Source organism: Streptomyces sp. CA-142005 (assembly GCF_050942335.1).
Taxonomy (GTDB): domain Bacteria; phylum Actinomycetota; class Actinomycetes; order Streptomycetales; family Streptomycetaceae; genus Streptomyces.
Window position 1 is genome coordinate 1 of the sequence record NZ_CP192078.1, and the last position, 55,630, is coordinate 55,630.

Annotated in this window: 48 protein-coding genes and 5 pseudogenes (1 of these 53 cut by a window edge); 24 read left to right on the plus strand and 29 right to left on the minus strand. The window is 70.2% G+C overall.

All coding sequences use genetic code 11. From position 1 onward, the window contains the following. A pseudogene (locus ACQPXS_RS00005) lies at positions 1 to 202 on the plus strand (ATP-grasp peptide maturase system methyltransferase); the annotation flags it as partial. Positions 203 to 1,085: 883 nt separating this feature from the next. Further along, positions 1,086 to 1,655, plus strand: coding sequence for a MarR family winged helix-turn-helix transcriptional regulator (locus ACQPXS_RS00010; RefSeq protein WP_433445813.1), 570 nt, complete (start codon positions 1,086 to 1,088; stop codon positions 1,653 to 1,655). Between the two features lie 34 nt (positions 1,656 to 1,689). Here ACQPXS_RS00010 and ACQPXS_RS00015 read toward each other — a convergent pair whose 3' ends face one another. Beyond that, positions 1,690 to 4,020 carry a SpoIIE family protein phosphatase gene (locus tag ACQPXS_RS00015; RefSeq protein WP_433445814.1) on the minus strand — a complete coding sequence of 777 codons (2,331 nt, stop codon included), beginning with the start codon at positions 4,018 to 4,020 and terminating at the stop codon, positions 1,690 to 1,692. A 64-nt stretch (positions 4,021 to 4,084) separates the two neighbouring features. Next, entirely contained in the window at positions 4,085 to 4,768 is a 684-nt protein-coding gene (locus ACQPXS_RS00020; RefSeq protein WP_433445815.1) for a TetR/AcrR family transcriptional regulator, read from the minus strand. A 117-nt stretch (positions 4,769 to 4,885) separates the two neighbouring features. On the opposite strand from ACQPXS_RS00020, the gene ACQPXS_RS00025 reads away from it, so the two are divergent. The 3 genes from ACQPXS_RS00025 to ACQPXS_RS00035 are packed head-to-tail and all read left to right on the plus strand — an operon-like array spanning position 4,886 to position 7,747. Beyond that, the gene (locus tag ACQPXS_RS00025; protein WP_433445816.1) at positions 4,886 to 6,007 is read left to right on the plus strand and encodes an aminomethyltransferase family protein; all 1,122 of its coding nucleotides are present in this window, start codon (positions 4,886 to 4,888) and stop codon (positions 6,005 to 6,007) included. Between the two features lie 19 nt (positions 6,008 to 6,026). After that, complete coding sequence (purU, locus tag ACQPXS_RS00030) at positions 6,027 to 6,872, plus strand: formyltetrahydrofolate deformylase (RefSeq protein ID WP_433445817.1); 846 nt, start codon at positions 6,027 to 6,029, stop codon at positions 6,870 to 6,872. A 20-nt stretch (positions 6,873 to 6,892) separates the two neighbouring features. Then, positions 6,893 to 7,747, plus strand: a complete 855-nt coding sequence (locus ACQPXS_RS00035) for a bifunctional methylenetetrahydrofolate dehydrogenase/methenyltetrahydrofolate cyclohydrolase (protein WP_433445818.1) — start codon at positions 6,893 to 6,895, stop codon at positions 7,745 to 7,747. Positions 7,748 to 7,903: 156 nt separating this feature from the next. Here ACQPXS_RS00035 and ACQPXS_RS00040 read toward each other — a convergent pair whose 3' ends face one another. Genes ACQPXS_RS00040 through ACQPXS_RS00050 form a run of 3 tightly spaced genes read right to left on the minus strand, consistent with a single transcriptional unit; the run spans position 7,904 to position 11,008 of the window. Beyond that, positions 7,904 to 8,854, minus strand: coding sequence for a hypothetical protein (locus ACQPXS_RS00040; RefSeq protein WP_433445819.1), 951 nt, complete (start codon positions 8,852 to 8,854; stop codon positions 7,904 to 7,906). Then, complete coding sequence (locus ACQPXS_RS00045; RefSeq protein WP_433445820.1) at positions 8,820 to 9,521, minus strand: gamma-glutamyl-gamma-aminobutyrate hydrolase family protein; 702 nt, start codon at positions 9,519 to 9,521, stop codon at positions 8,820 to 8,822. Before ACQPXS_RS00045 ends, ACQPXS_RS00040 begins: the two co-directional genes overlap by 35 nt. Next, positions 9,518 to 11,008, minus strand: coding sequence for an aldehyde dehydrogenase (locus ACQPXS_RS00050; RefSeq protein ID WP_433445821.1), 1,491 nt, complete (start codon positions 11,006 to 11,008; stop codon positions 9,518 to 9,520). Before ACQPXS_RS00050 ends, ACQPXS_RS00045 begins: the two co-directional genes overlap by 4 nt. Positions 11,009 to 11,119: 111 nt before the next feature. Here ACQPXS_RS00050 and ACQPXS_RS00055 point away from each other — a divergent pair, with 111 nt between their 5' ends. Further along, positions 11,120 to 11,830, plus strand: coding sequence for a type 1 glutamine amidotransferase (locus ACQPXS_RS00055; protein ID WP_433445822.1), 711 nt, complete (start codon positions 11,120 to 11,122; stop codon positions 11,828 to 11,830). A gap of 5 nt (positions 11,831 to 11,835) precedes the next feature. Here ACQPXS_RS00055 and ACQPXS_RS00060 read toward each other — a convergent pair whose 3' ends face one another. Both ACQPXS_RS00060 and ACQPXS_RS00065 read right to left on the minus strand, forming a co-directional pair. After that, complete coding sequence (locus tag ACQPXS_RS00060; RefSeq protein ID WP_433445823.1) at positions 11,836 to 12,942, minus strand: class II histone deacetylase; 1,107 nt, start codon at positions 12,940 to 12,942, stop codon at positions 11,836 to 11,838. 93 nt (positions 12,943 to 13,035) lie between these two features. Further along, positions 13,036 to 14,493 (minus strand): APC family permease, encoded by a 1,458-nt coding sequence (locus tag ACQPXS_RS00065; protein ID WP_433445824.1) that lies wholly within the window; start codon positions 14,491 to 14,493, stop codon positions 13,036 to 13,038. Between the two features lie 526 nt (positions 14,494 to 15,019). On the opposite strand from ACQPXS_RS00065, the gene ACQPXS_RS00070 reads away from it, so the two are divergent. Beyond that, complete coding sequence (locus ACQPXS_RS00070) at positions 15,020 to 16,261, plus strand: RNA-guided endonuclease InsQ/TnpB family protein (RefSeq protein WP_433445825.1); 1,242 nt, start codon at positions 15,020 to 15,022, stop codon at positions 16,259 to 16,261. Between the two features lie 39 nt (positions 16,262 to 16,300). Here the strand turns inward: ACQPXS_RS00070 and ACQPXS_RS00075 are convergent, their stop codons facing one another. The 7 genes from ACQPXS_RS00075 to ACQPXS_RS00105 form a co-directional block, all read right to left on the minus strand. Further along, positions 16,301 to 16,513, minus strand: coding sequence for a ferredoxin (locus ACQPXS_RS00075; RefSeq protein ID WP_433445826.1), 213 nt, complete (start codon positions 16,511 to 16,513; stop codon positions 16,301 to 16,303). Positions 16,514 to 16,571: 58 nt separating this feature from the next. Beyond that, positions 16,572 to 17,753 (minus strand): cytochrome P450, encoded by a 1,182-nt coding sequence (locus ACQPXS_RS00080; protein ID WP_433445827.1) that lies wholly within the window; start codon positions 17,751 to 17,753, stop codon positions 16,572 to 16,574. 209 nt (positions 17,754 to 17,962) lie between these two features. Then, positions 17,963 to 18,598 carry a TetR/AcrR family transcriptional regulator gene (locus ACQPXS_RS00085; RefSeq protein ID WP_433445828.1) on the minus strand — a complete coding sequence of 212 codons (636 nt, stop codon included), beginning with the start codon at positions 18,596 to 18,598 and terminating at the stop codon, positions 17,963 to 17,965. 81 nt (positions 18,599 to 18,679) lie between these two features. Continuing rightward, positions 18,680 to 19,525 (minus strand): fumarylacetoacetate hydrolase family protein, encoded by an 846-nt coding sequence (locus ACQPXS_RS00090; RefSeq protein WP_433445829.1) that lies wholly within the window; start codon positions 19,523 to 19,525, stop codon positions 18,680 to 18,682. 11 nt (positions 19,526 to 19,536) lie between these two features. Continuing rightward, a complete protein-coding gene (locus ACQPXS_RS00095) occupies positions 19,537 to 20,463 on the minus strand; it encodes a 3,4-dihydroxyphenylacetate 2,3-dioxygenase (RefSeq protein WP_433445830.1) in 927 nt (308 codons plus the stop codon). Beyond that, positions 20,456 to 21,919: an aldehyde dehydrogenase gene (locus ACQPXS_RS00100; protein WP_433445831.1), complete on the minus strand. Its 1,464-nt coding sequence runs from the start codon at positions 21,917 to 21,919 to the stop codon at positions 20,456 to 20,458. Before ACQPXS_RS00100 ends, ACQPXS_RS00095 begins: the two co-directional genes overlap by 8 nt. A gap of 33 nt (positions 21,920 to 21,952) precedes the next feature. Further along, positions 21,953 to 22,759 carry an acetoacetate decarboxylase family protein gene (locus tag ACQPXS_RS00105; protein ID WP_270086148.1) on the minus strand — a complete coding sequence of 269 codons (807 nt, stop codon included), beginning with the start codon at positions 22,757 to 22,759 and terminating at the stop codon, positions 21,953 to 21,955. A gap of 211 nt (positions 22,760 to 22,970) precedes the next feature. Between ACQPXS_RS00105 and ACQPXS_RS00110 the strand changes: the two genes are divergently transcribed. Beyond that, positions 22,971 to 24,176: an IS110 family transposase gene (locus tag ACQPXS_RS00110; protein ID WP_433445832.1), complete on the plus strand. Its 1,206-nt coding sequence runs from the start codon at positions 22,971 to 22,973 to the stop codon at positions 24,174 to 24,176. An 18-nt stretch (positions 24,177 to 24,194) separates the two neighbouring features. Here the strand turns inward: ACQPXS_RS00110 and ACQPXS_RS00115 are convergent, their stop codons facing one another. Together ACQPXS_RS00115 and ACQPXS_RS00120 are read right to left on the minus strand one after the other, a co-directional pair. After that, positions 24,195 to 25,415 (minus strand): NAD(P)/FAD-dependent oxidoreductase, encoded by a 1,221-nt coding sequence (locus ACQPXS_RS00115; protein WP_433445833.1) that lies wholly within the window; start codon positions 25,413 to 25,415, stop codon positions 24,195 to 24,197. Between the two features lie 5 nt (positions 25,416 to 25,420). Then, the gene (locus ACQPXS_RS00120) at positions 25,421 to 25,609 is read right to left on the minus strand and encodes a ferredoxin (RefSeq protein ID WP_079307251.1); all 189 of its coding nucleotides are present in this window, start codon (positions 25,607 to 25,609) and stop codon (positions 25,421 to 25,423) included. Positions 25,610 to 25,960: 351 nt separating this feature from the next. On the opposite strand from ACQPXS_RS00120, the gene ACQPXS_RS00125 reads away from it, so the two are divergent. The 4 genes from ACQPXS_RS00125 (at position 25,961) to npdG (ending at position 30,528) form a co-directional block, all read left to right on the plus strand. After that, positions 25,961 to 27,316 carry a glutamine synthetase family protein gene (locus ACQPXS_RS00125; protein ID WP_433445834.1) on the plus strand — a complete coding sequence of 452 codons (1,356 nt, stop codon included), beginning with the start codon at positions 25,961 to 25,963 and terminating at the stop codon, positions 27,314 to 27,316. 36 nt (positions 27,317 to 27,352) lie between these two features. Next, entirely contained in the window at positions 27,353 to 28,669 is a 1,317-nt protein-coding gene (locus ACQPXS_RS00130) for a cytochrome P450 (RefSeq protein ID WP_433445835.1), read from the plus strand. Positions 28,670 to 28,760: 91 nt separating this feature from the next. After that, positions 28,761 to 29,699 (plus strand): TIGR03619 family F420-dependent LLM class oxidoreductase, encoded by a 939-nt coding sequence (locus ACQPXS_RS00135; protein WP_433445836.1) that lies wholly within the window; start codon positions 28,761 to 28,763, stop codon positions 29,697 to 29,699. A 100-nt stretch (positions 29,700 to 29,799) separates the two neighbouring features. Then, a complete protein-coding gene (npdG, locus tag ACQPXS_RS00140) occupies positions 29,800 to 30,528 on the plus strand; it encodes an NADPH-dependent F420 reductase (protein ID WP_433445837.1) in 729 nt (242 codons plus the stop codon). 1,148 nt (positions 30,529 to 31,676) lie between these two features. Here npdG and ACQPXS_RS00145 read toward each other — a convergent pair. The 3 genes from ACQPXS_RS00145 to ACQPXS_RS00155 all read right to left on the minus strand — a co-directional run bounded on the left by ACQPXS_RS00145 (position 31,677) and on the right by ACQPXS_RS00155 (position 35,016). After that, entirely contained in the window at positions 31,677 to 32,402 is a 726-nt protein-coding gene (locus ACQPXS_RS00145) for an ABC transporter permease (protein ID WP_433445838.1), read from the minus strand. Between the two features lie 107 nt (positions 32,403 to 32,509). Next, positions 32,510 to 34,072, minus strand: a complete 1,563-nt coding sequence (locus ACQPXS_RS00150) for an ABC transporter permease subunit (RefSeq protein WP_433445839.1) — start codon at positions 34,070 to 34,072, stop codon at positions 32,510 to 32,512. Beyond that, positions 34,069 to 35,016 (minus strand): ABC transporter ATP-binding protein, encoded by a 948-nt coding sequence (locus tag ACQPXS_RS00155; protein ID WP_433445840.1) that lies wholly within the window; start codon positions 35,014 to 35,016, stop codon positions 34,069 to 34,071. Before ACQPXS_RS00155 ends, ACQPXS_RS00150 begins: the two co-directional genes overlap by 4 nt. 125 nt (positions 35,017 to 35,141) lie before the next feature. Here ACQPXS_RS00155 and ACQPXS_RS00160 point away from each other — a divergent pair, with 125 nt between their 5' ends. Continuing rightward, entirely contained in the window at positions 35,142 to 36,395 is a 1,254-nt protein-coding gene (locus tag ACQPXS_RS00160; RefSeq protein ID WP_433445841.1) for a sensor histidine kinase, read from the plus strand. Beyond that, entirely contained in the window at positions 36,392 to 37,069 is a 678-nt protein-coding gene (locus ACQPXS_RS00165) for a response regulator transcription factor (protein ID WP_433445842.1), read from the plus strand. The genes ACQPXS_RS00160 and ACQPXS_RS00165 overlap by 4 nt, the downstream gene beginning before the upstream one ends. 500 nt (positions 37,070 to 37,569) lie before the next feature. On the opposite strand, the gene ACQPXS_RS00170 is transcribed toward ACQPXS_RS00165, so the two are convergent. The 5 genes and pseudogenes from ACQPXS_RS00170 to ACQPXS_RS00190 form a co-directional block, all read right to left on the minus strand. Next, positions 37,570 to 38,436 carry a hypothetical protein gene (locus ACQPXS_RS00170; protein ID WP_433445843.1) on the minus strand — a complete coding sequence of 289 codons (867 nt, stop codon included), beginning with the start codon at positions 38,434 to 38,436 and terminating at the stop codon, positions 37,570 to 37,572. A 465-nt stretch (positions 38,437 to 38,901) separates the two neighbouring features. Continuing rightward, positions 38,902 to 39,429, minus strand: coding sequence for a hypothetical protein (locus tag ACQPXS_RS00175; protein WP_433445844.1), 528 nt, complete (start codon positions 39,427 to 39,429; stop codon positions 38,902 to 38,904). Positions 39,430 to 39,580: 151 nt separating this feature from the next. Continuing rightward, a pseudogene (locus ACQPXS_RS00180) lies at positions 39,581 to 39,961 on the minus strand (DUF4158 domain-containing protein); the annotation flags it as partial. 99 nt (positions 39,962 to 40,060) lie between these two features. Then, positions 40,061 to 40,723: a hypothetical protein gene (locus ACQPXS_RS00185; protein WP_433445845.1), complete on the minus strand. Its 663-nt coding sequence runs from the start codon at positions 40,721 to 40,723 to the stop codon at positions 40,061 to 40,063. Next, positions 40,720 to 42,360: a serine/threonine-protein kinase gene (locus ACQPXS_RS00190; RefSeq protein WP_433445846.1), complete on the minus strand. Its 1,641-nt coding sequence runs from the start codon at positions 42,358 to 42,360 to the stop codon at positions 40,720 to 40,722. The genes ACQPXS_RS00185 and ACQPXS_RS00190 overlap by 4 nt, the downstream gene beginning before the upstream one ends. A gap of 965 nt (positions 42,361 to 43,325) precedes the next feature. Here ACQPXS_RS00190 and ACQPXS_RS00195 point away from each other — a divergent pair. The 3 genes from ACQPXS_RS00195 (at position 43,326) to ACQPXS_RS00205 (ending at position 44,813) form a co-directional block, all read left to right on the plus strand. Further along, positions 43,326 to 43,595: a hypothetical protein gene (locus tag ACQPXS_RS00195; RefSeq protein WP_433445847.1), complete on the plus strand. Its 270-nt coding sequence runs from the start codon at positions 43,326 to 43,328 to the stop codon at positions 43,593 to 43,595. Positions 43,596 to 43,673: 78 nt separating this feature from the next. Next, positions 43,674 to 44,138 carry a MarR family winged helix-turn-helix transcriptional regulator gene (locus ACQPXS_RS00200; RefSeq protein WP_433455630.1) on the plus strand — a complete coding sequence of 155 codons (465 nt, stop codon included), beginning with the start codon at positions 43,674 to 43,676 and terminating at the stop codon, positions 44,136 to 44,138. Positions 44,139 to 44,396: 258 nt separating this feature from the next. Then, on the plus strand, positions 44,397 to 44,813 hold the full coding sequence (locus tag ACQPXS_RS00205) for a hypothetical protein (RefSeq protein WP_433445848.1): 417 nt from the start codon (positions 44,397 to 44,399) through the stop codon (positions 44,811 to 44,813). A 556-nt stretch (positions 44,814 to 45,369) separates the two neighbouring features. On the opposite strand, the gene ACQPXS_RS00210 is transcribed toward ACQPXS_RS00205, so the two are convergent. Beyond that, the gene (locus ACQPXS_RS00210; protein WP_433445849.1) at positions 45,370 to 45,627 is read right to left on the minus strand and encodes a hypothetical protein; all 258 of its coding nucleotides are present in this window, start codon (positions 45,625 to 45,627) and stop codon (positions 45,370 to 45,372) included. Positions 45,628 to 46,007: 380 nt separating this feature from the next. Between ACQPXS_RS00210 and ACQPXS_RS00215 the strand changes: the two genes are divergently transcribed. Both ACQPXS_RS00215 and ACQPXS_RS00220 read left to right on the plus strand, forming a co-directional pair. Further along, positions 46,008 to 46,172, plus strand: coding sequence for a hypothetical protein (locus ACQPXS_RS00215; RefSeq protein WP_433445850.1), 165 nt, complete (start codon positions 46,008 to 46,010; stop codon positions 46,170 to 46,172). 595 nt (positions 46,173 to 46,767) lie between these two features. Continuing rightward, positions 46,768 to 47,992 (plus strand): annotated as a pseudogene (locus ACQPXS_RS00220) (IS110 family transposase). A gap of 71 nt (positions 47,993 to 48,063) precedes the next feature. On the opposite strand, the gene ACQPXS_RS00225 reads toward ACQPXS_RS00220, so the two are convergent. Beyond that, positions 48,064 to 48,603 (minus strand): GNAT family N-acetyltransferase, encoded by a 540-nt coding sequence (locus ACQPXS_RS00225; protein WP_433445851.1) that lies wholly within the window; start codon positions 48,601 to 48,603, stop codon positions 48,064 to 48,066. Positions 48,604 to 48,900: 297 nt separating this feature from the next. After that, complete coding sequence (locus tag ACQPXS_RS00230; protein WP_433455632.1) at positions 48,901 to 49,452, minus strand: hypothetical protein; 552 nt, start codon at positions 49,450 to 49,452, stop codon at positions 48,901 to 48,903. Between the two features lie 118 nt (positions 49,453 to 49,570). Here ACQPXS_RS00230 and ACQPXS_RS00235 point away from each other — a divergent pair. Then, positions 49,571 to 49,941 (plus strand): annotated as a pseudogene (locus ACQPXS_RS00235) (helix-turn-helix domain-containing protein); the annotation flags it as partial. Between the two features lie 33 nt (positions 49,942 to 49,974). Here the strand turns inward: ACQPXS_RS00235 and ACQPXS_RS00240 are convergent. Further along, positions 49,975 to 51,210, minus strand: coding sequence for an IS110 family transposase (locus ACQPXS_RS00240; RefSeq protein WP_433445852.1), 1,236 nt, complete (start codon positions 51,208 to 51,210; stop codon positions 49,975 to 49,977). 261 nt (positions 51,211 to 51,471) lie between these two features. Here ACQPXS_RS00240 and ACQPXS_RS00245 point away from each other — a divergent pair, with 261 nt between their 5' ends. The 3 genes from ACQPXS_RS00245 to ACQPXS_RS00255 all read left to right on the plus strand — a co-directional run bounded on the left by ACQPXS_RS00245 (position 51,472) and on the right by ACQPXS_RS00255 (position 54,735). Beyond that, the gene (locus ACQPXS_RS00245; protein ID WP_433445853.1) at positions 51,472 to 51,984 is read left to right on the plus strand and encodes a hypothetical protein; all 513 of its coding nucleotides are present in this window, start codon (positions 51,472 to 51,474) and stop codon (positions 51,982 to 51,984) included. Positions 51,985 to 52,188: 204 nt separating this feature from the next. Beyond that, positions 52,189 to 53,949 carry a S8 family serine peptidase gene (locus ACQPXS_RS00250; RefSeq protein WP_433445854.1) on the plus strand — a complete coding sequence of 587 codons (1,761 nt, stop codon included), beginning with the start codon at positions 52,189 to 52,191 and terminating at the stop codon, positions 53,947 to 53,949. A gap of 318 nt (positions 53,950 to 54,267) precedes the next feature. Continuing rightward, positions 54,268 to 54,735, plus strand: a complete 468-nt coding sequence (locus tag ACQPXS_RS00255) for a hypothetical protein (protein WP_433445855.1) — start codon at positions 54,268 to 54,270, stop codon at positions 54,733 to 54,735. A 60-nt stretch (positions 54,736 to 54,795) separates the two neighbouring features. On the opposite strand, the gene ACQPXS_RS00260 is transcribed toward ACQPXS_RS00255, so the two are convergent. Next, positions 54,796 to 55,188, minus strand: a complete 393-nt coding sequence (locus ACQPXS_RS00260; protein WP_433445856.1) for an aldehyde dehydrogenase family protein — start codon at positions 55,186 to 55,188, stop codon at positions 54,796 to 54,798. 422 nt (positions 55,189 to 55,610) lie between these two features. Between ACQPXS_RS00260 and ACQPXS_RS00265 the strand changes: the two are divergent. After that, positions 55,611 to 55,630: pseudogene (locus ACQPXS_RS00265) on the plus strand (ATP-binding protein) (its annotated part continues 148 nt past the right edge of the window); the annotation flags it as partial.

Sequence of the window (55,630 nt, forward strand, 5' to 3'; positions counted from 1 at the left end):
GCACGTCCTGGTCGACGTCGGCTCCGGCTCCTGGGCGGCCATGCACGAAGAGGATGGCCGCTGGACCGTCCGCCAGGACGGCCCCGATCTGCTGTGGGACGCTGTCGAGGACCAACTCGGCCGCTGGCGCGCCAGTGGTGCGCCGCCGCTGGAGCAGTGCACCGTCCACATCGCCCCCGAAGGGCAGACCATCCGCTGGTAGATCCTCCCGGTACGGCCCCGCTGTCTGCCTCCCCCGTGGTGGATGGGCGGGGCTTTCTGCTGCCTCCGACCACCCCGCCACGCACCGGCCCAGCCCGGGACGCAGACGGGCCCGTCCTCACCGCGTTCGAGGAGGAGCTCACCTGCCCATGGGCGCTGTACCCCACGTGCGGCGGATCCCGCCGGTCTCGAAGGCGGGCCCGCCCCGACGCGGCCGGGCGCTGCGCTCGACGGAGCGGGGCGACGTGGGCGGGCGGCGGCGCTGGGCTGGCAGCTGCATGCCGTCGTGGGCCGCCCGATGCCGGGGCCGTGACGTGGGCGGGCACCGTACCGCCTCGGAAGCGTCACGGCGTCCCAGTCGAGGTCGACGAGCGGTACGGGCGGGTGAGGGCGTGGATACGGCGCCGCGGCAGAACCGTCCGACGGTGGAAAAACTGATGTTCACGGCCCCGTTCGGAATCCAATATCACGCTTCGCCGGCCGGCACCGGCGCGTTCTACTCCTTTCTGTTCCGGACGGCTGATATGGCGGCGACGGCACAAAGGCGCCAGCTCCATGGGCCCGTAATTTCGGGACCCACACACACGAGCCAGGAGGCACCATGACCGCTAAGAATGCGGGCCTCTCAATCGAGGAGCATCCGCTGTTGCGTACCCTGCGGACGCATGGGACATGCCCGTCGAGGGCTGGCCACAGCCCTGCGCAGCCTGTTCCGCGCACTCAAGCGCGAGCGCGTGATCTTCCGCAACCCCGCCTGGAACCTCCCGGTCTGCGACATCAAGGGGTCGACCCTCATGAGGGCGAGGGCAACGAGGCATCGTATATTTGGGCCCGAACAATTCCGATGTCTCATGCCTTCGCAGGCGGCCCGAAGGAGTGTGCTCGTGCCTGGCCATCGATCCATCGCCGAAGCCGAGAAACTGGCAGCGGCCAGACTCGGCGGTATCCCCGTCCGGCATGACCAGATGGCCGTTGTCGCCAACATCTATCGCGCCGCCTCGGCGGTGCGGCAGCACCTGGAGAACTCCGTGCTGCGCGGCGTCGACCTGACCTGGACCGCCTTCGTGGTGCTCTGGGTCATCTGGATCTGGGGCGAGTCGGAGACGCGGCACGTGGCCGAAGAAGCCGGGATTTCCAAGGGCACGCTCACGGGGGTTGCCCGGACGTTGGAAAGACGAGGGCTTGTGCAGCGAGCAGACCATCCCACCGACGGGAGGCTGGTGCTCCTGAGCCTGACCGACGAAGGGCAGGAGCTGATGCAGCGCCTCTTCCCGGCGTTCAACGAGGAGGAATCCTTCGTCACCGGGCGGCTCAGCGACGCGGACTGCCGGGCCGTCGCCGACGGACTGCGCCGGGTGGTGCTGCAGGTGGAGGAGAACGGCGAGGAGCGCCGCCAGGATCTGTTGGGCGGTGCCGCCCCCGCACCACGCCGCAGCGGCCGCCGTAAGGCCTGAGCCGCGACAGTCCCGGACGAGGGAGCCCGGATCGCTACAAGTCGAATTGTTCGCCTGCGAAGATTCCTGGCATCTGGGCTGGAACCAGCGACACCTCGGTCCAGATGGTCTTGCCCGTTGGCGTGTACCGGGTTCCCCACCGCTGCGTGAGTTGCGCGACCAGGAACAGACCTCGGCCGCCCTCGTCCTCCATCGCGGCCCGCCGCAGGTGGGGCGAGGTGTGGCCGCCGTCGGAGACCTCGACGATGAGGCCACGTTCCCGGATGAGCCGTAGGCACACCGGAGCGCCGCCATAGCGGATCGCGTTGGTGACCAGTTCGCTGACGACGAGCTCGACGACGAACGACGCGGCTTCGTCGACTCCCCAGGCGGCCAGCTGATCAAGGGCCAGCGCCCGCGCTCTTGCCACTTCTCCGGCGTCGGAGGCCACGTCCCACGTCGCCACCAGATTCTCGGCCAGGGCGTGGACGCGGAGCAGCAGCAGTGCGGCGTCGTCCTCGGGGGGCTGGGGCAGGAGTGTGGTGATGACCTTGTCGCATGTCTTGTGCAGTTGGCCGTCCTCGGGCCCGGCGAGTGCGGTGCAGAGAGAGCTGACTCCCGCGTCGATGTCCGTGTGACGGTTTTCGACGAGTCCGTCGGTGTAGAGAGCGAGCGTGGCGCCTTCCGGCAGCTCGATGTCGGCGCATTCGAAGGGCAGGCCGCCCAGGCCGAGGGGCGGTCCGGCGGGAAGGTCCACGAGCTCGGCGTGTCCGTCGGGGGTGAGGAGCACGGGCGGCAGGTGGCCCGCCCGCGCCATGACGCAGTGCCGGGAGACGGGATCATAGATCGCGTACAGGCAGGTGACTCCCAGTGCCTGGTCCTCGGCCTCGGCGGGCCCGGAAGGCGGGGCGCCGGTGCGCGCCACCAGGTCGTCGAGACGGGCGAGCAGTTCGTCCGGTGCGAGGTCGAGTGCCGCGAGCGCCGCGACGGTGGTGCGCACCCGGCCCATGGTGGCGGCCGCGCCCGTGCCGTGTCCGGCGACGTCGCCCACCACCAGCCCGACGCGTGCCCCGGAGAGGGGGATGACGTCGTACCAGTCCCCGCCGACGCCGGCGGGCCCGGCCGCGGGCAGATAGCGGTGAGCGACCTCCACGCCGGGCTGCTGGGGCAGGGTGCGGGGGAGTAGATCACGCTGGAGCGTGAGCGCGGTCGCGTGTTCTCGGGTGTAGCGGCGGGCGTTGTCCAGGCAGACCGCGGTGCGGGAGACGAGCTCTTCGGCGAGCTGGATCTCCTCGTGCTCGAAGGGGTCGGCGTGTCGGGAGCGTGCGAAGGCCACCACACCCAGGGTGGCGCCACGGGCCTTGAGGGGAAGGGCGAGCGCATGGGTGGCCGCGTCGGTGGCCGGCGCGTTCTCGGCCAGACACCGCAGGCGGACGGTGTCCAGTGCGTCGTCCGCGGTGTCCTCGGCCGCGGCGTGATCGGTGCGGTGAGCCACCCGGCACAGGGTGGGCCGGGTGCCGAAGTGTTGTGGTTCCTGCCCGCTCAGGACGGCTTCGACGATGTCCACGGTGACGGCGTCGGCGAACTCGGGGACCACGAGTTCCGCCAGATCTTGGGCCGTGCACCGGATGTCCAGGGTCCTTCCGATACTGCCGCTGGCCCGGCTGAGCAAGGCGAGACGCTGGCGCGCCACATAGCGGTCGGTGATGTCGAGGCCGGCCTCACAGACTCCGATCGGCCGGCCGTCATCGTCCTGAAGCCGGAAGTAGGAACACGACCAGACGCGTTCGTGACGGGGGTCGAGGTAAGTGGGGCTGCGGTAGCGGACGTCAATCTCGGGTGCGCCGGTGCGGGCCACGCGCTGGACGATCTCCTCGACGCTCGTGGCTGTCCCGTCGGCCTCCCCCAGCACCTCGCCCTGCGGCAGGATGTCCTTCACGAATCTGCCGACAGCGTCCTCCAGCGGGATTCCGAACTGTTTTTCGATCGCGGTGTTGATCCAGCGCACCCGAGCGTCCGTGTCGTAGACCACCAACTGGACGGGCGCTTCCCGATCGAGTCCGTCAAGCATGGCCCGGCCGATGGCCTCCCGGTGCGCCAGCTCGGCGTCCACGGCCGTCAGCAGCCACCCGGTCGCACCCGCCCCCAGGGCGAGCGGGGTGAGAGACAAGGACACGGACACCGGGCGGCCATCACCACGGCGGACCGGCCGAGGGCCGAGCGACCATGCCGCACCACCGCCACCAACTGCTGAGACGCCGGCACCCGTCTCGGTGTCGGCCAGGACGGCGTCGGCGGGCCGGCCCAGGACTTCTTCGGACGCCAGACCGAACAGCTCCTCGGCTTCCCGGCTCCACCCGGTGAACCGCAGGTGCTGGTCCAGCACCGCGGTCGCACCGACGGGCGCCGGTATGACTGAGGAAAGCCTGCCGTGCGGCCGGACTGGCTGGTCACGCCCTTGGAAAATGCTCGTCATCGCCGCTCCTGAAGCGGGTGCAGGAGAGCTTCGGCTCATTCAATGTACCGCCGGTCGCCCTCGGTGACGCCTGCGCGCGATGGGCCGCGAGGAGCCGGCGCAAGGCGTCGACACTCTCCTCGGTACGCTCCGGTGCGCCGGACGTGACCTGGTGGAAGACCAGGCCGTCCAGGGCCGCGAAGACGATCTCCGTCATCTCCTGCGACACGTCGAAACAGGCCAGTGCCTCGCGGACGGCATCGCGGTAGGCGTCGTAGAGCAGGTCGACGTGGTGGCGCAGTTCCGGCCGTCGGCTGGATTCGAGCTTCAGCTCGTACTGGAACGCCTGCAGATCCGGATCGGCGGCGATGAACGCGGCCAGCGTCGCGGCGAAGTCCTCCAGGCGGCCACTGGTGGGCACCAGCGACGACGTCTCGATGCTGCGTCGCACAGCCCAGCCCAAAGCCTCTTCGAGCAGGGCGTCACGTGATCCGAAGTGGTGGACCACGAGGCCGTGGGTCACCCCGGCCTCGGCAGCCACGGACCGGTACGTCAGCTTCCGCAGGCCCCCTCGGGCCACGACCTTGAAGGCCGCGGCCAGCAGGGCCTCCCGTCCCTGGCCGTATCCGGGCCGGGTGTCCTGGCCACCGGTCTCCTCCTCGATCACCGTCTCGGTCATGCACCCCCCTTTCATTTCCGCCGCACACGCCGACAAGGGAATCTATCCTATTGACAAGTTATCCGAATGGATAGATTCTCGGCGGTGCCTCACTTCCTCCGCCTCACTGGAGTTCCCATGGCCCTGCCCGAAGGACTGCGCAGCACCCCGTTCTCCCCGCGGTACGACGACCGCGTCGAGGAGTGGATGGACGTCTACGGCCATGCCGTGCCCCTGTTCATCACGGACCCGGCCGAGGAGTACGAGGCATTCCGCACCGCCGCCGGCGCGCTGGACTACTCGATGCTCTACAAGTGGCACGTCGAGGGCGAGGACGCGCTCGCCACCGTCGACGCCGTCTTCTCGCGGAGCGTCCGCGGGCTCGGCGCCGGTCGTATCGCCTACGGCGTGGTCGTCGACGCGGACGGCTTCATGATCGACGACGTGACCGTGGCCGTCCTCGCGCCAGGCCACGTGGTCGTCACCGGCGGCAACCCCGCCACCCAGCAATCGCTGACTGCGCACGCCCCCGACGGCACCACGGTCACCGAGCGTCGCGACGAATTCGCCGTGCTGACCTTGCAGGGACCGCGCAGCCGCGAGGTCCTCCAGCGGCTCACGCACGTCGACGTCTCCAACGCCGCCTTCCCCTATTACACGTTCGTCCGGGACGTCCTGGTCGCCGGCATCGGTGCGCAGGTCAGCCGGATCGGGTTCACCGCCGAACTCGGCTACGAGGTCCAGGTGCCGCGCGAGCGGGCGCTGGACCTGTGGGACGCGGTCCTCGACGCGGGGGCTGACCTCGGGGTGAAGGCCGCCGGCGCGCTCGCCCTGCTGACGTGCCGCACCGAGGCCGGAATGATCATGGGTGAGCTGGAGTACGACCACACCGTCACCCCGTTCGAGTGCCGGATGGGCTGGGCGGTCGACTTCGACAAGGGCGCCTTCCAGGGCCGCGACGCGCTGCTCGCCAAGAAGGGCACCGCGCCGGGGCGTGTGGTCAGCGTCGTCGTGGACGCCGCACCCGAGGCGGCCGAGGGCGCGCGGCTGGAGCTGGACGGACGGGACGTCGGCTACGTGACGATGGCCGTGCCCTCGCCCGTACTCGACGGCGCCACCCTGGGGCTCGCGCGCGTGCACCGCGACGCGGTGAAGTCGGGGACCGTGCTGACCGCGGTCGCCGCCGACGGTTCCAAGGCCGACGCCACGGTGAAGCCCACCCCCGTGTACGACCCCGAGCGCACCCGCGTACGGGCCTGAGCCGGAAGGCACCGCAGCCATGCAGCGCTACATCCTGACCGTCAGCTGCCCCGACCAGCCTGGCATCGTGCACGCCCTGTCCGGTGGCATCACCGAGGCCAAGGGCAACATTGTGGAGAGTGCCCAGTTCTCCGATCCCGGCACCGGCACTTTCACCATCCGGGTGCTCCTGGAGACCCCGCAGGCCGACGTCGAGAGCCTGCGGGACGAGCTCTCCCTGCGCCTGGCGCGCTTCGACCCCGTGCTGTCCCTGCGGCCGGAGCAGCAACGGCGCCGAGCCCTGCTGATGGTGTCGAAGTTCGACCACTGCCTGATCGACCTCCTCTACCGCTGGCACCTGGGCGAACTGCCCGTCGACATCCCGCTCATCGTTTCCAACCACCCCGACCTGGCGCCCATTGCGCAGCGCTACGGCATCCCGTTCGTCCACCTCCCTGTCACCCGCGACACCAAGCCGGAGGCCGAGGCCGAACTGCTGCGGCTGGTCGCCGAGCACCGGGTCGACTTCGTGGTCCTCGCCCGCTACATGCAGGTCCTCTCCGACGACCTGTGCCGCAAGCTGTCGGGGCGGGTCATCAACATCCACCACTCGTTCCTGCCGGGCTTCAAGGGCGCCAAGCCGTACCACCAGGCCCACGACCGGGGCGTCAAACTCATCGGCGCCACCGCCCACTTCGTCACCGCCGACCTGGACGAGGGCCCGATCATCGAGCAGGACGTCGTGCGCGTCGGACACCGGCACACCGCGCCGGAGCTGGTCGCCATCGGCCGGGACGTCGAACGGGTCGTCCTGGCGCGGGCGGTGCGCCTGCACGCCGAGGACCGGGTCGTGCTGACCGGCTCCCGCACCGTTGTGTTCTCCTGACCCGAGAGGTTCCTACGACCATGACCACCGCGACGCTGCTCGACGGCAAGGCCGCGGCAGCCGAGATCAAGGCCGAACTCGCCGGCCGGGTCCAGGCGTTGCAGGCCCGGGGCGTCACCCCGGGCCTGGGGACCATCCTGGTCGGCGACGACCCGGCCAGCCACTCCTACGTCGGCGGCAAGCACCGCGACTGCGCCCAGGTCGGCATCGCGTCGATCCGGGTGGAGCTGCCCGCCACCGCCTCCCAGGCCGACGTCGAGGCCGCCGTGCTCCGGCTCAACGCGGACCCGGCCTGCACCGGCTTCATCGTCCAGCTGCCGCTGCCGGCCCACATCGACACCCACGCCGTACTGGAACTCATCGATCCCACCAAGGACGCCGACGGGCTGCACCCGACGAACCTCGGGCGCCTCGTGCTCGGCATTCCCGGGCCGCTGCCCTGCACGCCCCGCGGCATCATCGACCTGCTCCGCCGCAACCAAGTGGCCATCACCGGCAAACAGTTCTGCGTGATCGGCTGCGGCATCACGGTGGGCCGTCCGCTGGGCCTGATGCTGACCCGAAGCACCGAACACGCCACGGTCACCCTGTGCCACGAGGCCACCCAGGACACCGCGGCCCACGCCCGGGTCGCCGACGTGGTCGTAGCCGCGGCAGGCGTGGCCCACCTCGTTGGGCCCGACTGGATCAAGCCGGGCGCCACGGTCCTGTCCGTGGGCATCACCCGGACCGTGGAGGGCATCCTCGGGGACGTCCACCCGGACGTCGACCAGGTCGCCGGCTCCCTGGCCCCACCGGTGGGCGGAGTGGGGCCGATGACCCGGGCCATGTTGCTCACCAACATCGTCGAGGCCGCCGAGCGCGGCCGGCCCTGACGGGGAAGCCGCGGGGCCGAGCCTGTTCGGGCTCGGCCCCGCAGCCGTGTGCGCGCCAACAGGGAAGGCACCGACGGCGCCGGGGCCGGGCAGGCAGTACGCGCGCATGCTCGCCGTCTGCCCCAGCCCACAGGGCCCGGCGCGCCGTACGCACGATCAAAGGCGGCCGGCGTAGAAGGTGTAGCGCTCCAGCGGTTCTCCCTCGTGGCCCCACGGCCAGGGCGTCACCAGGCCGTCGATCGCGGTGAACACCGGGCGGGCGTCACCCGTGCGGCCGGCGCGCACCAGGCAGTAGGCAAGCAGCCCGAGGTCGGCGACGGCGGCGGCCTGGCGCAGGCGTCCGGGGCTCAGCCAGGAGGTCAGCGCCTGATCCACCCATCGTGCGACGTGCGGTTGTGTCCAGTAGCGGCTCGCCCCCAGCGCCCGGACTCCTCCTCCGTCCAGGTCGCGGTGGTACTGCCGCACGGCGGCCGTCAAGGGCAGGCATGCCGCCGGAGCGTCCGGCGGCATGACGGCGACGACGTCGTCGAGGAAGTCCCGCAACGCGCTCTGGCTCCCCTGCTCCTTTGGGGAGAGGTAGCCCAGGATCTGCAGATGCGCCTCCCGGTGCCACGGCTCACGCGCACGGATCTCCTCCCAGAGCGGTGCGAGCTCGGCACGGGGCCGCCCCAGCGACCGCAGCGCCGCCAGCGCGCCCACCCAGGGCGTCGGATCGCCCGGACGCGCCTCGGCGGCGAGGCGGCAGAGCGCCAGGGCACCCCAGGGATCCGTGGCCAGTTCGGCCCACCCGGCGAGAACCAGCGCGTCAGGGTCGCGCGGCCGGCGCTTGTGCCACCCGCGGGCCAGCGCGGGAGCAGCCTGCGCGAGCACGGAGATCCGGTGGCAGCGACGGTCCCAGTCGGGCCCGGTGTCCCGCAGGAGCTGCTCGATCCGGGCGATGGCGAGGTCCTGTGGGCCCGGGCCCCGCAAAGAGGCGATACCTCTGAGCACCCGGCCAAGGGCGGCATCGTCGAGTTCCGGGGCCAGCCGGGGCTTTGGCCGCCTGGTGCTGCCGAAGAGTGCCATCGCGGTGTCAGCGTCTGTCGTGGGCGGCTCGGACGAGGGCATCGAACAGTCCCTGCTGGGTGGGGTCCTCGTGCGCGGTGTCCTCCGGGTGCCACTGGACGGCGGTGAACCATCCGTGGACACCGGGGAGTTCGAGCCCCTCCACGGTGCCGTCGGCCGCGCGCGCGGTGACCGCGAGTCCCACGCCGGCGCGGTGGACGCGCTGGTGGTGGTAGCAGGACGCCTCGACCTTCTGCGCGCCGGTGGCCTGCTCCAGCAAGGTGCCACGCTGGATCGCCACGGGGTGGACGACATGCCGGTGCTCCCGTTCTGGGCCGCCCATGTCCTGCTCCAGGGTGCCGCCGAGGGCGACGTTGACGACCTGGAGTCCTCGGCAGACCGCCAGCAGCGGCAGGCCCGAGTCGATGGCCTGGCGGGCGACCTCGATGTCGAAGTCGTCCTGGAGGTCGTCGACGTCGTAGACGCTCTCGTGCGTGTCGGTCGCGCCGTAGCGGTGCGGGGCGAGGTCTCCGCCGCCGGGGAGCAGGACGCCGTCGAAGCGAGCGAGACGTTCGGCCACGTCTGCGGAGGCGGGGTGGATGCTCGCCGGTTCGCCGCCCGCCCGCCACACCGCCTCGATCAGCGCGCGGGCGCCCACCTCGGCGGCGTAGCGCAGCGCGGAGGTCGTCGCGGAGAAGCGGGCGGGGATCGCGATCAGGGGTCGGGTCACAGCTGGATCCAGGTGGTCTTCAGTTCGGTGTACTTCTCGATGGCGTGGGCGGACTTGTCGCGGCCGTTGCCGGACTGCTTCATGCCGCCGAAGGGGACGGTCAGGTCGCCCTCCTCGTAGCAGTTGACCCAGACGGTTCCGGCCCTGAGCGCGCGGGAGACCTGGTGAGCGGTGGACAGGTCGGAGGTCCACAGGCCCGCGGCGAGGCCGTACTCGGTGTCATTGGCGAGTTCAACAGCCTCGTCGAGGTCGTCGAAGGTGAGGACGGACAGGACGGGGCCGAAGATCTCCTCGCGGGCCAGTTGCATGCCGGGGCGCACGTGGTCGAAGACGGTGGGGCGCAGGAAACTGCCGCCGGTCTCGGCCAGGGTGCGGCCGCCGCCGACGCGCAGGCGGGCGCCTTCCTCGAGACCTGTCTCGATGTGGCCGAGGACCCGTTCGAGGTGACTCTCACCGGCCATCGCACCCATCTCGGTCGCCGGGTCGAGTGGGTCCCCGACGACCAGTTCCCGGGCTCGCGCCACGATCGCGTCGGTGACCTGTTCGGCGATGGAGGAGTGCACCAGCAGCCGGGAGGGGGCGGTGCACATCTCGCCCTGGTTGAAGAAGATGCCCCAGGCGGCGGTGGCAGCGGCCTTCTCCAGGTCGGGCGCATCCGGGAAGACGATGTTGGGGGACTTGCCGCCGAGTTCGAGCCAGACCCGCTTGAGGTTGGAGTCGGCCGCGTAGTGCAGGAAGTGACGGCCCACGGCGGTCGAGCCGGTGAAGGCCAGGACGTCGACGTCGGGGTGGAGACCGAGAGCGCGCCCGGCGACGGGGCCCTTGCCGCCCACCACGTTGAGCACACCCGGCGGCAGGCCGGCCTCGGTGGCGAGCCGGCCGAGCAGCAGGGCGGAGAGCGGGGAGTTCTCCGACGGCTTCAGTACGACGGTGCAGCCCGCCGCGAGTGCCGGAGCCACCTTCCAACCGGCCAGCGTCAGGGGAAAGTTCCACGGCACCACCGCGCCCACGACACCGGCCGGCTCCCGGGTGACCAGCGCGAGGGCATCGGGGGCGGTGTGGGGCGAGGCGTCGGTGAGTTTGTCGGCCAGCTGCCCGTACCAGCGGAACGTGCTGATGACGGCGCGCAGCTCGATCTCGTACGCGTCCGTGATCGGCTTGCCCATCTCCAGGCTGACGGTCAACGCCAGTTCCTCGCGGTGCTCTTCGAGCAGGTCGGCGATGCGCAGCAGGATCCGGCCGCGGTCGGCCGGTGCGAGGCGGGGCCAGGGGCCGCAGTCGAAGGCCCGGCGGGCGGCGGCCACAGCCGCGTCCACCTCTTCCGTGCCCCCGTCGGCGACCTGGGTCAGCACCTGGCCGTCGCGGGGCGAGACGGCGGCGAAGGTCGCCCCTCCCCCGCCCTCGTCGGCACCGTCGATGTGATGCGCGCCGGCCAGGTCCAGTGCCTTGGCCCGGCGCAGCCATTCCTCGTGGGTGATGTCCAGCATGCAGAACCTCCGGATATTTTATTTGATTCCAAACGATATGGTGTGGGCTCAGCCGTCACAAGCGTTCACGGATCGATCCGACGGGTCCGTGAACCCGGGAGGGAGCCCACCGTGCGCGCACTCGTCATCCAGCACGACCACGTGACCGACCCCGGTCCGGTCGGGGCCCGGCTCGCCCGGCGCGGATACGACCTGCACGTCGTGACCGTCGTACCCGAACACCGCCACCACGCGCCGGACGTGGCCTTCGACTTCCCGGCGGCCGACGGCTGGGACCTGATCGTGTCGCTCGGCGCGCCCTGGTCGGTGTACGACGAGACGGCCGTGGGTTCCTGGATCGGCGGAGAGCTGGCGCTGTTGCGCAAGGCCCACCACCTCGGTGTCCCGGTGCTCGGGGTCTGTTTCGGCGCGCAGGCGCTGACCACCGCGCTCGGGGGCTCGGTCGAGGCGTCGCCGCGCCCGGAGATCGGCTGGGTCCGGGTCGACACCGACGATCCCCAACTGATCGGCCCGGGCCCGTGGTTCCAGTGGCACTACGACCGCTGCCTCCTGCCACCCGGAGCCGAGGAGGTGGCCCGCAACTCCGTGTGCACCCAGGCGTTCCGGCTCGGGCGGAGCCTGGGGGTGCAGTTCCATCCGGAGATCACGCCCACCACCGTGCGCCGGTACCTGGAGCTCGGCGGCGCCGAGCAGTGCCTGCAGCACGGCGTGGACCCCGGGGAGCTGCTCACCCGGACAAGGGACCTGGCGGCGACGGCCCGCGCGAACGCCCGCCACCTGGTCGACGGGTTCCTCGACCGGGTGGCGGGCACGGCCGGCTGACCGTCTCATGCGGGCAGCACCAGCGCGGCGACCTCGTCGACCAGCGCCTTCTGGTGGGGCGCGAGGTCGTGTCCCGTCATCCCGCCGACCACCGGGAACAGCGCGTCGTCCAGCACCTTCACCCCGGCCAGCGTCTCGATGACGGCGTGCCCGCAGAACGGCACATAGAAGGGGCTGTAGCCGCCCTCCTGCACCATCGCCACCCTGCCGTCGCAAACCTCCGCGGCGACCTGGAGGACCTGCTCGGTCATGCCCCGGAAACCGCGGCTGGTCACCAGCTGGCGCGCGAGCGGGTCCATCGCGCCTGGATCGAACCCCGAGGCGACGACGATGAGTTCCGGGGCGAAGGCGCGCAGGGCGGGTACGACGACCCGTTCGAAGGCGTAGAGGTAGCCGAAGTCGCCGGTACCGGGCGGCATCGGAATGTTGATCGCGCTGCCTGGCGCCGATGGACCGCCGCGTTCCGTGAGATGCCCGGAGCCGGGCGGGAAGCAGCCGTCCTGGTGCACGGAGAGGGTCAGGACGTCGGGCTCGTCCCAGAAGACGGACTGGGTGCCGTTGCCGTGGTGGACGTCCCAGTCGACCACCGCGACCCGCCGCACACCCAGGGCGGCACGGGCGTGCGCGACCGCGATCGCCACGTTGTTGAGCATGCAGAACCCCATGCCGGTGTGGGCCGGGGCGTGATGCCCGCATGGGTGGACGAGCGCGTAACCGTTGTCCACCCGTCCGGTGACGACCGCTTCGACCAGTTCGATCGCACCGCCCGCGGCGAGCGCCGCGATCTCGTAACCGCCCTTGCCGAAGGGGGAGATGCCGTCGCCGGCGTCACCCCCCTTGGGCAGGGTGCTCTCACGCCGCAGTCGGCCGACGTGTTCGGGGGTGTGGACCCGCAGTACCTCTTCCTCCGTGGCATGTCGTGCCTCGACGCGTTCCAGATGGCCGATCAGGCCGGACACGGCGACGAGCTCGTGCAGCCGCCGCTTGGTGTCGGCGTGTGCCACATGGTGGCCGATCGGCTGGAGCCCGGCGGCCGGATCGGCGGGGAACAGCCCGCCGCTGCCGCTGTCGACCCAGCCGAACAGCTCGTGCCACACGTATCCCGTGCTCAATGAATCCTCCGTGGGCGGGTGGGAGCCGGACGTGGCCGGCCCGGTCCCGGGAGAGCGGGAACCGGACCGGTCACACCGCGAGAAGCAGCGTCCTCAGACCTGGTCCGTCGCCCGGTCACGCGTCACGCGGGCGGCGACGACGCCGAGGACCAGGACCGCCGGGACGGCGAGTTCGAGCCAGGTCGCCGTGGTCGAGTCGCCGCCGATGAGGGTCGTGAAGTTGGCCAGGATCAGCCAGATCGCACCGGCGATGCCGAGCGCGCCCAGGATGGGGGCGATCAGAGTGTTCCAGGGGCGGGCATCCAGCCGCTCGCGCCGGAAGAACACCACCACCGACACGGAGGTCAGCAAGTACAGGAGCATGATCCCCAGCACGGCCACCCCGCTGAACCACGAGAAGAGGGTCAGCACCGGGTCCTTGCCCAGCAGTGCGAAGGGCATGACGAGCAGCAGGGAGAGCACGGTCTGCACACTGCCCGCCACCCACGGGGAGTGACGCCGGTTGATCGCGGTCAGCCCGTGGGGCAGCAGGCCGTCGCGGCCGAGGGAGAAGAGGTAGCGGTTGGCGGAGTTGTGGAAGGCCAGGATGCCGGCGAAGAGGGAGGTCGCCAGGAGGATCGGCAGCACGTCGCCCACCCATGCGCCGAACTGCGCGGTGATCGGTGCGAAGACCCATGCCGTGGCGTCACCGTTCGCCAGCGCCTTGCCGGCCTCAGCGGTGGCACGGGCGGCGCCGTGGGCGGAGACCAGCATCCACGAGGTGAAGGCGAAGAAGCCGGTGATCACGGCGACGGAGAGATACGTGGCCCGGGGCACTGTCCTGCGGGGCTCGCGCGCCTCCTCGCCGTAGATGGCGGTGGCCTCGAAGCCGAACATCGACGCGACGGCGAACATCAGGGCCACGCCGGGAGCACCCTGGAGCGCAGCGTGCGGCGAGAAGCTGTCGGCGAAACCCAGCCCCTCGGGGCCGCCGCCCTTGAAAAGGGTGACCAGGGCGAAGACGAGCAGGATGCTGAACTCGGCCAGGACGAACACGGCCAGCACCTTGGCCCCCATCTCGATGCCGGCCGCGCCGAGGACCTGGACGATCGCCATGGTGACCAGGGTCCAGACCCACCACGGGGCGTTCAGACCGGTGTACTGCTCCACCAGGGCGCTGACGATCGATCCGTACAGCCCGTACATGGCCGCCTGGACCGCGCAGTAGGCGAAGAGCGCGACACCGGCGCTGCCGGACCCGGTCGGACGGCCGAGCCCCTTGCCGATGTACGTGTAGAAGGCGCCGGCGTCCACAACATGGCGTCCCATGGCGACGAAGCCCACGGAGAACAGCAGGATGACGATGCCGGCCCCGGCATAGGCGGCGGGCGTACCCGCGCCGTTGCCGATGGCGACGGCGATGGGCACAGCCCCGGCGATGCCGGTCAGGGGGGCCTGTGCGGAGAGGACGAAGAAGAGGATGCCGAGGACGCCAAGGGAGTTGGGCTTGAGTCGGCCAGCGGTGGGTTCGTCCTGCACGGTCTGGTTTTTCTGGACCGTTTGACTGTCCACGCGGATCACCTGCCAGGGGAGCGGAGCGAAGGAGGTTTATTTTGGAGCCAAACGAGTTGCCTCATAGTGAGGCGGAACTATCCACATGACAAGGGGTTGGGTGATGATTTTCCGCTACCGCTACCGTCCGGGAGGACATCCCCACGGGAACCGGCGGGGCCATCCGGCCGAGCCCTCGGGCGCCCGCCCGAGGGCCGCCGCGGTAGCGGCGCCAGAACGGCAGCGGAAGTCCGCCGCGTCACCCTTCGGCGGCGAGACGGCCGGACAGCCGTCGTCGACGACCTCGACACATCAACCCGGCAACCGGGCAACCCGGCGGCCATCGGTGACCTGTCGATGCCCGGCTACCGGAGATCATTCGAAGTGCTCCGGCCTTCAGGCCGGGGGTGAAGCGAATCTTGTGGCTGCGACGCGGAGCGTCGCGGTCTCGTTCCGGCGGAGCCGGACCCTGCTCGTTCGTGACGCTGATGGATCGTTTGCATGTTCCCGGTGACGACGTGGGTTCGACGTGCCTAGTGTGGTCGTCATGCAGCTCCGGTACGCCTTCAGGTTGTACCCCGACGCCGCTCAGCAGGCCGCGCTGGCCAGGGCGTTCGGGTGCGCACGCGTCGTGTTCAACGACGCCGTGCGTGCCCGCGAGGACGCCCGCAAGGCCGGGGAGCCGTTCCCGACGGCCGGGCAACTGTCCACATGCCTGATCACGGAAGCGAAACGGACTCCGGAACGGGCCTGGCTGGGTGAGGTGTCGGCCGTCGTCCTCCAGCAGTCCCTGCGCGATGCTGAGGCCGCGTACAAGAACTTCTTCGCCTCCCTCAAGGGCACCCGGAAGGGGCCGAAACTGGGCCCGCCCCGGTTCAAGTCCCGCAAGGACGCCCGGCAGTCGATCCGGTTCACGGCCAACGCCCGCTGGAGCATCAGTGACGCTGGCCGTCTGAGCCTGCCGAAGATCGGCGCGGTGAAGGTGAAGTGGTCCCGCACCCTGCCCGCCGCCCCCACCTCCGTCACCGTCATGAAGGACGCGGCCGGCAGGTACTTCGCGTCTTTCGTCATCGACACCGACCCCGCAACCGATGCGATGCGGATGCCGGAGACCGACAACACCATCGGCATCGATCTCGGCCTCACGCACTTCGCGGTCCTCTCCGACGGCACGAAGATCGACTCCCCGCGTTTTCTGCGGCGCGCGGAGAAGAAGCTGAAGAAGGCCCAGCAGGAGCTGTCCCGCAAGCAGAAGGGAAGCAAGAACCGCGCCAAGGCCCGCCTGAAGGTCGCCCGCGCCCACGCCAAGGTCACCGACGCACGCCGCGAGTTCCACCACCAGCTCTCCACCAGGCTGATCTCCGAGAACCAAGGGATCGCCGTGGAAGGCCTGTCGGTGGCAGGACTGGCCCGCACGCGCCTGGCCAAGTCCGTGCACGACGCCGGATGGTCCTCGTTCATCAGCATGCTGAAGTACAAAGCGGAACGATACGGGCGGACCCTGGTGAAGATCGGCCGCTTTGAGCCGACCTCCCAGATCTGCTCCACCTGTGGCGCCATGGACGGGCCCAAACCCCTGCACGTGCGGGAATGGGCCTGTAGGGCCTGCGGCATCGTCCACGACCGGGACCACAATGCCGCGATCAACATCAAACAGGCCGCCGGACTGGCGGTATCGGCCTGCGGAGCGCCGGTAAGACCAGGAGCAATCCCGGCACAGCGCGAAGAAACAGGAAGCCACGGATTCCCGACCGGAAACCGTGCCGCGAAGCGGCACAGCAACCGGTAGAGAAGGCCAGAATCCTCGTTCTTCAGGACGGGAAGCATGTCAATCGTGGACGGTGATGGCCTGCAGCGGGCAGACGTCCGCGGCTTCCTGCACCTCGTCGACGTTCGCCGCGTCCAGCTCCGCCGTGTACAGCTCGGTGGCCTCGTTCCGCAGGGACAGGCGTCCCTGCTCGTCCAGGGCGAAGAGTTCGGGGGCGGCGTAGACGCACTGGCCGTGGTCCTGGCACTTCTTGAGGTCGACTTCGACGCGCATGATGGCTCCTGGTGTGGTGCTGTGCTGTGTGCTGGGGGGAGGAACGGCCGGCGTACGGTCAGCGCAGCCGGATCGGCAGGTGGGCGATGCTGCGCAGGAACTCGGTGTGGGTGAAGGTGGGCTCACCGGCGAGTTCGATCGCGCTGAAGCGGTTGACCAGCGTGGTGAAGACGACGTCGGCCTGCGCGCGGGCGAGCACCTGTCCCGCGCAGCCGTGCTGGCCCGAGCCGAAGGCCAGGTGCTGGCTCGCGGCGGCCGGACGGTTGTGGTCGAAGCGGTCCGGGTCGGGGAAGGCTTCCGGGTCGCGGTTGGCGGAGCCGATGAGCAGGACGAGGACCTCGCCGGCGGGCACGGTCGTGTCGCCGATGACCGTTTCCTGGGTGGTGAGGCGGGAGACCATCTGCTCGGGGGTCTCGATGCGCAGCACCTCGTTGATGAAGCCGGGCCGGATTTCCGGCTGGTCGCGGTAGATCCCGATGTACTCGGGGTGTTCGGCCATGTGCCGGATGCCCTGCACGATGAGGTGCTTGATGTCCAGGTGACCGACGGCGAAGAAGAGCAGGATCGAGAAGATGACCTCGTTCTCGGTCATGTTCCCCGCGTCCTGCTCGGCGAGGAAGTGGTCGATCAGTCCGCTGCCGGGGTGGGCGCGCTTGTGGGCGATGAGGGCGCGGTTGTGCTGCTCGTACCACTCGAAGGCTTCGCCGGTGACCCGCCAGTCGTCCTCGTCGGACCCGGGCCCGAGGCTGACGCCGATGTCATAGGTGGCCTTCTGGATCTCCAGCATCTTCGTGGGCTCGACACCGAAGATGTGGCAGATGGTTTCGAAGGTGGAGCGCAGGGCGAGGTCGTCCACCGCGTCGAGCGTGCCGCCCGCCTCGACCGCCTTGTCGAGTACGGCGTCCACGGACGCCTGCATCGCCTTGGACCACTCCTCGACCGCCTTGGGCGTGAACCAGCGGTTGGTGATGCGGCGCAGCCGGGTGTGGTCGGGGGCGTCCTGGCCGAGCACCGTGTCGTGCAATGGATCGGCCACACCGAAATCGAGCTTGCGGACACTGAGGGTGGGGTTGCGGATCAGCTTCGCGACGTCCTCGTAGCGGGACACCACGTACACGCCGATCGGATGCCGGTAGACGGGCGCCTCCGCGCGGAGCCGGGCGTAGTACGGAGCGGGGTTCGCCCGGTAGCCGGGGTCGCGGAACGGAAGCAGCTCGGCTGCGGGAGCCTCGATGGTCATGGGGATCTCCTAGGGATGCATGGCGGCCGCGGACGGTCCCTGCCATGCAGGCGAGAATTATCCATCTGGAAAGATGCGTCAATGCTTCCGGCGGCCGTAACCAACTCTTTACTCGTACGGAATCAAACGAGATCATCGCGCGGAACAGCGAAAGGCTCCGGACGCGGAACGTCCGGAGCCTTGGAAAAGAGCAGGTCAGAGGGGTTTTTTCAGCCGTCCTCGGCGGCACGGTCGCCAGCAGTGTCACCGTTGGCGTCGAGGAATCTCAGCAAGGTGCGCAGCTCTTCCAGTGCGGCATCCGTGACCTCGGGCTCACCGAGGACGAGCTGGTGCAGTACGAGGCCGTCGAGCGCGGCGAAGACCAGCCGGGTCAGTGCCTTGTCCGCGCCGGCGGGCAGCATGCGGGTCAGTTCGCGCTGGGTGGCGTCGAAGTACTCGTCGTACAGTGCGCGGATCTGGGGCAGCAGCTCGGGGCGGCGGCGCGATTCCAGCAGCAGCTCGTACTGGAACGCCTGGATGTCCGGATCCGCCGTGACCATCTCCGACAGCCCCGCCGAGAAGTCCGCGACCTTGCCGGTGCCCGGTTCGAGCGCACTGGTGTTGAGGGAGGTGCGGATGGTGTGGGCGAGGGTCTCCTCGATCAGGGCGTCGCGCGAACCGAAGTGGTGCACCACGAGGCCGTGGGTGACCCCGGCCTCCTCCGCGACGGCCCGGTAGGTGAGCCTGCGCAGGCCGCCCCGCGCCACCACACGGACAGCGGCGTTCAGCAGGGCTTCCCGGCCCTCGCCGTAGTGCAGGCGCTTGCGTGAGGGCCGGCTCTTGGGGGCGTCGGTGGACTCGGTCATGGGGGCGACCCTACCTGGGCGGGCGGCCGCACCGGACGCCTCGGTCGGCAGGCCCGGTGCGGCGCCGTTCATGGGCGTCCGTCAGCGCCTGGGCGGGCGGATGCCGCGGAACTCCCAGTCGCCGCCGAGCGCGGTGGACAGGACCTCCTCGGACTCGGTGGGCTGGGCGCCGACGTCGGTACGGATGGGGGTCGGGCCGGTCACGATGCGGTTCGTCAGCCGGCCGAGCCCCTCCACCTCCACCTCGACCACGTCGCCGGGCTGGACGGGCCGGGAGTTGGCGGGGGTGCCGGAGAGCAGGACGTCACCGGGGTAGAGGGTGATGGTGCGGGCGATGTCGGCGACGAGGTAGTGCATGTCCCACTTCATCTCGTCGGTCGACCCGTCCTGCACCACCTCGCCGTTGACGTAGGTGCGCAGGCGCTTGCCGTGGAAGTCCCAGTCGGTGACGAGACCGGGGCCGAGCGGGCAGAGGGTGTCGGAGCCCTTCACGCGGAGCATGGACCCGGCGTCGGTGTCGCGGAAGTCGTGCAGGCCGTAGTCGTTGGCGATCGTGTAGCCGGCGATGTACTCCCCCGCCTCGGCCGGGGAGATGTTCCGCGCGGTCTTCCCGATGACGATGGCGACCTCGCCCTCGTAGTTGAGCCACTTGCAGCCCTCGGGGCGGACGACGGCGCCCTTGTGGGAGTTGAGGGAGGAGGTCGGCTTGTGGAAGTACGTGGGAGTGTCGGGCAGGTCGATCCGGAACTCGTCGACGCGGCTGCGGTGGTTGAGGTGGACGGCGATCACCTTGGACGGCACGACCGGCGGCAGATGCTGCGCGTCCTCGATCTTGAGGCGGCGGCCGTCCCCGGCGACGAGCTCATCGCCGTCGACGGTGACCTGGACGACCGCGCCGTCGAGGAGGATGCGGCGGTACTCGGGCATGACGGGCCTTTCTAGATACGGCTGTGAGGGGTGCGCGGGGAGGGCAGGCCGGCGCCGGTCCAGCCGTCGGCCGGGCGGTCGAACCAGAGGTGGACCTGACCGGTGCCGATGGAGTTCTCGTACTCCCCGTACTGCCGGGCCTTGGCGACGCACGCCTGCTCGCCGAGGGCGCCGGCCATCATCAGGTAGTGGAAGAACTTCGCCTCCGGCTTGTACTTCGAGAACTCCGGCATGGTGTCGAGGACCTTGTCATGGCGGCCCTCCTTGAACCAGGCGATCCGCTCGTAGTCGGCCGCGCGCGCTTCCGGCGTGAAGATGTGCACGGGGTCGCTCGACTCGTGGTCGCGCAGCTCGCGCAGCGGCCAGAAGGTGTGTGACAGCGCACCGGAGGCGATGAGCAGGACCCGGCGGCCCGGGGTGGCGGCGATGCCGTCGGCCAGCGCCCGGCCGAGGCGCAGGTGGTCCTCCACGTCGCCGGTCTGGCAGACCCCGATGGTCACCCACCGCTTGTCGGGCAGCCCCTCGCCGAGGAACTTCCAGAGGTTGATGGTGGCGTAGTAGATCGGCAGGTACTCGTCGTCGATCGCGGTGATCCAGGTGCCGTGCCTGTCGGCGAACTTCTCGATGTTATGGGCGAGTTCCTGGTCACCCGGGAAGTCGTACGGCATCCGGCACATGCCGCGCGGCAGCTCCTCGGAGGTGAAGAGGCCGGCCCTGCGCGCTTGCGCGGTGACGACGAACTCGACCGTCGTGGCCCAGTGGGAGTCCAGCACGACGACGGTGTCGTAGTCGTCGCGCTCGAAGACGTCCTTGCGGAGCTGGTGCAGGCCGGTGACGAGGGTGATCTCCTTGCCCCCGTTCAGCTCCAGCCGCGTCTCCTGCGGAAGCACGATGGTGGGGACGTGGGCGAGCAGGCCCGCCCCGACGATCTCACCCATGGTTCCTCCAACCGTTCGGCGCGGTCACGGTGTTCTTCACGTCGCAGTAGAAGTCGAAGCTCCAGGTGCCGCCCTCGCGGCCGACGCCGGAGTGGCGGGAGCCGCCGAAGGGCGCCTGCAGGTCGCGGACGAAGAAGCAGTTGGTCCAGACCGTGCCTGCGACCAGCTGGGCGGTGACGCGTTCGGCGCGCTCAGGGTCACCGGTGGCGAGCGTGGCGGCCAGCCCGAAGCGGGTGTCGTTGGCGAGGCGGACGGCCTCGTCCTCGGTGGCGAAGGTCTGCAGGGTCAGGACCGGTCCGAAGACCTCCTCCTGCACGATCTCCGAGTCCTGGGCGACGTCGGTGAGGAGGGTCGGCGCGTAGTACTGGCCGTCCCCCCGGTGGCCGCCGATGACCGCGCGGGCCCCGGCCGCGATTGCCCGCTGCACGAACCCGTCGATCTTCTCCAGCTGGCGCGGGTGGATGTTCGGCCCGATGTCGGTGGCCTCGTCACGCGGGTCGCCCTGGGTGAGCTGCCCGGCCTTCGCGACGAAGCGGCGGGTGAACTCCTCGGCGACCGACTCCTGGACCAGGAAGCGCGTTGCGGCCAGGCACACCTGCCCGGCGTTGTCGTACTGTTCCACCGCCAAGTCGACTGCGAGGTCCAGGTCGGCGTCGGCGAACACCAACAGGGGTGACTTGCCGCCGAGTTCGAGGCTGAGCGGGGTCAGGTTCGCGGCAGCCGAGGCCGCGATCCGCTTCGCCGTCGGCACCGAACCGGTGAAGCTGATCCGCCGCACGTCAGGGTGCGAGGTCAGGGCGTCACCGATCTCCGAGCCGTACCCCTGCACGACGTTCAGCACCCCGGCCGGCAGCCCGGCCTCGGCGGCGATGTCGGCCAGCAGGGAGGCGGTCAGCGGGGTCCACTCGGCGGGCTTGAGGATGACCGTGTTGCCTGCGGCGAGAGCGGGGGCGACTTTCCACGTGGCCAGCATCAGGGGGGCGTTCCACGGGGTGATCAGAACGCAGGGGCCCGCCGGGTCCCAGCTGACGTGGTTGGTGTGCCCGCGCGTCTCGAAGTCCTCGTGCTCCAGCTTCAGCAGCCAGTCCGCGAAGAAGCGGAAGTTGTGGGCGACGCGGGGCATGACGCCCCGGCGGTGGGAGCGGAGCAGGGCGCCGTTGTCGCAGGTCTCGACGATGGCGAGCTCTTCCAGCCGCTTCTCGACGCCGTCGGCGACGGCGTGCAGGATGCGGGCACGTTCGGCGCGGTGGGTCGCGGCCCAGGCGGGGAAGGCGGCCTTCGCCGCGGCCACCGCGGCCGCAGCCTCCATCGCGGTCCCCCGGGAGATCTCCCCCAGAAGGCTGCCGTCGATCGGCGAGACATCGGTGAACGTTTCGGTGGAGGCGACGCGCTCGCCGCCGATCCAGTGCCGGGTGTCGACGGCGACCCCGGCCACCGTGAGGGTGTGCTCGGTCATGTCCGGTCTCCAAGTCCTATGGTGCGTACGGGGTTACTCGGCGCCGGACGTGCCGGACTCCAGCAGTCGGCCGCCGTCCCAGACGACGCCGACCTGCCGGTAGTAGGCGGCGATCGGTTCGCGGATCTCCAGGCGTGCCAGTTCCTCGGTGGGCGCCTCGAACAGCTCCAGCTCGGCGTCGCCGCGCCACGGCTGCCCGCCCTCGAAGGAGGCGGCGCCGGACTCGATCAGCTCGTCGAGCGCCAGGCCCTTGCCCTTCTCGATGGAGGGCAACCAGCGGTGGTGGGCCATGGGGTGGGCGTTGACGAAACCGTTGGTCTCCGACGGCTCACGCAGGGTGACCACGGCCTGGGCGAGGCGCCGGTCGGCGGCGGCGAGGGTCGCGCCGAAGCGGGCGCCGGCCTCGATGCGCGGGGCGGGGCCGTACGGGTGCGGGCGGGTCTGGTGGATGGAGCCGAGCTTCTTCGGATAGCCCTGGTGCAGCCCGCGCGCGATCGCGAAGTCCTTGTCGACCCAGATGTAGACGCAGCGGGTGTAGGTCTGCCCCCGGTACTTGCAGCGCACGACCGCGAACGCCTCCTTGTACTGGGCGAGCACCGGGTCCAGCAGCTCCTGACCAGAACCCGAGCAGGACTGCCAGTCGGCCCAGATCAGAGCGACCGCGCCAGGGTCCTCGTCCGCCAGCTCCAGCGGCTCGGGCAGCAGTTCACGCACCCGCGCGGGATCCGTGCGGTACTCGACGGTCAGCAGGTCGCCGGAGTAGCGCCACGGCGGGGACGGGATCAGCGAGGAGGCACCGCTCGCCGTCTTGGGGTGGAAGTAACCACGGACAGTGGACATGAAGGGGTTCCCTAAGAATGTTGGCGGTCCGGGAGGACCGGGTGTGGCTGATGATGGGTTGCCGTTGATGGCTCGGAAGGAATGGCCGCCCGGTCCTCCGGGACGCTCCGACCACTGATTGAGAACTGCGGTCATCGCTGGTTAGGGACCTGTCGGCGGGGTGTTCCTCGGGCCACGAAGGTGCTGGTCACGGTGGAACGGAGCGACGGGCTTGAGCACGCCTCACGCGCGGATATGGGTCGGCATCGACGCCGGCAAGGGACATCACTGGGCAGTCGCGGTCGACGCCGACGGCGAGACGCTCTTCTCGACGAAGGTGATCAACGACGAGGCCCAGATCCTCACGCTCATCGAGACCGCCCGCGAACGGGCTGAAGAGGTGCGGTGGGCGGTGGACATCTCCGGCCGGGCCGCCACCCTGCTGCTGGCCCTGCTGATCGCGAACGGCCAGCAGGTCGTCTACGTGCCCGGCCGGACGGTCAACCGCATGTCCGGCGCCTACAAAGGCGAGGGCAAGACCGACGCCAAGGACGCCCGCGTCATCGCCGACCAGGCCCGCATGCGTCCCCGGGACTTCACCCCGCTGAGCACGCCTGCGGAGCTGGTCACCACGCTCCAGGTCCTCACCAACTACCGGGCCGACCTGATCGCCGACCGGGTCCGGCTGATCAATAGGCTCCGCGACCTGCTGGTGGGAATCTGCCCCGCACTGGAACGGGCCTTCGACTACTCCGCGGCCAAGGGACCGGTGGTGATGCTGACTGAGTATCAGACCCCGGCCAGCCTGCGCCGGATCGGCGTCAAGCGGCTGACGACCTGGCTCGAGCGCCGCAAGGTCCGCGGCGCCGACACCGTCGCCGCCAAAGCGGTGGAGGCGGCCCAGTCCCAGATGACTGCGCTGCCGGGCGAGAAGCGGGCCGCCAAGCTGGTCTGCGACCTCGCCCACCAGCTTCTGGCCCTGGACGAGCGGATCAAGGACAATGACCGGGAGATCCGCGAGACGTTCCGTGCCGACGACCGCGCCGAGATCATCGAGTCGATGCCCGGTATGGGTCCCATCCTGGGCGCCGAGTTCGTCGCCATCGTCGGCGACCTGTCCGGCTACCGCGACGCGGGCCGACTCGCCTCGCACGCCGGCCTGGCCCCAGTCGCCCGCGATTCCGGCCGCCGCACCGGCAACTACCACCGGCCCAAGCGTTACAACCGGCGCCTGCGGCACATCTTCTACCTGGCCGCCCAGACTGCCATGATGCGGCCCGGCCCGTCCCGGGACTACTACCTCAGAAAGCGTGCCGAGGGACTGATCCACACCCAGGCCCTGCTTGCGCTCGCCCGACGCCGCGTCGACGTGCTCTGGGCGATGCTGCGTGACAAGAGACTGTTCACCCCCACCCCACCGGACACGCAGACGGCTTGACCTCATCATTGAGATTCCTTACGCGGTGAGGGCGGGCTGCTTGAGCAACTGGGCGCGATAGCGGGCGGCGCCCATCGCGGCGGCCTGACCGCCGAGCGCGACGACGCCGACGAGCCGACCGTCGGTGTGGTAGCCGACCAGGACGTCACCGTCGGGGTCGCCGTCCAGGATCCGTACGTCGTCCTTGCCCAGGACGGGCGCGCCGAAGGACTGCAGCCGGAAGTCGTGCTGGTCGCTCCAGAACGTCGGGAGCGGGGCGAAGGGCACCAACTCCCCGTCTATGCCGGTGAGATGGGCGACGAGGCTCTTCGCGGCGTGCTTGGCCGTGTCGGTGGGGATCGACCAGTGCTCGACACGCCGGGGTACGCCGTCGTAGCGGGCATTGGGGAAGCGGGCGACGTCGCCGACCGCGACGACCTCCGGCCGTCCCCCGACCCGCAGCTGCTCGCAGGTGAGGACGCCGTCACTGAGGTCGAGGCCGTTGCCCTCCAGCCACTCGACGTTGGCCACGGAGCCGACCGACTCCACGACCACATCGGCGGGCAGCACGCTGCCGTCGCTCAGCACGACCCCGGTGACCCGGTCCTCGCCCTCGAAACCGGACACTCCGGTGCCCAGCACGAAGCGCACCCCGCGCTCCTCGTGCCGCTTCAGCAGCGCGCGCCCCAGCAGCTCGCCGAGCGGGCCGACCATGGGCAGGGGGAACGGATCGACGACGGTCACCTCCCGGACGCCGAGGCCCACGGCGGTGGCGGCGACCTCGCAGCCGATGAAGCCGGCGCCGACCACGACCACGCGGGCACCGGGGCGGGTCAGCTCGTCGCGCAGGCCCTGGGCGTCGGCGAGGGTGCGGACGGTGTGGCGGCCGGTGAGCGGTCCGGGGCAGCGCAGGCGCCGGGGCCGCATGCCGGTGGCGACGACCAGTCCGTCGTACGAGATCGCCGAGCCGTCGTCGAGTTCGACGACGCGCCGGTCGAGGTCGGCGGCGACGACCTTCATGCCGAGCCGCCACTCCACGTCGGCGGCGGCCGCCTTCGGCGTGAAGGCGAGCGACTCGAAGGGTGCCTTGCCTGCCAGCACCTCCTTGGACAGCGGGGGCCGGTTGTAGGGCATGTGAGGCTCGTCACCGATGACGGTGATCGTCCCGGTCCAGCCCGCGGCGCGCAGTTGTTCGGCGGCGCGCAGGCCGCCCATGGAGCCGCCGGCGACGACGACACGTCCGGTCGTGGGTGCGCTCATGGCGGTCATCCCTCGATCCGGATGGCCTGCAGCGGACACACATCGGCGGCCTCTTCGACCTCGTCGCGCAGCGCGTCGTCGGGGTCGGACACGTACACCAGGTGGCCCTCGTCGTCCATCGAGAAGACGTCGGGGGCGGCGAAGACGCACTGGCCGTGGTCCTGGCACTTGTTCATGTCGACGACGACCTTCATGGCGGTCCTCCTGAGGGGTGAGGGCATCGGAGCAAAGAAGCAGAGAGAAAGAGACGGGCCCGGCCCGGTTGAGCCGGGCCCCTCGGCCAAAGGGGTCGAAATCCAGCGGATGCCGCACCCCTCACTCGTTTGGCTTCAAACAAGATAGGAAGTCGCCCGACCCTGGTCAATACCTGTCCAGATGGATAACTTTTTTCTACCAGCCCCTTGCGGGGTGACAACCCCCTCCATATCGTTCGGGATCAAATGACTAGCCCGGGGCGCGCTTCTCCCCCGCCCCGGCCCCCCTCCGCACCCCCTCCCCAGTGCCCCCGGCACGGGGAGTCCCTTCCTTCCGCCAAGGAGACACCGGTGAGCGCATCCGACACCCCAGACATCCGCCGGCACATGGAGCGGCTCGCCGCCGCGGGCGTCGACGTGGTCCGGGTGGTCTACCCCGACCTGATCGGCACCGACCGCGCCCGCGAGGTGCTGCTGGACCATCTGCCGTCGGCCTGCGAGCACGGCCTGGCCTTCTGTCGCGCCGTCTACCACACCACCCCGCAGGGCGACGTGGTCCCGGTCGCGGGCGGCCTGGACGCCGGCCTGCCGGACGTGACCGTACGCCCCGACCTGTCCACCCTGGCCGTCCTGCCCTGGGAGCCCGGTGTCGCCGCCTGTCTCGGCGAGGTCACCGACCCGGCGACCGGTGCCCCGGCGCCCGAGTCCTCCCGCGACCTGCTGCGCACCGTCCTGGCCCGCTGTGCCGAGCAGGGACTGCGCCCCGTGGTCGGTCCCGAGCTGGAGTACTTCCTGCTGGAGGCCGCCCCCGGCTCGTCCACTGGCTGGCGCCGCTCACCGCAGACCACCGGCGCCGTGTACACCGCGGGCCTGCGCGCCGACCCCGACAACCACCTGCTGCGCACTCTGCGCGCGCTGCGCGATCTGGGGCTGGGTGTCGTCACCGGCAACCACGAGTTCGACGGCGGCCAGTACGAGATCAACCTGACCCATTCCGCCGCCCTCGACGCCGCCGACCGCGCTTTCCGTTTCAAGGCCGCGGTCAAGGAACTGGCCCGCAAGGAGGGCAACCTCGCCACCTTCATGGCCAAGCCCTTCGGCGACGCGGGCGGCTCCGGCTTCCACCTCCACCTGTCCTGCAACGACGCCGATGGCCACAACGCCTTCGACGACCCGGCGGGCTCCTACGGCCTGTCCGCCACGGCCCGGCACGCCATCGCGGGCATTCTCGCCCACGCGCCCGCGCTCGCGGCCCTGGCCAACCCCACCGTGAACTCCTACAAGCGCTTCGGCCCGGACACCCTCGCACCCTGGCTGATCGACTGGGGGCTCGACAACCGCAGCGCCATGGTCCGCATCCCGCCGGAGCGCGGGGGCGGCGCGCGGCTGGAGCTGCGCCTCGGCGACGCAAGCGCCAACCCGTACCTGCTGATCGCCGGCACGATCGCCGCCGCGCTGCTGGGCGTCCAGGCCGGCGAGGAACCGCCCGCCCCGCTTCAGGGCTACGGCTACGACGCCTCCCGTGCCGCCCTGCTGCCCCAGAGCCTGTCGGCCGCGCTCGACGCGCTGGAGTCGGACACCGCCCTGACCGACCTGCTCGGCAAGGACTTCACCACGTCCTTCCTCACCTACAAGCGGGACGAGCTCGAACGCTTCGGGCGGCACGTCACCGACTGGGAATTCACCGAGTACGCCTACCACCTGTAAGCCCGCCCCGAAACCCCCGCCCGAAGGAACCGCCACATGACCAGCCCCACCGTTCCCGCCGTCCCCACCACCCGGGCCGAACTGCGCGCAGCCCTCGACGAGCCCCTGCCGCTCAGCCGGGTGGACCTCGCCGACCTCGACAACTTCGCCGACGGCATCACCCCGTGGCGCATGTTCCACACCCTGCGCCACCAGGACCCGGTCCACTGGCAGCCCGAAGAGGCCCCCAACTCCGGCTTCTGGTCGGTGACCCGCCACGCCGACATCGCCACCGTCGACCGCGACCCGGAGACCTTCACCTCCACGCGCTTCGTCAACCTCGAAGAACTCGACGACGACCAGATCAAGAAGCGCGCCTCCATCCTGGAGATGGACGGCGTCCGCCACCGCGCCCTGCGCAGCGTGATCCAGCGGCAGTTCGGCGCGAGCGTCATAGGCAGCTACAGCGACTTCCTGCGCGGTCTGACCGCCAAGACCCTGGATGCGGCCCTCGCCAAGGGCACCTTCGACTTCGTCGCCGACGTCTCCGCCGACTTCCCCATCAACGTCCTCGCCCGCCTCCTGGACGTCCCGCCGGAGGACAACCAGCAGCTCATCGACTGGGGCAACCGGATCATCGGCAACACCGACCCCGACTACGCGGATGTCCTGCTGCACAGCGCGGAGAGCGAGAAGTACCGCGACCTGCCGTTCCGTTCCCCCGCGTCGATCGAAGTCTTCGAGTACGGCAGGGAGCTGGCGCGGCAGCGGCGCGGCGGCGACGGTACGGACCTGGTCTCGAAGCTGGTCAACACCACCCCGCGCGACGGCGTCCCGCTCTCGGCCCAGGACTTCGACAACTACTTCCTGCTCCTGGTGGTGGCCGGAAACGAGACCACCCGCCACACCATCTCCCACTCCATGCTGGCCCTCCTCCAGCACCCCGAGCAGCTGGCGAAGCTGAAGGACGACCCGTCGCTGATCCCCACGGCGGTCGAGGAGTTCCTGCGCTGGGCCTCCCCCGTCTACCACTTCCGCCGCACCGCCACCCGCGACGTCGAACTCGGCGGCAAGAAGGTCAAGGAAGGCGACAAGGTCGTCATGTGGTACGCCTCCGGCAACCGCGACGAAGAAGTCTTCGGCAACCCCTACGACTTCGACGTCACCCGGCAGAACAACGACCACGTCACCTTCGGCAAGGGCAGCCCCCACCTGTGCCTGGGCAACCTCCTCGCCCGCACCGAGATCCGCATCATGTTCGAGGAGCTCATCCCGCGCATCGCCGACATCAAGCTCGCCGGCGACGTCCCCCGCGTCCGCTCCAACTTCGTCAACGGCATCAAGCACCTGCCGGTCGAGGTCACCCTCGCCTGACCGCCGGCCGCAGCCGTCCCGACGGCTGCGGCCGCCCGGGCGCCCCCGCCCCTCACGTCTGCCCTCAAACACGCTCGTCCCGAGGATCGCCATGACCACTCCCCGCATGCAGCTCGTCCTGAGCGAGAACTGGACCATGACCGCAGGCCGCGCGGACCTGCCGACCGTGATCCGCTGGGCCCGCGAGGCCGAGGACGCGGGATTCGACTCCGTCATGATCAGCGAACACATCGTGCTCGGCCCCGACGCCGGAGCAGGCGGCGTTATGGGCAACCCCCGCGACTACGCCCTGCCGGGCAACCAAGACCCCCACACCCCGTGGCCCAACTCGCTCATGCTGCTCAGCGCGATCGCCGCTGTCACCGAGCGCCTGCGTCTCGCCGCGTCAGCAGTCATCGCTCCCCTGCGCCATCCCCTGCTCCTGGCCCGTGAGCTCGGCACCCTCGACCTTCTTTCCGAGGGCCGTCTGATCGTGCTGCCCAACGTCAGCTGGAGCCGGGACGAGTACGCGGCACTCGGCGTCCCGTTCTCCCGGCGTGGCAAGCTCCTCGACGAACACCTGGAGATCTGGGCGAAGTTGTGGGGCCCCTCTCCCGTGTCTCACGTCGGCGAGTACTACACCTTCCAGGACGTGTACTTCGAGCCCAAGGCATACCGCCCGGACGGCCCCCGACTGTGCTTCGGTGGCGCGGGCATGCACGACGCGATGGTCCGCAGGATCGTCCGGTACGGCCACGCCTTCAACCCGCTGGGCAAGGTGACGCCCGAGCACATGCAGACGCTGAAGACCGCCATGGCCGCCGCAGGCCGCGACATCGCCGACCTGGAGATGATCGGCGGCACCCGCGCCGTGTTCCCCGACGACGACTCCTGCGCCGACCTCGCCCAGGCCCTCGAGGCCATCCCCGAGCAGATGGCCCAAGGATTCACCACCTTCTGCGTCAAGCCCTCGCAGTTCACCGACGACCCGAACGGAGTGGGCGCGTTCTGCCGCGAGGTGATGCGCCGCGTGGAGTTGCTGACCGCCTGACGGCGCCGGCCGATGTCCCGCATCGCGGCCCGAGCAGCCCGCTGACGACGAACGGCACCGGGCCGCGGAAGAACGAACCGAACGAGCCAAGGACCACAGCATGACGACTCCCGACGAAGCCGCCGGCGCCCGTCCCTCCACTCCCGCCGCGGCCACTCGAAACGACCCCCATCGCCTTCCCGACGTGTCCGGCCTGGTCGTCGGCATCCTCGGCGGAACCGGCCCACAGGGGCGCGGCCTCGCCTACCGGCTCGCCGGCGCGGGCCAACAGGTCGTCATCGGCTCACGGAACGCCGCCCGAGCCGCCTCCACGGCAGCAGCCATCGGCAACGACGTCCGCGGCGCTGACAACGCCACGACCGCGCGGGAGAGCGACCTGGTGATCGTCGCCACACCCTGGGAGGGACATGCCGAGCTGCTGGCCACGCTCCGCGATGAACTCGCTGGCAAGATCGTGGTCGACTGCGTCAACCCGCTCGGCTTCGACAAGAAGGGGGCCTACGCGCTGAGGCCCGAGGAGGGCAGTGCCGCCCAGCAGGCTGCCGCGCTGCTGCCTGACTCCCGGGTGACCGCCGCGTTTCACCATCTCTCCGCCGTCACTCTGGAAGACCGTCAGATCGAGAAGATCGACACCGACGTACTCGTCCTGGGCGACGAACGCGCCGCCACCGACACTGTCCAGGCACTCGCCTCACGCCTTGCGGGCGCACGCGGCGTCTACGGCGGACGACTGCGCAACGCCCACCAAGTGGAGTCGCTGGTAGCCAACCTGATCTCGGTGAACCGCCGCTACAAGGCCCACGCCGGCCTGCGCCTCAGCGACGTCTGAGAAGACTCCCAGCGTCTTTCACCCAGCCCCGCCCCCAAGCTTCGCTTCCGATCCGGTACAGCCATGGGACGCAACCAGAGATGGCGCGCCACCGAGTGGTGTAGCCATAAGGATCGCGTGGATCCGCTCAGCGTCGAGCCGGCGCTTCCCGGCCGGCTCGCGGGTCTGGTGTGCGTGCTGCTCGCAGGCGTCAGCACCCCGTTCCGGCGCGGCGGCGACTACGTCAGCCGACTGACCTGCCAAGTCACGAACTCTGCACCGCAACACCACTCGGTGGGGCACCACCCAACCAGACTGTCATCGACACCAGACGGCACCGTCCCCCGTCGTGCCCCACGGCGTGGTGTAGCCACGTGGAAGACGCGCTGACACATGGCCTGTGACCGGGCTGCGCGGTGGAGCTTCCTATGCCGCCGGCCGGCTGGTCACAGCGGCATGACCCACAAGGTTCCCGGGTGCCGGGCGGATCACCGCCGCGATCTGCGGCATCACGAAGGCGGCTCGACTACACCACACCACCCGCCGGGACACCATCTCTCCGTGTCCGCCGCGCGCCCAGCAAGCCTTCGGCTGGATGATCAGCCGATAGCCTGCCCCCGGCAGTCAGTCGGGGACGCGGTCAGTGCAGGAGCAGCCTGAACGGCCTGTTCCCAGCCGGTGTGAGCCCCAGACGGCATGCTGTTGCAGCATGTGGGGCTTTTCCGAGTTCCGGCCCCTTGAGCCCCTGCGGCCTGCGCGGCGGACCGCGTTCGATCCCGGCGGCTGCAAGCCCTACTGCTTCGGCGTCACCTGTTCCCGTCTCGATGGCCATCCGCTGGAGGCTTATAGGCGTTCTCACAACATCTGCGGCAGTCTCAATCGGCTTGCAGGATCGCAGGTCAGCCGCGCTCCCCTCTCCCAAACCGCCGCTCAAGACTGTCTCAGCGCATCTGCGGGATCGCAGGTCCCAGCCGCACGGCTACCGCAGCATCGATGAGACATCACACTCGCTGTGCGCGAAACTGGTGGGAACCAGGGAGGCGGCGCGCATCTGGAGCACGTTCGCGACCTCGGGGTGCTCCTTGGGGAACGGCAGTAGGGCTGCCTTGTTCAGGGCGCCGGGCCGGGGAGGGGCCCGAAGCCACCGTGCTCGCGGACGCTCGATTCGGCTACGCGTCGCGCCTGTGCAGCAGCAGGCTGCCGACCAGCAGCGCGGCCGCGGCCCACGTGGCGAGCACGCCCAGGCCGGCCCATGGGCCGATGGGCAGTTCGTGCAGATGGACGGTGGCTTGGACCGCGAGTCCCGCGGTCATGGGCGAGATCTGCTGGAGGTGGCGCTGCCACTCCGGGTCGTTGACTACCCGGGTGACTACCGGGAAGAGGTAGAGCAGTCCGAGCACGATCCCGATGGCGCTCGCCGCGTCCCGTACCGCCGTCGCCACGCCGAGGCCGATCAGGGCGATCAGGACGAGGTAGAGGACCGATCCCACGGCCGCCCGCAGGGTCGGGCCGTCGGCCAGGGAGAGCGGGGCATAGGCGTGCGCCTCGGTGAATCCGTTGCCGGGCAGGATGTAGCGGCCGGCGAGGAGGGAGGCCAGGACGGCAGCCGTCCCGCAGGCGAGGACGACCGTGGTGAGGATCGTCGCCTTGGCGGTAAGGACGGTGATCCGGTGTGGCACTGCGATGAGCGTGGTGCGGATCATCCCGGTGCCGTACTCGCCGCTGACGGCCAGCACCGCGAGGACGGCGATGACCGCCTGCCCGACGGTGACGCCGGTCAGGGCGAGCTTGACGGCGTCCTGGCCGCACCCCGCGTCCGGGCACTTCACGGCCTTGGCGGTGCCGCAGCCGACGGCCACGGTCAGCGCGACGGCGAGCAGGAGCAACCTGCCCATTTCCCCTGTGGTGCGCAGCTTTGTCCACTCCGCGCGCAGGGCGCGGCCGAAGTCCCCTCGCCACGCGCCGTCAGCCGTTCTCGTGAGTCGTGCACCGCTCAGGAGACTCATACGTCCCTCCCGCGCAGCCGTACCACGGCCAGGCCGAAGGCGAGCGCGGCGTATCCGCACAGCACGGCGAGGCCGGCCCAGGGCGCCAGGGGGTAGTAGCCGGTCGACGGTTCGTACACGCTGAGCACCTGCGCGTACTGCGGCAGGGTCTGCTGGATGGCGAAGCCCGCAGCCGGGGTCACCCGCAGCAGCCACTCCGAGACGCCCGGGGGCAGTACGCCGGAGGTGGCAAGCAGGAAGGGCGGCACGATCGACGCGATGACCAGGGCGGCCGCCGTGCCGCTGCGCCGCAGCAGGGCACCGATGCCGAGAGCGAGCACGGCGGCGGCTGCGCAGAGCAGGCCGGTGCCGGCCATGACGCGCACTTCGGTCGCCGGCGTGACGGGGAAGACATGGAAGCCTCTGCCGCGCGCGCTGCGTTCCCCGATGGGAATGGTGATCGCGGAGGCGACCAGGCCGATGGCGAACGCGACGCCCCCGGCCACCAGCGCCTTGGCACCAAGCACCCGGCCCCGCAGGGGAGTTGCCGCCATGGTGGTACGCAGCAGACCGCGCCGGTACTCGCCGGTGATGAACACCGTGCCCACGGCGATCACCACGATCAGCCCGGCGAAGGTGCCGACGAGGAAGCTCTCGACGGAGAAGCCGACGCCCATGACGGGCCCGCCGACGACCGGTGCGATGTCACCGGCCCCGGTCACGGTGAACCCGCCGCCGTCGGTCTGGGTGAAGCCGCCCTTGGTGGTGTTCGTGTAGCTGCCGGAGGTGCCCGCGTCGCCGCCCACCTGTGTGCCGCTCCACGCGCTCTGGGACCAGCCGCCGGTGAGGCCGGGACGGCCGAAGGTGCCGGTGGCCACGGCGGGGCTGAAGCCCGTGCCCGCCGCGGTGTCCCGCTTCGCCTCCGGTGACGCCGCGAAGAGCCCGGCCTGCACGGTGCGCGCAAGCCCCGGCAGCTTCGCATGGCCGACCTTGGTCCAGTGGGTGCCGTCGGCGGAGGTGGAACCGGTGAGGCTGTCGCCGGAGCGGACCAGGCGCAGCCAGCGCGGGGACTCCTGGGTGACCTTGCCGGAAGGGCCCGCCGTGTCGTGCGTGTAGTCGTACTGCATGCGCACGCCGTGGCCGCCGGTGGCCATGACCGCCGCGTACGGGGATCCCTGGGTGAGGCTTTCCTTCACGATGATCCCTGCCTTCGCCCAGGGCTGGGCGCCCTGGGCCGTCTTGCCGGTCCCGGTGTCGGCCGCACCAGTCAGGGACCGCAGGGCAACGGTGAGGGTGCCGTCGCCCGTGAGCGCCTTGTGGACGAAGTAGAAGCTGTCGTTGACGGCCTCGCCGCCGGGGCCCTTCGGGTACGAGGCGGAGTCGGCGCCGCGACCGCCGGGGGCGGGGGCGGCCGTGCCGAGCAGGCCGACCACGATCGTCACCAGGAGCGCCCCCGCCGTGGCGAGGACCCAGCCGCGTACCGTACGGAACTTCGTCCACTCGGCGTGCAGCGTCCTGAGGAATCCGCTCCGCTCAGCGCGCCTCGTGGCCGGGGGGCGTGGAGTGAGGATGGCGGTCATCGCGTGGCCTCCCCCGCCGGGATGCCCCGGTACTCCACCGCGTCCCGGGTGAGCTCCATGTACGCCTCTTCGAGCGTCGCCCGGTGCGCGGACACCTGGGAGAACGGCACCCCGTTTTGGGCAAGCAGGGCCACGATCTCCTCGGCGGGCAGGCCCGTGACGCCGAGGGTGCCGGGGCCGGTGGCGAGAACGGTGGCGCCCGCGCCATGCAGGACCTGGGCGGCGCGCGGAGTCGCGGAGGTACGCAGGGTGACCCGGCCGCCGGACGCCTCGGCGAGCAGCTCGGAGACGCTGGTGTCCGCGACGACCCGGCCGCGACCGATCACCACGAGATGGTCCGCGGTGTCTTGGAGTTCGCTCATCAGGTGACTGGAGACCAGGACGGCGCGGCCCTGCCGGGCCAGCTCCGCCAGGAAGCCGCGCATCCACACGATGCCGTCGGGGTCGAGGCCGTTGAACGGCTCGTCCAGCATGACGACCGGCGGGTCACCGAGCAGCGCCGCCGCGATCCCCAGGCGCTGGCGCATGCCCAGCGAGAAGCCGCCGGCCCTGCGCCGGGCCGCCGTGCCCAGGCCGGCCTGTTCGATGACCTCGTCCACGCGCCGGGGCGGCACGCCCTGTGAGTGGGCCAGCCACAGCAGGTGGTTACGGGCGGTGCGGCTCGGCTGCAGCGCGGAGGCGTCGAGCAGTGCCCCCAGATGCCGAAGCGGGCGACGCAGGGTGCGGTACGGCACCCCGCCGACCAGGGCCTTTCCCTCCTCAGCCGCGTCAAGGCCCAGGATCACGCGCATGGTGGTGGACTTGCCCGCGCCGTTCGGACCGACGAAGCCGGTCACCCGTCCGGGCCGCACGGTGAACGTCATCCCGTCCAGAGCCAGCTGTGGCCCGAAGCGTTTACGCAGACCGATGACCTCGATCGTCGCCTTCGTACTCTCATCGCTCATGGGCCCCACCCTGTGACGGAGCGCGTTACAGGGGCCGAACGGCCGCTGTCATCTCGCTGTTAGGCGCCTCGGCTTAACCTGGCCTGGTACGTGCCCTGGTGCGGTGGCGAGAGGGGAGCATGCGGATGAAATGGAGTCCGCCCCGACGGCTCGCGGGCCTGACTGCCCGGCTCGGCCTGCGCCGTGGCACTGCCCGCACCCGCTTCACCGCCTTGTACGTGACTCTGTTCCTGCTGTCGGGAACGGCGCTGCTGGCCCTCGCGGCTGTGGTGGCATCCGGCGGATCGCGCTCCAGCCAGACCGCCCCCGATGGCGGCACCGATCAGCCCGCCACGGCGGCACAGGCCCAGGGCCGCATCGACGCGCTGGAGCAGCAACTGGCCCAGGCGCACGACACCCAGTCCCGGCAGATCCTGCTCGGCTCCGCCATCGCCCTCGGCGTCATGGCTGTGATCTCGGTCGGCCTCGGCTGGTTCGTCGCCGGCCGGGTGCTGCGCCCGCTACGCGTGATGACAGCGGCCACCCGCCGGATCACCGCCGACAGCCTGCACGAACGCCTGGCCATCGGCGGCCCCGGCGACGAGGTGAAGGACCTCGCCGACACCATCGACGACCTCCTCGGCCGCCTGGAGGGCTCCTTCGACGCCCAGCGCCTCTTCGTCGCCAACGCCTCCCACGAGCTGCGCACCCCGCTCACCACGATGCGGGCCTCCCTGGACGTGGCCCTCGCCAAGCCGGGCCCGGTACCCGAGACCACGGCCACGCTGGCCGCCCGGATGCGCGCCGAACTCGACCAGGTGGACCGGCTGCTGGAGAGTTTCCTCGTCCTGGCTCGCACCCAGCACGGCGAGTTCACCGACTCGGCGCACCTCACCCTCGGCCAACTCGCGCTGACCGCCCTGGCCGGACGGGCAAAGGACATTGCGGCCAAGGACCTGACCGTGCGTGAAAACCGGATCGACGACTCCGCGTGGGTGTGGGGCAGCCAGACGCTGCTGCGCCGCGCGGTCGACAACGTGGTCGACAACGCGATCACGCACAACGACCCCGGGGGCTGGATCAGTGTCGCGGTACGGGCCGAAGAAGACGACGCAGGCGCGGTGTCCCTCGTCGTCGAGTCCAGCGGACCGGTCCTCGGCCAGCGGCGGGTGGCGGACCTCGCGCAGCCCTTCCGCCGCCTTGGCGCCGACCGGACCGGCACCGGCCAGGGCAGCGGCCTCGGCCTCTCCATCGTCGCAGCCATCACCCAGGCCCACCACGGCACCCTGGACCTGCGCGCCCGCCCCGACGGCGGCCTGCGCGTCACCATCACCCTCCCCCGTACGGACGGCAGGGCGACGGCGGAAGCCCCCGACACAAAGACAAGCGTGGCGCGTTGAGAGTCCTGGTGGTCGAGGACGCCCGCCCCCTCGCCGAAGTCATCGCCGAGGGACTGCGCGACCAGGGCATGGCCGTGGACGTGGCCCACGACGGGCTCGTCGCCGCTGCCAAGCTGGACGTCAACGCGTACGACGTCGTCGTGCTCGACCGCGATCTGCCAGGCATCCACGGCGACACCCTCTGCCAGATGATCACCGAACGGGACGGCCACGTGATGGTCCTGATGCTGACCGCCGCCGACTCACCCGGCGACCGCGTCAGCGGCCTGACCCTGGGCGCCGACGACTACCTCGCCAAGCCCTTCCACTTTCCCGAACTCGTCCTGCGTATCCGCGCTCTGGCCCGCCGCCGCCCCGCCGCCCGGTCCCGCACCCTGAGCACGGCGGGCATCGAACTCGACCCGATGCGTCGCACCGCCAGCCGCGACGGCCACCAACTCGACCTCTCCGTCAAGGAATTCGCGGTACTCGAAGCCCTCCTGAACGCGAGCCCCGCCTTCCTCAGCACGGAGAACCTCCTCGAACAGGTCTGGGACGAGCACGCCGACCCGTTCACCAACACCGTCACGGTGACCATCAGCCGCCTGCGCCGCAAACTCGGCGACCCCCCGGTCATCGCCACCACGCCCGGCGTGGGGTATCGGATCATCGACCCAGCCGTCCCACCCGACTGAGCAGCCGCCAGGGGCCGGCGGCCCGCGAGCGGAGACCACGCTCAGTGCACCCGACTCCAGTCATCTGCGCAGCCGACTTCGGAGACTGACACACGCGGTTACTCTCACAAACGTTCCTTTGCCGGAGCAAGATCAAGAACGGGCCGCCGAGCCCCCATTGATCTTGGTTCGGTTCTCAGAACCCGTTCTCACTCAAAAGCGGGTTACACCCCCTTCTGAGACTTGCAGGAAGCTTCTGATCTTTCTCGACAGGCATACTGCTGATGATGACGACGACCACCCAGCGCCTCCTCGACCTCGCCGCAGCCGCACCGGACAGCCTCGACGAGGACTTGGTCTGCTCCTGCGCGAAGCGAGCGAGCTGTACCAGCAGGGTTTTGCAACCCTGCGCGACACCGTGGCGGCCCGCTTCGCCGGACTGTCCGGCCGGGATCTGGTGGCAGCCGCAACCGCGGCGAGCATGCCGGCCTGGCCGAGTTCGACGGCGGTCTGCTGGGTGATCAGTAGGTGGGGGTTTGCCGTGTTCGGCCAGCGGTTGCGGCGGTGATCGAGCCAGTCCCCAGGCCGTAGTAGAAGGGCGAGGACGCGTCGAGCCCCGCCCGCTCCAGGAACAGCCCCTCGTAGTGCTGCAGCAGCTCCATGCCGAAGTCGACCTCCGGGGCCGTCCCGTCCTCCTTGAAACTGCCGAGAAGAAGCTGCGTCCAGCGCTGCTCGACAGCCGACCACACCACCAGGTGCGATGGCGCGAAGAACACCCACACAGCGTCGATCTCGTCTGGCAGCGTCGGGGCAGTCAAGGTGTGCGCGATCGCCAGGTCGAGACACTCCACGTAGGGCCGGTCGAGAAAGTGGGACACGATGAACACAACCCGTGCCCTGTCGGGCGAGGACTTGTCCCGCAACTGCTTCGCGGCCTTGGCGATCATCGACTGGGCCGCCTCGACGACATCGTTCGCTGACACGAACGTCGCCCGATGAGTGCCTGGCTCCTCACCTCGCTTCAGTGCCCGCGAGACCGCTGCGTCGTGCTCGCGGAAGTCACCAGGTATCGGTTTCACCTCGAAGTCGGCGAACTCGACACCGTTGCGGCCGAGCAGCGACGACAGTGCGTCGCTGTCCGAGTCCGCCACGCGGTAGACGAGATCCACGCCGCCGTGGACGTCTACGGCGACCGGCACGATGCCGAGATAGGCGGTCGTCAGCATCGCCGCGAGATGCTCGCCCGCGGCCAGCTTCAGCTTCTTCAGGCCGTCCGCCGGTACGTGCGCCGGCAGTGCCTGCGTCGCCCAGTCCATCACTTCGTAGGTGATGGCGTTGACGTCGGTGCTGATGGCTCCGCCGAGGCTCTTGGCGCTGTCGTCGCTCATGGGCGCGAGTGTGGCAGCACCGTGATGCGGTCGCGACGGGTTTCGGGGCCAGGTGAGGGCCGCGGCGGTCTCGTCCGGCGCCTTGAGGGCCCGGCGCACGCTCGCGGTGTGCGGGTCCTGCGCCCCAGGGCTCAGCGGCGGTTGCGCATACCGATCTGTGCACCACCGATGGCTGTGACAGTCGTGCCGATGCCGCCAACCGCAGTCGCGAGGCGGCGGCGAAGATCGCTAACCGGCCCCGCAGACTGCGGGGGTCGGCTCGCCTGTGGCCCATGCCGGTTCCAGGGTGGCCATGCTGCGAGTTCCCTCCTGAGACACCATGCCGGAAGTACTGCCGCCCGCCGGAACCGAGTTCCGGCGGGCGGCGGTCCGGGGCCCGCTGAAGACCAGACAGGCATTCCGTCACCTCACCCGCCACATTTCGTCGGTAGCCCGGTCCCGGGGTGAGATGTCGGCTCGCATCGTTCAGGTGTTGGGGTTCTCGTCGACTTCGAAGACTTCGGCTGTGATGTTGTCGATGCTCCCGTCCTGGGCGATGGCCGTGCGAATCCTGACGGGTCGGACCGGGTTCGGCGGAACGACCGGGTTCGGCGGGACGACCGGGCCCCGCGGGTAGATCTTGAGGAAGGTGGGGAAGACGGCCACGGGCGTGATCGGGTCCGGCGGGTATGCGACGGTGTTGTGGTCCGCGCCGACGAAGCGATAGCGGCCGCCGCTGGTCTGGCCGATGCCAGTGGTGTTCACCAGTTGGCTGGTGATGTCGGCGCTCCCGCCGCCGCCCGGGTCGCTCCGGGTGACGACGGTGACTCGGATACCGCCCGTGACGTCGACCCGCTCCGGGCCGGAAAACAAGGTGCCGCTCAGCGCCAGCAGTGCGGTGCGCCGGTGGAGGACCGCGGCGGAGGCGCTGGCCGTGGTCATAGGAAGGGCCAGGCCAAGCAGTGCCACGATCAGGCAGATCTTGCTGATGGCGCGCAGAGGGTGACCGCGCATGAATGCTCCCATCGATGAGGCGGGACCGCATGGCCGCCCCCTCCCGCCGAGGACGTCCAGCCTGCCCAGGCGAGCGAACCGCTGTCTTGCAGTGACACGCGTACCTGGCCCGGTAGATCGAGGCGTTCACCTCGGTGCGGACCTTCGCCGCGAGCGCGTCCAGCGTGGTGAAGCCCGGCAGCTCCAGCCCGGCTTCGACGACCTTCTCCAGTGCGATGTTGATCAGGTCCGCCGGGCGGTTCTTCGAGACCGCCTCACTCCGCATCACCGGCTCGGCGATCTTCCGGGCCTCCGCCTTGTCGTACGACAGACCCGTCCGCTGCCGTACGACGGTTCGCTGTCGTTGCGCCGTACGGTTCGCCGCTCTCGGCACCGTGCCTTCCGGCAGGTCGACCGCGCGGCGGACGAAGTCGACGACCATATCCGGGATCTCGTCCAGCTTCGGGAAACACCCCATGCGCTGACACGACTTCAGCGCGAGCAGCTGGACCAGCAGATGCTCGTCACAATCGGCACGGGCGGACCCGCTCACGAGGCCAAGATCATTGCGTGGCGGGTTTCTGGCGTATCTGGAAACGCCCCGAACATGCCCCCTGCGGTGGCCACGTCGGCCGAACTGGCCACCGCGGGGTCATCGGCAGTCGTAGGTCAGCCTCGTGACCGCTGTGTGCACGGACGGCGTGAGGACGCGGAGTTCCGCTCGGCCGGCGTGGTGGCCCTTGCCCTCGAAGGTCCAGCGGAGGCTGAGGGTGGCGTGACGTTGGCCGCGGGGCAGGCGTTCGCGCAGGACGTCCGAGGACGTGCCGTCGCTGCGGAACCAGCGGTAGGTGAACGTGCCCGGGCGGCCGTTCGTCGTGACCTGGGCAAGGATCTGCGCCGTCTCGCCGCAGCCCAGCTTGGCCGGGCGGGTGGCGACCGACACGTCGCGTACCTCCACCGAGGGGCCGAGCCGCTGCCACGCTAGGAAGGCGAGGACGCAGAGGAAGACCAGCGCCGTCAGCGCGTAGCGGCGCAGGCCGCTGCGTGGGCCGGGCGGGGGCGTGACGGGCAGCGTGCTGTGGATACGGTGGGCCGCCGCCGCCGTGACGCCAGGGCCGAAGCGCAGGACCGTGTCCTCCACCCGGTCCGGCGCCGTCGTGGCCGACTCGTCCAGCACCGTCGCGGCGGACTCCTCGCGCTCCGGGCCGGTGAACCAGTGGCTGGCCAGCACCGTCGCGCTGTACTCGGCGTCAGCGGAAGAGCCGCCCAGGCTGCGGGCGGGCTCCTCGGGGACACGGTCGTCGGGTGTGGTCATTTCACACACCCCCCGGCACTGACCCCAACCTGCTGGGACGCGCCGCCGTCGGCGCTCGCGGGGTCGGTCGCCGCCTGGACCGTCCAGAACCAGAAGCAGCCGGCGTTCTGGAAGGCATGGTCGACGGTGCCCTTGTAGGTGGTGGCACCACTGAGCTCGAACCGCTGGGCCGCCCCGTCGGGCGCCCCCGGAAAACCCAGGTCCTGGCCCGAGAACCACATGACAGTGAGGGACAGTGGTCCGGTGCCGTCCGTGGTGATGGTCAGCGTCGCCGTGGCCGTGGACGGCCCGGTCTGCCGGAACTCCGTCACCGTGATGTCCTTCACGGCGGGCGGAACAGGCTTCGTCACCGGCGGCGGTGTCGTCGTCACCGGGTCCGAGGGCACCCCCACCGGGCTCGTTGTCGACGGCGTCACCGAGACGCTGGACGACTCCGTGGGCGTCGGGCTGGTGCTCGCCACTGAGGCGGAGGGCGTCGGGCTGGTGCTCGTCACCGAGGCGGAGGGCGTCGGCGTGGGCGTCTCGCTCAACTCCGCAACGTGGTCGGCCCCGGGTCCCACGCTGCTCGTCGCCAGCGCCCGCGCCGCCTCGCGCGGGAAAACGGCCGGGTCCGACTGGACACCGTAGGCCAGAAGTACGCCCAGCAGCACCAGGGCCGCCGACAGCACCAGTCCCGCCCGGCCCGGCAGCCACGGCCGCAGCCGGCCTCCCGCGGAGGGCTGACGCAGCACCGTCCGGGCGACGTCCGTCGTGGAGGCCGGGGACGTACGCCCCGATGGCAACAGCAGGGGCAGCAGCGCAACCAGCGTTGCGAGCGCCTCGCGGCCGCGCTCCTCCCAGTCGGGCCCGTACGCCGCCCCCGCCACCACCTCCAGCTCCCGCACGAACTCCTCGGCGTGTGCGGGCCGTTCCGCCGGGTTCTTCGCCAGGCCCCGCGCCACCAGACTCCGTACCGCCTCCGGCACCTGCTCCACCGGAATCGGCGCGTCCAGGTGCCGTAGTGCCAGCTCGGCGAAGTTCTCGCCCTGGTACGGCTTACGGCGGGTCAGGCACTCGAAGAAGGTGGCCGTGGCCGCGTACACATCGGCGGCGGGCGAGGCGGGCGCGCCGGTCCATTGTTCCGGCGCCATATAGGCCGGGGTCCCGGCGATGCCCGCGCTGACGCCGGAGTCCACCGCGATGCCGAAGTCGACGAGGCGGGAGGACCCGTCCGTGCCGACCAGGACGTTCTCCGGCTTGTAGTCGCGGTGGACGACACCGACCCGGTGCGCGTCGGCCAGCCCCAGCAGCGAGCCCTTGAGGACGGTGAGCGCCGCCTCCGGCACCAGCGGGCCCTGCCTGATCAGCAGGGTGCGCAGCGAGATGCCGTCGACGAGCTCCATCACGATCGCGGCCCCGCCGGGGCTCTCGACGTACTCATACAGGCCGACGACGTACGGACTCTCCAGCCCGCCCAGCAGCCGCGCCTCCGAGCGGAACCCCTGCACGAAGCCCGGCTGGGTGCGCAAGGAGTCGCTGAGGTACTTCACCGCGACCGGAACCCCGGTCTCCACATGAACGGCGAGCACGACCCGTCCGCTCGCCCCCGAACCGAGTTCCAGCGACTCGGTGTATCCCGGCACCGCCCACGTGCTCATGTCCGTCCCCCCAAGGCCGCCGCGCCCCGGTACCTCACCCGTCCCGGAGCATCGAGCACGGGATGAGAGACACATTTTCGGACATCACGGTTGCGGCAGGACACCCCTAGTAGGCCGCAACGTCCTCCGGTCACGCTCACCGACCTTGACTGCCTTGTGGCTGTCGAGGCGTTACGTGCCGAGCCCGCCGAGCCCGCCGAGCGGCTGCGGCACGACCTGTACCGCATCAGGCAGCTACTCGATGAGGAGCTGAAACCGGCGATTGCATCCCTGGAGACGTCATCGCCCGCCGATGTGTTCGGCGTTGATGCCGTCGCACAAGACCATCGTCGACCTGTTAGCCGGCTCTCCCTGCCGCGGTACGCGACCAGGTCTGCCCGCCCATGCTCGACCTCGAGAACCGCATGGGTGCGGTCATGGCCGAGGGTGGCCCGGACCTCCACACCGCCGCCCTGGCGCTCGTCGACCAGTGCGCGCAATACGCCCACCGGCTGCGCCACGACGACGCCGAGTCGGGCCCGGCCGGCCCCTCTCAAGCAGACGCCGATGCTGTTCCTGATGGCCTGCCGGGAGTACCTCGGCGCCGAGGCCGAACAGCGCTTCGGCCTGCGCCCCACCGGGCGCAGCCTGCTCGCCCGCCTCTCGACGAGGTGAGAACTTGCCGGCCCTCGGGTTGCCCGCCGCAGCGAGCCGGGACGCCGCGATCGCCGCACCTAATCGATCCGGCCGTCAGCGCGAGCGCGCCGACCGGGTCGGTGGGGAAACCGTCGCTACCTGCCAGCGGAGCGCGAGCAGGGTGCGCCAGAAACCTCGCAGGTCTTTGAGCGGCTTGCGCTGCGGTGACGCTGCCTGGGTCGGCTGAGTGCCGGTGTCGGTCTGCACGGTGGAACCTCCGCTCCATCACCCGGGAACGTGGACGCGTTGCCCCTGCGCGCCCTGCCCTGCAGCTTCGGGCACTTCATGACGTGTCCGCCTACGCCCATGCCGAGGATGTCGAGCTCAGGCTGGATGCCACCGAGACCCAGGGCCGGCCGGCCTGTGGCGAGCCGCAGGGACAGAAGGGCGTTCATGTCGGGAAGAAGAAGCAGAACATCATGAAGGCCACCGTCGTCGCTGACCAGCGCGGTCGCACGGTGATGGACCTGCCCCCTCTGCGACCAGGGCGGATACATGACAGCCCGCGGCCCTGCGCCACCGCCGCGCCCCCCGGGCTCTGCGATCCCCTCCATCATTGATTATCTGATATCATCGAAACTACTAAATGATCTTAATCGAGTAACAGTTTACGAACTGGTACGGTAGGTGGGGTGACAATGACTGCGGACCTGACCGGCACCGTCGAGGCCGAGCCCCTCGACCGGCTCGGCTTTCTGCTCGCCCGGCACGGCGCCATCGCCCATGCCCGCATGGAGCGCGCCTTCAAGCAGTGCGGACTGACACCCCGCCAAGGCGCGACGCTGGTCCTGCTGGGCGAGTCGGGACACATGAGCCAGAAGGGCATGGCGGAAGTCCTGGAGGTGGATCCCAGCATCCTGTGCGGGATCCTCAACGACCTCGAGAACACGCAGCTCGTCGAGCGCCGGCGCGACCCGGCCGACCGGCGCCGCCACATCGTGGCGCTCACCGACGAAGGCGGCCGCACCCTCGACAAGGCCCAGGACGCCATCACCGCCGTGGAGAAAGAACTCTTCGCCGACTTCACCCCCGAAGAGCTCTCCACCCTCCGCATCCTCCTCGGCCGAGTGAGGACGTCCCCGAGCGACTCCGCCTGCACCTGACCGACCCGCCACCAGGCAGCTTGGGGCCACGGGCATTCCCGTGGCCCCTTTGTCATGCCCGTTTCTGGGAATCCACAGCATTCCGGCAGCTTCGTTTCGGTGAGTCGACAGTCACACCCGTTCATTCATTGACGAGCCTCAACGATCTGTTAGCGTCAATGCATGACGTTGCTCGGCCGTATCGGCCACGAGCCCTTCGGCAACGCGTCGATCGTTCACCGCCCGCACCCCACACCGGGCGAAGCAAGGAGACACACCATGAAGAAGCTGATGACCCGCATCGCCCTCGCAGCCGCCACCGTGACCATGACCGGCAGCGCCCTCGTCGCCGTCACCGGCCCCGCCTCGGCAGCCACCCTGCCCTCGGGGCACAGCACTCACCACAGCGCCGTCGCCACCGTGACGGAGCGCGCCGGCTTCACCCGCATCGGCCAGGGGTGGTCCCTCTGGGACGGGCAGCGGGAATGGCACGGCGAGCGGGACCAGTCGGGTCACTCGTACTGGCGCTCCGGCGGCAACGCTCAGCAGCTTCGCTACGACGGTCACCGCGTCTACCACGTGAGCCGGGGACAGTGGGTCGCCGTCGCTCAGGCGGACGAGCAGGCCTACGCCTTCAACCGCTGGCACTTCGACCAGCTCTGGACCGTCCGCGCCGCCGGCCCCCGCGGCATCTGAGCACAATCCGCTCCCGAGAACACCCGAACAGAGAACATGATGAAGCAGTCGATCCGCACCCTCAGGACCCTTCGCCGCCGTCGTCCGGTGACGGACTTCGGTGCCGGCCGGCACCGTGGACAGCCTGCCGCCGAACGCCCGTCCGCCCTGGACGCGCCCGGAAACGGCCGCCACCGCCGCACCGAGACCCTCGCTCTTCCCGCGTCCGCCTGAGGCGCCCTCGCGCGAGCCGACCCCGCGAGGCCGACGCCCCGACGAGGCCCCGCTGCGCACGCACAGTGCCGCCCAGCACAGATGCCTCCCGACGCGCCACGGCTGTGGCCAACCGTGTGAACAACACCGTCAACCTCCGCCTGCGAGCCGAGTGACACGCGCACACCACCGCCCGGCCGGCCCACCCCCCGCCACGGCGCGACGCCCGGCGAAGAGCACGCGCCTGCACCTGCATCTCCACAGCGGGAGCGGACCCGGACAGCGCCCCACCCCGCCGACTCCGCCGTCAACCACACCGCGACGCCGCCGAAGAGCGCGACCGACACGTGGGCGACCCGGCGGATCAGCAGCAGCGCGGGGACGCGCAGGAAGAAGCCCGCGCAGCCAGCGGCGTCACCGAGCGACGACCGACGCGGTCCGACAGCGCGCCCGCGAGCGGCCGCACGATCGCACCGAGCACGACCAGCGCCAGGGTCTCGTCGCAGTGGAGTTCACTCGCCAGACGGCTCGGCATGCAGGACAGCAGCCTGTAGTCCGTGACGTTGAAGATCTGCACGAGGCCCATGCACAGCGGCAGCACCCTCCACTGCCCCGTGACCATGCCGCGTATCGGCACCTTCGGCCGCTCGCGCCCCGTATCGGCACCTTCGGCCGCTCGCGCTCCTGATCAGCGGCCTTCTCAGGCTCCCGGCGGCAAAAGCGGGTCTCCGCGGGCTTCGTCCACAGCTAGAGGCCGATGATGCGCATCGGGCCCGCGATCAGGGAACAGCAGGCGCCAGCCCCAGGACAACAGGTCGTCGAGATCACCCGGGAGCCGTTGCGGATACCGCCGAGGGGCCGCCACGGCGGCTCCGGGCGTCCTGCCGGCGGCAGAACGCAACGATCGCGGCCGTCGTCAACGAGCACCCCGAGAGCGACGATCATCACGGCCGCCTCGTGTATGGCGGGCCGCCCGGATCGATGCTGCCCGAGGCGGCCCTCATGGAACTGACCGGAGCGGTATTGCTGGCGCTGACCGCCTTCGTGCTCTCCTTCGGCCGTCTTGGCTCTCCACACACCCACCCGGTTTTGAAGGCTTCGGCACAGCCCGGGGAGATATCCAGGTCGAACGGTGCGTTCGCGAAGTGCTCCTTCACCGCGGGATGAGCCCGGCCGGCCACCGCCGCGGACGGAGATCCTTGTCGTCGTGCGGCGCCCGGTCCCAGAGTGCGCGGAATCAATCTCCGCACCAAGAAGGCGTTGACGGCCCTGCTCAGAGGCGCGATCGCCCTCGGCGGCTGGACCGTCTACGGGCTGGCCCGTTGGGGGGGGGCACTTCGCGATCACGCCGCTCTTCCTCGCCTGCGTCCTGCTGTTCGTGGCGATCACCGGGTACACCTGGTGGTGGTACGGAGACTCGGAGAAGGCGATCGCATTGCGGTCGAAGGCCGACGCCAAAGAAGTCGAGCGCACTGGCCGGTAGGAGACCGCAGGCCAACCCTGGCTGTCGGCATCTGCGGGACGATGAAGATCCACGCCGCGCCTGACGACTTCGAGTCCCCTGCCCCGGCCGTCGCCACATCGGTGGAGACACGGCTGCCCCGCTACCTGCGGAGCCTTCTGCCACACATGGCCCTCAAGGGTTGGGTGATGCCGCTCGTCTTCGCGGTCATCACGTCCCTGTTCTGGGCCTACAGCAGCAGCCAGGCGGATCTGACTCCGAAGAAGCATGCTTTCGAGGCCTACTGCTTCGCCGCGGTGACTGTGTTCTTCGTGCTGGCCCGGTTGTGGGTGGGCTGGCGGGTACGGCAGTTCCAGGCGGCGAAGCAGGGCCGATCCCTCGGCCTGGACACCCTCGCCGTCAACCAGCGAGCCCGACAAGCTCCTGGACCTCCGGGCCGAACACGGCGACGACCCGGAGAGCCCCATACCGGTGGCCATTGAAACCAGCCGCGGCCTGCTCGCGGCCGCCCTGCGCACCGGCAGCCGCAAGGTCTTCGTGATCAACCCCTCGCCGCCTCCCCCTACCGTGACACGGCGTCAGCCGCAAGAAGGCCCACCCCGGCGACGCGCTGGTCCTGGTGAACATCCTGCACACCGACATGCACGCCCACCGCCGCTGCCAGCTGATTCGGAACTCGCCCGGGCCATCACCGTGCCGGCCCGGGCCCGGCAGGACACCGTCTGGAGCCGTCAGCAGGTCCCCAACCAGGTCCGCTCGCTGCTGCGCGAGTACTACCCCGCCGCCCTGCACGCCTTCCAAGGCAAGGACGGCGGCCTGGACCAGGCCGGATGCCCGGCTGATCCTCGCCCTCGCCCCCATCCCGGCCAAGGGGTGCGAAACTCACCCCCGCCCAGCTGCGCGCCGCCTTCAAGCGCAGCGGCCGCACCCGCGCCTGTGACACCGAGACCGCGCGCCTGCGGGACATCTTCCGCTCCGAGTACGTCCGCCAGCTCCCGGCCGTCGAGGACGCGTAGGGCCGTCAACTCCTGGCCCAGCTCGTGCAGTTGGATGCCACCTGCCAGGCCACCGACGACCTCGCAGCAGCCACCGAGGCCGTCATTCATCAGCACGCTGACAGAGAGATCCTGCTCGGCTTCCCCGGCCTCGGCCCCCTGCTCGCGGCCCGCGTCCTCGCCGAGATCGGCGACGAGCGAAGCCGCTTCGCCGACGCCGAAGGACTCAAGTCCTATGCCGGCTCCGCCCCGATCACGGGCGCCTCGGGCAAGCAACGCTTCGTCGGCCGCCGCTTCGTCAAGAACAACCGGCTTGTGCACGCGGGCTTCCTTCGGGCTTCCCAGCCCTCCAGGCCTCGCCCGGAGCGAACGCCCATTACCGGCGCCGGCGCGAGCACGGTGACCGGCACAACGCCGCCCAGCGCCACTTGCTCAACCGCCTCCTCGGACAACTTCACCATTGCCTCCAGACCCGGCAGCCGTTCGACCGACAACGCGCCTTCGCGCCACTCCTTCAAACGCCTGCATGACCCGCAAGCCCGCCCGGCCTCGTCAACGAGAGCGACAGCACTTCGACAGGTCAGCGCTGTTGAGCGCGAGCTCAATGGCAGGGCACGACCGGGGACCGCTGACCGAGCCACTGCTCAGCGTCCCAGGCATGGAACCGCTCTACCTCGCAGAATCCCAGCTTTGCCGCGAGGCGCATCGAGCCGACGTTGGCGGTCTGGGTGTGGAGCACGACCGGCTCGCCGGGAAGGACGCCGCCGAACCAGTCGAGTGCCGCCGCGCAGGCCTCGGCGGCGTACCCGAATCCCCACGCCCGCGGCAGGAACAGGTAGCCGAGATCGACCTTCCCCGCGGCAGCCGGGCGACTGTGCTCCGGTGCTCGCCTGAGCAGGATCTGGCCGATCATTGCCCCGTCGAGATCGACGACGAAACTCCCGGGCCACCGCTCGGGCACCCCGGGCATCTCGCGCTCAACCTCCTCACGCGGCCGGGGCCCGCCGAGGTAGGTGTGCACCTCTGGCGACGCCAGCAGCTCGATGAATGCCGCACGGTCCCGGGCCTCGGGCTCACGGAGCACAAGCCTTGCGGTCCTGATCGGGGCAGGTGGCCAGGCGACGGGTCCGAGATCAGTCATGTCGGCCAGCCAATCAACAGGCTCAGCAGCGTTTCAAGACTCGCGGGAGGACCACAAGCAGTGGTGCGCGGATCCTTGCGGCCCAGGGCCTCATCAGCACGGGTCTGGGGATCAGCGCGTCTGCGACGCATCTGATGATCCTCGGTGACCACGCCGGCTGAGCTGGGTTGTCACCGCAGCGGACGGCTCGTCGAACACGGCAGCCACGACGAACTCATGGCCGTCAACGGGCGCTAAGACTTGTCCCGTAACGATCACGCAGACGGTGTCGCAGCCGGTTGTCGAACGGCTGCGGTGTCAGTCAAGGCCGGTTGCCCATGCCGTCAGCGTGGCGAAGTCGTCGATGGCAAGGCCGCATCGCGGGTCGACCCGGTGCAGCAGGGCGGGACCGTCGTGGTGCTCCATCACCCAGGTCCGATCCGCCTCTGTGATCTCGTCGTCGACCCAGGCGAACGCACGGCCTTGCGCCCAAGCGACGATCTCAGGCGTCTTCCAAAACACACCGCCCCCGGGCTCGGGCCGCCGCGAAGGCCAGCGAATGAAGGGCAGTTCGGGCAATCCCAGGACTGGTGCGACGAAGGCGTTGGCTTCTTCTTCCCACGTTGTCGCCCACACCAGGTCGAAGGGAAGCGCGTGCAGCGCCGGGCCGTGATCGGGGTTGAGCCACACCCGCAGCGGCTTCACGGGCTTGTTCGGCAGCCCCCACTCAGTCAGCCGGCGCCGCTCGGCGGCCTCCCAGCGAGGGGTCAGCAGGCGGTGCGTCTGATAGCCCTCGGGCCGACGGTGCGGCTTGGCGGCATACGGGTTCAGCGGTCCGTCCACGTCCACTAACAGCACTGGTCGCACCAGCTCATCCCCCTTGGTTCTGCATCGCACCGTACCGGCCGGTGACGAGACCGCCAAACACATTTCTGGCGGGTATTGATCTCCGCAGCTCTTGGCTCCGGGGTGGTGGGACGATCTTGACGTGGCAGCAGTGATCACGGCGTCTCAGCCGTCCTGGACAGGCCTGTTCACGGGGTTGAGCCCACGCTGCTTCGGCAAGCTGGTGTCCGCCCTGCACCGTGAGGGAGCGGACGCGGTCCGCCGAGGCCGACCGTGGGGCCTGCCCCTGGAGGACCGTGTCCTGCTGGTCGCGGCGTACTGGCGCACGAACGTGACACTGCGCAGCTGGCGCGGCTGTTCGGCATCTCGAAGTCCGCGGCCGATCGCATCATCAACCGCCTGGCACCGCTGCTCGCGCTGAGAGCGCGCCGGCGGTTCCGCAAGGGCACCGTGCTCATCGTGGACGGCACCTTGGTCCCCACGCGTGACCACGCAGTGGCCGAGCAGTCGAAGACATCTCATGTCGTTGAGAGGTCAAGTCAGTGCTCAGACGGTGAGGGGCAAAGGGGCTGGGAAGGCCCGGTCAGGGTCGTATGTCGTTCTGTTCTGCAGGCAGTGGTAGAGGCAGCCCAGGAGCTTGTTGAACAGGTTCCGCAGTGCGGCGGTATGGCGTTCCCCGCCGGATCGTCGCTTGTCGTAATGGCCGCGTGGAGCGTCGGTGCGGAGGGTGGCGAAGGCCCACATGTAGCCGACGCTGGCGAGTCGTTGGTTCTTGACGGTCCGGGCTACGACGACATGGCTACGACCTGAAGCGCGTGTCACGGGTGCCGCGCCGGCGTACGCCTTGACCGCCCTCGCGTCCGCGAACCGGGAGCGGTCGTCGCCGATCTCGGCAAGTACTCGCGCCCCGGAGAGCACGGACAGCCCTGGGAAGCTGGTGATGATGTCGGCGTCCGGGTGTGCGAGGAATGCTTCCTCCGTCGCCGCCGCGAGGTCGATGACACTGCTGCAGGCAGCGTTGACCTGCTGGATAAGTGCCGATGTCTGGTGCCCCATAGCTTCTTCGACCAGGGGCAGCTGGTGAAGCTGCTCGGCGCGGAAGATCTCCCGGAGCCGCTCGACCTCCTTTTCGATGCCGCGGCGCAGGCGGCCTGCCCGGGTGAGGAGTGCGCGCAGCTGGCTGCGGGTGAGTCGGGCCGCAGCGGCCGGGGTGGGGGCGGCTGTGAGCACCGCGCGTGCGTGTGCGGAGTCGAGTCCCGGCTTGCCCTGTCCGTGGAAGGCGGTGAGGGCGGCCGGGTAGTACTCGCGCAGATGGGACCGGAGTCGGTTGACCATCTGCTGTCGGTCCCAGACCGCGTCCTGCTGGGCGCGGGCCAGGACGGCAATGGCCTGCCCGGCCTCGCTGTCTGCGGGCAGCGGACGATGGGAGTGCCGGTCGGTGCGGAGAATGTTGGCCAGTACGCGGGCGTCAGCGGCGTCAGACTTGGCCCGCGAGACGCTGCCGCGGTCGCGGTAGCGTGCGGCGGCCAAGGGGTTGATCGCATAGACCTTGCGGCCGGTGGCTCGCAGCGAGGCGACCAGCAGCCCACGGGGAGTCTCGATGGCGACCGGGATCAGGTTCTCGGCGCTGTCGCCATGTCGGGCCAGTAGTTCCAGCAGGGCGTGGAAGCCGGCGCTGTCGTCGCTGATCCGCAACTTGGCCAACTGGCTGCCATCTTGGTCGACCAGGGCTATGTCGTGGTGTCCCTCCGCCCAGTCGATGCCGCAGAAGATCGCGCTCAACCTCTCTACCTCCCTTTTGTCGTGCACGTCGTTTCCCGGACGGAGCACGCGGCTACTGGCCCCGGTGCCGTCGCCATGCGTGTGCGGGGCGGGCGCCGTGACTGCGGTGACGGCCGGCGCGGTGACGTACTCCACCGCTTGGCGGTATGTCCAGGAATGTGTTCTTGGTCGGGTGGTGGTTTGCTGCTCGGTGACGGCGTCCAGGGCTGTCCGGTGCGCCGTTCTTCCCTGTTTCCCGGAGAGCTCAAGGAGGAGTTCCGCATGTCCGTGTACACCCCCCAGCAGATCAGCCAGCCGCAGACCCAGCAGCCGTACAGCCAGCAGCAGATGTTCGGCCAGCCCTCGATGGCGCAGCCGCAGTTCGGCCAGCAGCAGCCCTGGGGCCAGATGGGCCAGCAGCAGATCGGGCAGGTGGTCCAGCAGGCGATCCAGCAGGCCTGCCAGCAGGCGGGCCAGCAGATCGCGCAGCGGCTGCAGCAGACGCTGCAGCACATCCAGCAGGTCCAGCAGCAGCTTCAGCAGCAGGGCCTGGCCCACCAGGCGCACCCCTACCTGGCCGTCGCGCTGCACCACACGCTGCAGCAGGGCGTGCGCAGCGCGGTGGAGCAGTCCGTGCAGCAGGCGCTGCCGACCGCGATCCTGACGCTGGTGCAGCAGAGCCAGCAGGGCCAGCAGGGCCAGCAGCCGTGGGGCGGCGGCTTCGGCCAGCAGCAGTTCGGCCAGTTCCCAGGGCTGCAGCCGCAGTTCGGGCAGCTGCCGCCTCTGGGCCTGTGAGACACCCGGCCGGGCAGCGCGCTCTTCCTCGCGTGCGGGGAAGCGGGCCTGCCCGGCCGGATACCCCGCCGCGCCGGGACGTCGAGGCGACGGTGCGGCGATGGCCGGCCGGGCAGCCCATCGCCCCCGCTTCCCGGCCGGCGGCGTATGGATCCAGGGCGTGTGTACGACGACTCTTCGTATCTGAGATGGCGGTTGGCTTGTATGAGTGAGCAGGGCGGCAACGGTATGAAGCCGGGCAACGGCAAGAACAAGACCCCGCGTGCGCAGGGCGCGGCGGGTGAGGCCGGGCAGCCGGCGGCGGGCGGGCCTCACAGCACGGGCGCCGAACGCCGCGCGGCGCCGGAGGCCGGTGTGCCGGGTCAGCGTGTGCGGGCGGGGTGGGGCCGGTATCTGGTGGCGCCCCGGCCGGTGGGGCTGCTTGCGGGCGGGGTGCCGCCGATCGAGGCCTCGGCGCTGTTCAGGCTGCTGGAGGAAGACCCCGAAGTGGAGCCGGTGGCACAGCTGCGCCCGCCGCGTTCCCGCAGTGCGGGAACCATCGCGGAGCCGCACCCCGCCTGCCCCCCGGTCGCGGTCGTGAGGATGCCGCAGGAACGGGCCCGCGCCCTGGCCCAGAACCCACAGGTGGTCGTGGAGATCGACCAGCCGCTCTCCTACACCCCCACCCCGTCGGTGGGCATCGGCCCGGCGCCGATGATCGACCCCATGCTGGCGATCACACTGGAGGAGCCCGAGCAGCTCACGCTGCGGGTGGTGGGTGGCTACGGGGAGGCGGTGGCCGGGGCGCACGTGTGGGCGATCGGCACCGGCGGCCCGGCCCACGGCACCACCGACCCGGACGGGCGGCTGACGCTGACCCTGGCCGCGGACACCCCGGAAACGCTGCAGGCCCTCTACGTCCGCCCGGTGGCCGGCTACTGGCCGGCCCGCACCGGCACCCCCCAACCCGCGGGCGGGCAGGAGACGGTGGTGAGGGTGCAGGCGCTGTCGGAGACGTTCGAGGGCTTTCCCGGCAAGGCGCTCACCAGTTGGGGCGTCCAGGCGATGCGGCTCCACCAGATCCCCCCGACCTACCGCGGCCACGGCATCAAAATCGCGCTGCTCGATTCCGGGGTGAACACCGCCCACCCGGACCTGAAGGACACCGTCAAGCACGGGCACGACTTCACCAGCGCCCACAACGACACCTGGGGCCTCGATGCATGCGGGCACGGCACCTGGTGCGCCGGCATCATCGCCGCCGCGGACAACAACGCCGGCATCGCCGGAATCGCAGCGGAAGCCGAGGTGCACGCCCTGAAGCTGTTCCCCGGCGGGCACCTCAGCGACCTGCTCGAAGCAGTCGACTACTGCATCACCCACACCATCGACATCGCCCAGATCAGCCTCGCCTACCCCGTACGCTCCCAGCTGGCCGCCTGGAAACTCGCCGACGCACACGCCGCCGGCATCACCATCATCGCCCCGGCCGGCGACACCGCCGGCCCCCTCACCCAGCCCGCCACCCTGCCGGGAATCCTCGCGGTGGGGGCACTCGCGCACACCGGCACCTACCCCCCGAGCAACCCGCTCACCGGCGTACAACCGCCCTGGCCCGGCCCCTTCCCGGCACCCTTCACCCCCACCGGCCCAGGCGTGGACCTGGTCGCACCCGGCGCGGCAGTCATCACCACCAGCCTGGGCGACGGCTACACCGCCGCCGACGGCACAGCGATCGCCGCCGCCCACGTCACCGGGCTAGCGGCGCTGCTGCTCGCCCACCACGACCACCTGCGCACCCAAGCAGTACCGCGCACCGCAGCCCGCGCCGACCGCCTCTACCAGCTGATGCGCACCGCCTGCCGCCCCCTGCCCGCTACCGACCCGCGCCTCGGCGCAGGAATCGCGGACGCCCCCACCGCACTCGGAATCCCCGCAACCTGGCAACAGACCGACCACTACACAGCCACCGGACGGCGCACCTGACCACCCGAACCGACCACACCCCCCTGCCGCCCCACCGCCCCCCGGACGGCAGGGGGCGCGCAAAACAGCGGCCGGACCCGGTCAACCGAACAGACCGCGCACCCAGACCGTGCACACCCTCAACCACCAGGCCCCGGCACGCCAGGCAACCGCTCACACACCGCGGCTACTGAACTTGATCGGGTGATGTCGGGTCGTTCGGCTGAGCGTTGAGCGGCCTTCGAGGCGTGACCAGCATGGGGAACCTGTCACCCGAATGCGCGCTCGGTAACATCGCGTCGCCCGGATGAGGTTTCGCCTGACGAATCGAGTGAGCCCGTGAGTGACGATGTCCTCTCTGTCATTCCGACCGACCCGCACTGGCAGCCTGAGCAGGCCGCGGCTGAGCGTGCTGCGGCGCTCGTGGAGGACCTGGCCCCCGGGCTCCCCGACGGCGTCGACGTCGAGATTGACGTCACCTGGCACGACGCACTCACCGTTGTCGACTGTGGTCAGAATCTGGAGAAGATCGGTTGTCCCCAATGCGGCGCGTCGATCGACACCGAGTGGTGGGCTGACCTACTCGAAGCTCACTGCGACGACGGCTTCGCCACCCTCGCCGTGGTGGTCCCCTGCTGCGGCGCTGCGACCTCGCTGGACGAGTTGGAGTACGACTGGCCCTGTGGCTTTGCCCGATTCGAGATCGCCATCTGGAACCCAGAGCGCGTCTGGTTCAGCGACGAGGAACTGACTGCCATCGGGGATGCGCTCGAACATCCGGTGCTGCAAGTCAGGGCCCACATCTGACACAGGTCAGCCCGCGAGGAACCCGACATCACAAGTTCAAGTTCAGTAGCATGACGTCCTTCAGCGGCTGCCACTTGGGTCGTCCACGCCGGCGGCTTCAAAGGAACACCACGAGATCCAGGCAGGAGGCCGTGAGACATCCAACGGCCCCCTCTTGGCCGGCTCTCCCAGCCAAGAGGAGGCCGACGTGGACCAGGTGGAGAAGTCCACCGCGACCGCGCCCCGCTCGCGGAAGGTGTTACTGGAAGAGTCGCCGACGCCGCCCAACGGCACGTTGAGATCCAAGCCGGTGGCCGGCCGGCTGACCCTGACCACCCCCACGCGGACAGCCGCGGCGAAGCAATGGGCGGCGGCCAGGCCGCGGGTGCAGATGCCCGCGGCCAGGCCGTAGCGGGAGTCGTTGACCAAGTCGACCGCGTCGTCCAGGTTCGCCGCGGACAGTACCGCGGCCACCGGGGGCGAAGATCCCCTCGCGCCCCGACCGCGCTCTCCTGACCCAGGCCGCAGAGCACGGCCGGGGCGAGCATCAGCCCCTCGGGGACCTCGCCGCCCCCGGCGACGGTCACGCCCTCGACCCTGGCCTGCTCCATGGCGGCGGCGACCGTGGCGAGCTGCCGCGCGATAACCCCCGGGTCCATCGGGGCGCCGTCGTCCGGGCGGTAGCGGGCCGCCTCCATGGCCAAGACGGCGACGAAGCCGTCGCGCACGCCCGGAGTGCAGAACACTCGCTCCGGACGGTCCGGGACGGGAAGATCATTGGTGGCCGGGAGTACTGGACAGAGCCGGGCTCGGATCCCTCGCCGGAGCGGCGGGTTGCATCTGTGCAGCGGTTGTGACCAGGGTGCCCAAGCCCCCGACCTGCTGGTTCCTGGGGAAAGGCGTCCGTGGCCGTCGT

Bases quoted from the DNA above. Each gene is read 5' to 3' on its own strand.
- ACQPXS_RS00020 (WP_433445815.1), bottom strand. From the start codon at position 4,768: ATGACCGAGACGGTGATCGAGGAGGAGACCGGTGGCCAGGACACCCGG.
- ACQPXS_RS00025 (WP_433445816.1), top strand. From the start codon at position 4,886: ATGGCCCTGCCCGAAGGACTGCGCAGCACCCCGTTCTCCCCGCGGTAC.
- purU (WP_433445817.1), top strand. From the start codon at position 6,027: ATGCAGCGCTACATCCTGACCGTCAGCTGCCCCGACCAGCCTGGCATC.
- ACQPXS_RS00035 (WP_433445818.1), top strand. From the start codon at position 6,893: ATGACCACCGCGACGCTGCTCGACGGCAAGGCCGCGGCAGCCGAGATC.
- ACQPXS_RS00040 (WP_433445819.1), bottom strand. From the start codon at position 8,854: ATGCCCTCGTCCGAGCCGCCCACGACAGACGCTGACACCGCGATGGCA.
- ACQPXS_RS00050 (WP_433445821.1), bottom strand. From the start codon at position 11,008: ATGCTGGACATCACCCACGAGGAATGGCTGCGCCGGGCCAAGGCACTG.
- ACQPXS_RS00070 (WP_433445825.1), top strand. From the start codon at position 15,020: ATGCAGCTCCGGTACGCCTTCAGGTTGTACCCCGACGCCGCTCAGCAG.
- ACQPXS_RS00075 (WP_433445826.1), bottom strand. From the start codon at position 16,513: ATGCGCGTCGAAGTCGACCTCAAGAAGTGCCAGGACCACGGCCAGTGC.
- ACQPXS_RS00080 (WP_433445827.1), bottom strand. From the start codon at position 17,753: ATGACCATCGAGGCTCCCGCAGCCGAGCTGCTTCCGTTCCGCGACCCC.
- ACQPXS_RS00085 (WP_433445828.1), bottom strand. From the start codon at position 18,598: ATGACCGAGTCCACCGACGCCCCCAAGAGCCGGCCCTCACGCAAGCGC.
- ACQPXS_RS00090 (WP_433445829.1), bottom strand. From the start codon at position 19,525: ATGCCCGAGTACCGCCGCATCCTCCTCGACGGCGCGGTCGTCCAGGTC.
- ACQPXS_RS00095 (WP_433445830.1), bottom strand. From the start codon at position 20,463: ATGGGTGAGATCGTCGGGGCGGGCCTGCTCGCCCACGTCCCCACCATC.
- ACQPXS_RS00100 (WP_433445831.1), bottom strand. From the start codon at position 21,919: ATGACCGAGCACACCCTCACGGTGGCCGGGGTCGCCGTCGACACCCGG.
- ACQPXS_RS00105 (WP_270086148.1), bottom strand. From the start codon at position 22,759: ATGTCCACTGTCCGTGGTTACTTCCACCCCAAGACGGCGAGCGGTGCC.
- ACQPXS_RS00115 (WP_433445833.1), bottom strand. From the start codon at position 25,415: ATGAGCGCACCCACGACCGGACGTGTCGTCGTCGCCGGCGGCTCCATG.
- ACQPXS_RS00120 (WP_079307251.1), bottom strand. From the start codon at position 25,609: ATGAAGGTCGTCGTCGACATGAACAAGTGCCAGGACCACGGCCAGTGC.
- ACQPXS_RS00130 (WP_433445835.1), top strand. From the start codon at position 27,353: ATGACCAGCCCCACCGTTCCCGCCGTCCCCACCACCCGGGCCGAACTG.
- ACQPXS_RS00135 (WP_433445836.1), top strand. From the start codon at position 28,761: ATGACCACTCCCCGCATGCAGCTCGTCCTGAGCGAGAACTGGACCATG.
- npdG (WP_433445837.1), top strand. From the start codon at position 29,800: ATGACGACTCCCGACGAAGCCGCCGGCGCCCGTCCCTCCACTCCCGCC.
- ACQPXS_RS00145 (WP_433445838.1), bottom strand. From the start codon at position 32,402: ATGGGCAGGTTGCTCCTGCTCGCCGTCGCGCTGACCGTGGCCGTCGGC.
- ACQPXS_RS00150 (WP_433445839.1), bottom strand. From the start codon at position 34,072: ATGACCGCCATCCTCACTCCACGCCCCCCGGCCACGAGGCGCGCTGAG.
- ACQPXS_RS00155 (WP_433445840.1), bottom strand. From the start codon at position 35,016: ATGAGCGATGAGAGTACGAAGGCGACGATCGAGGTCATCGGTCTGCGT.
- ACQPXS_RS00160 (WP_433445841.1), top strand. From the start codon at position 35,142: ATGAAATGGAGTCCGCCCCGACGGCTCGCGGGCCTGACTGCCCGGCTC.
- ACQPXS_RS00170 (WP_433445843.1), bottom strand. From the start codon at position 38,436: ATGAGCGACGACAGCGCCAAGAGCCTCGGCGGAGCCATCAGCACCGAC.
- ACQPXS_RS00175 (WP_433445844.1), bottom strand. From the start codon at position 39,429: ATGCGCGGTCACCCTCTGCGCGCCATCAGCAAGATCTGCCTGATCGTG.
- ACQPXS_RS00185 (WP_433445845.1), bottom strand. From the start codon at position 40,723: ATGACCACACCCGACGACCGTGTCCCCGAGGAGCCCGCCCGCAGCCTG.
- ACQPXS_RS00190 (WP_433445846.1), bottom strand. From the start codon at position 42,360: ATGAGCACGTGGGCGGTGCCGGGATACACCGAGTCGCTGGAACTCGGT.
- ACQPXS_RS00200 (WP_433455630.1), top strand. From the start codon at position 43,674: ATGACTGCGGACCTGACCGGCACCGTCGAGGCCGAGCCCCTCGACCGG.
- ACQPXS_RS00205 (WP_433445848.1), top strand. From the start codon at position 44,397: ATGAAGAAGCTGATGACCCGCATCGCCCTCGCAGCCGCCACCGTGACC.
- ACQPXS_RS00210 (WP_433445849.1), bottom strand. From the start codon at position 45,627: ATGGTCACGGGGCAGTGGAGGGTGCTGCCGCTGTGCATGGGCCTCGTG.
- ACQPXS_RS00215 (WP_433445850.1), top strand. From the start codon at position 46,008: ATGGAACTGACCGGAGCGGTATTGCTGGCGCTGACCGCCTTCGTGCTC.
- ACQPXS_RS00225 (WP_433445851.1), bottom strand. From the start codon at position 48,603: ATGACTGATCTCGGACCCGTCGCCTGGCCACCTGCCCCGATCAGGACC.
- ACQPXS_RS00245 (WP_433445853.1), top strand. From the start codon at position 51,472: ATGTCCGTGTACACCCCCCAGCAGATCAGCCAGCCGCAGACCCAGCAG.
- ACQPXS_RS00250 (WP_433445854.1), top strand. From the start codon at position 52,189: ATGAGTGAGCAGGGCGGCAACGGTATGAAGCCGGGCAACGGCAAGAAC.